At 58.4% G+C, this 57,671-nt stretch carries 47 protein-coding genes and 3 pseudogenes (2 of these 50 running past the window's edge); 22 read left to right on the top strand and 28 right to left on the bottom strand.

The genetic code is table 11. The features are described 5' to 3' along the window. A pseudogene (locus tag IPJ12_15555) lies at positions 1-33 on the bottom strand (dinitrogenase iron-molybdenum cofactor biosynthesis protein); it reaches 702 nt to the left of the window's first position. Positions 34-236: 203 nt separating this feature from the next. After that, positions 237-644 (bottom strand): fluoride efflux transporter CrcB, encoded by a 408-nt coding sequence (gene crcB, locus IPJ12_15550; protein MBK7648517.1) that lies wholly within the window; start codon positions 642-644, stop codon positions 237-239. Positions 645-712: 68 nt separating this feature from the next. On the opposite strand from crcB, the gene IPJ12_15545 reads away from it, so the two are divergent. The 7 genes from IPJ12_15545 to IPJ12_15515 all read left to right on the top strand — a co-directional run bounded on the left by IPJ12_15545 (position 713) and on the right by IPJ12_15515 (position 7,970). Next, complete coding sequence (locus IPJ12_15545) at positions 713-2,515, top strand: glutamine--tRNA ligase/YqeY domain fusion protein (GenBank protein MBK7648516.1); 1,803 nt, start codon at positions 713-715, stop codon at positions 2,513-2,515. Between the two features lie 23 nt (positions 2,516-2,538). Then, on the top strand, positions 2,539-3,708 hold the full coding sequence (locus IPJ12_15540) for a class I SAM-dependent methyltransferase (protein ID MBK7648515.1): 1,170 nt from the start codon (positions 2,539-2,541) through the stop codon (positions 3,706-3,708). An 8-nt stretch (positions 3,709-3,716) separates the two neighbouring features. Continuing rightward, complete coding sequence (gene pyrF / locus IPJ12_15535) at positions 3,717-4,529, top strand: orotidine-5'-phosphate decarboxylase (protein ID MBK7648514.1); 813 nt, start codon at positions 3,717-3,719, stop codon at positions 4,527-4,529. Positions 4,530-4,540: 11 nt separating this feature from the next. Next, positions 4,541-5,422, top strand: coding sequence for a zinc metallopeptidase (locus IPJ12_15530; protein ID MBK7648513.1), 882 nt, complete (start codon positions 4,541-4,543; stop codon positions 5,420-5,422). After that, the gene (locus tag IPJ12_15525; GenBank protein MBK7648512.1) at positions 5,419-6,237 is read left to right on the top strand and encodes a peptidoglycan DD-metalloendopeptidase family protein; all 819 of its coding nucleotides are present in this window, start codon (positions 5,419-5,421) and stop codon (positions 6,235-6,237) included. Before IPJ12_15530 ends, IPJ12_15525 begins: the two co-directional genes overlap by 4 nt. A 76-nt stretch (positions 6,238-6,313) precedes the next feature. Next, positions 6,314-7,207, top strand: coding sequence for a DUF3365 domain-containing protein (locus IPJ12_15520; protein MBK7648511.1), 894 nt, complete (start codon positions 6,314-6,316; stop codon positions 7,205-7,207). Positions 7,208-7,238: 31 nt separating this feature from the next. Then, positions 7,239-7,970 (top strand): hypothetical protein, encoded by a 732-nt coding sequence (locus tag IPJ12_15515; protein ID MBK7648510.1) that lies wholly within the window; start codon positions 7,239-7,241, stop codon positions 7,968-7,970. 358 nt (positions 7,971-8,328) lie between these two features. On the opposite strand, the gene IPJ12_15510 is transcribed toward IPJ12_15515, so the two are convergent. The 5 genes from IPJ12_15510 to IPJ12_15490 all read right to left on the bottom strand — a co-directional run bounded on the left by IPJ12_15510 (position 8,329) and on the right by IPJ12_15490 (position 14,896). Further along, positions 8,329-8,682 carry a RidA family protein gene (locus IPJ12_15510; protein MBK7648509.1) on the bottom strand — a complete coding sequence of 118 codons (354 nt, stop codon included), beginning with the start codon at positions 8,680-8,682 and terminating at the stop codon, positions 8,329-8,331. 252 nt (positions 8,683-8,934) lie between these two features. Next, positions 8,935-9,327: a hypothetical protein gene (locus IPJ12_15505; GenBank protein ID MBK7648508.1), complete on the bottom strand. Its 393-nt coding sequence runs from the start codon at positions 9,325-9,327 to the stop codon at positions 8,935-8,937. A 32-nt stretch (positions 9,328-9,359) separates the two neighbouring features. Continuing rightward, on the bottom strand, positions 9,360-10,637 hold the full coding sequence (locus tag IPJ12_15500; protein MBK7648507.1) for a hypothetical protein: 1,278 nt from the start codon (positions 10,635-10,637) through the stop codon (positions 9,360-9,362). Positions 10,638-10,643: 6 nt separating this feature from the next. Further along, positions 10,644-11,732: a two-component system response regulator gene (locus IPJ12_15495; protein ID MBK7648506.1), complete on the bottom strand. Its 1,089-nt coding sequence runs from the start codon at positions 11,730-11,732 to the stop codon at positions 10,644-10,646. Continuing rightward, entirely contained in the window at positions 11,729-14,896 is a 3,168-nt protein-coding gene (locus IPJ12_15490; GenBank protein ID MBK7648505.1) for a response regulator, read from the bottom strand. The genes IPJ12_15495 and IPJ12_15490 overlap by 4 nt, the downstream gene beginning before the upstream one ends. A 227-nt stretch (positions 14,897-15,123) precedes the next feature. On the opposite strand from IPJ12_15490, the gene IPJ12_15485 reads away from it, so the two are divergent. The 6 genes from IPJ12_15485 to IPJ12_15460 all read left to right on the top strand — a co-directional run bounded on the left by IPJ12_15485 (position 15,124) and on the right by IPJ12_15460 (position 20,537). Further along, on the top strand, positions 15,124-15,711 hold the full coding sequence (locus IPJ12_15485) for a hypothetical protein (GenBank protein MBK7648504.1): 588 nt from the start codon (positions 15,124-15,126) through the stop codon (positions 15,709-15,711). An 8-nt stretch (positions 15,712-15,719) separates the two neighbouring features. Further along, positions 15,720-16,874: an efflux RND transporter periplasmic adaptor subunit gene (locus IPJ12_15480; protein ID MBK7648503.1), complete on the top strand. Its 1,155-nt coding sequence runs from the start codon at positions 15,720-15,722 to the stop codon at positions 16,872-16,874. Positions 16,875-16,878: 4 nt separating this feature from the next. Next, on the top strand, positions 16,879-17,592 hold the full coding sequence (locus IPJ12_15475) for an ABC transporter ATP-binding protein (protein ID MBK7648502.1): 714 nt from the start codon (positions 16,879-16,881) through the stop codon (positions 17,590-17,592). Positions 17,593-17,632: 40 nt separating this feature from the next. Next, positions 17,633-18,841 carry an ABC transporter permease gene (locus tag IPJ12_15470; GenBank protein MBK7648501.1) on the top strand — a complete coding sequence of 403 codons (1,209 nt, stop codon included), beginning with the start codon at positions 17,633-17,635 and terminating at the stop codon, positions 18,839-18,841. Position 18,842: 1 nt separating this feature from the next. Continuing rightward, positions 18,843-20,042: an ABC transporter permease gene (locus IPJ12_15465; GenBank protein ID MBK7648500.1), complete on the top strand. Its 1,200-nt coding sequence runs from the start codon at positions 18,843-18,845 to the stop codon at positions 20,040-20,042. Positions 20,043-20,117: 75 nt separating this feature from the next. Next, positions 20,118-20,537 carry a MaoC family dehydratase gene (locus IPJ12_15460; protein MBK7648499.1) on the top strand — a complete coding sequence of 140 codons (420 nt, stop codon included), beginning with the start codon at positions 20,118-20,120 and terminating at the stop codon, positions 20,535-20,537. Between the two features lie 113 nt (positions 20,538-20,650). On the opposite strand, the gene IPJ12_15455 is transcribed toward IPJ12_15460, so the two are convergent. Together IPJ12_15455 and IPJ12_15450 are read right to left on the bottom strand one after the other, a co-directional pair. Beyond that, entirely contained in the window at positions 20,651-21,700 is a 1,050-nt protein-coding gene (locus tag IPJ12_15455; GenBank protein MBK7648498.1) for a pseudouridine synthase, read from the bottom strand. A 176-nt stretch (positions 21,701-21,876) separates the two neighbouring features. Beyond that, positions 21,877-22,221, bottom strand: coding sequence for an FKBP-type peptidyl-prolyl cis-trans isomerase (locus IPJ12_15450; GenBank protein ID MBK7648497.1), 345 nt, complete (start codon positions 22,219-22,221; stop codon positions 21,877-21,879). A gap of 129 nt (positions 22,222-22,350) precedes the next feature. On the opposite strand from IPJ12_15450, the gene rplU reads away from it, so the two are divergent. From rplU to IPJ12_15430, 4 genes are all read left to right on the top strand, one after another. Continuing rightward, positions 22,351-22,662 carry a 50S ribosomal protein L21 gene (rplU, locus tag IPJ12_15445; GenBank protein MBK7648496.1) on the top strand — a complete coding sequence of 104 codons (312 nt, stop codon included), beginning with the start codon at positions 22,351-22,353 and terminating at the stop codon, positions 22,660-22,662. Between the two features lie 17 nt (positions 22,663-22,679). Next, entirely contained in the window at positions 22,680-22,943 is a 264-nt protein-coding gene (gene rpmA / locus IPJ12_15440) for a 50S ribosomal protein L27 (GenBank protein ID MBK7648495.1), read from the top strand. Positions 22,944-23,039: 96 nt separating this feature from the next. After that, positions 23,040-24,119: a GTPase ObgE gene (gene obgE / locus IPJ12_15435; GenBank protein MBK7648494.1), complete on the top strand. Its 1,080-nt coding sequence runs from the start codon at positions 23,040-23,042 to the stop codon at positions 24,117-24,119. Continuing rightward, positions 24,119-25,240, top strand: a complete 1,122-nt coding sequence (locus IPJ12_15430) for a glutamate 5-kinase (protein ID MBK7648493.1) — start codon at positions 24,119-24,121, stop codon at positions 25,238-25,240. Before obgE ends, IPJ12_15430 begins: the two co-directional genes overlap by 1 nt. Before the next feature lie 138 nt (positions 25,241-25,378). On the opposite strand, the gene IPJ12_15425 is transcribed toward IPJ12_15430, so the two are convergent. The 11 genes and pseudogenes from IPJ12_15425 to IPJ12_15375 all read right to left on the bottom strand — a co-directional run bounded on the left by IPJ12_15425 (position 25,379) and on the right by IPJ12_15375 (position 38,095). Next, positions 25,379-26,425: a porin gene (locus tag IPJ12_15425; protein ID MBK7648492.1), complete on the bottom strand. Its 1,047-nt coding sequence runs from the start codon at positions 26,423-26,425 to the stop codon at positions 25,379-25,381. 173 nt (positions 26,426-26,598) lie between these two features. Next, positions 26,599-27,387, bottom strand: coding sequence for an indole-3-glycerol phosphate synthase TrpC (gene trpC, locus IPJ12_15420; protein ID MBK7648491.1), 789 nt, complete (start codon positions 27,385-27,387; stop codon positions 26,599-26,601). Next, entirely contained in the window at positions 27,384-28,412 is a 1,029-nt protein-coding gene (trpD, locus tag IPJ12_15415) for an anthranilate phosphoribosyltransferase (GenBank protein MBK7648490.1), read from the bottom strand. The genes trpC and trpD overlap by 4 nt, the downstream gene beginning before the upstream one ends. Further along, entirely contained in the window at positions 28,409-28,981 is a 573-nt protein-coding gene (locus tag IPJ12_15410) for an aminodeoxychorismate/anthranilate synthase component II (protein ID MBK7648489.1), read from the bottom strand. The genes trpD and IPJ12_15410 overlap by 4 nt, the downstream gene beginning before the upstream one ends. A 500-nt stretch (positions 28,982-29,481) precedes the next feature. Next, positions 29,482-29,755: pseudogene (locus tag IPJ12_15405) on the bottom strand (transposase). A gap of 180 nt (positions 29,756-29,935) precedes the next feature. After that, positions 29,936-30,637: a hypothetical protein gene (locus tag IPJ12_15400; GenBank protein ID MBK7648488.1), complete on the bottom strand. Its 702-nt coding sequence runs from the start codon at positions 30,635-30,637 to the stop codon at positions 29,936-29,938. Between the two features lie 18 nt (positions 30,638-30,655). Beyond that, entirely contained in the window at positions 30,656-33,532 is a 2,877-nt protein-coding gene (locus tag IPJ12_15395; GenBank protein MBK7648487.1) for a caspase family protein, read from the bottom strand. A 570-nt stretch (positions 33,533-34,102) separates the two neighbouring features. Then, on the bottom strand, positions 34,103-34,657 hold the full coding sequence (locus IPJ12_15390; GenBank protein ID MBK7648486.1) for an OmpA family protein: 555 nt from the start codon (positions 34,655-34,657) through the stop codon (positions 34,103-34,105). A 147-nt stretch (positions 34,658-34,804) separates the two neighbouring features. Beyond that, the gene (locus tag IPJ12_15385; protein ID MBK7648485.1) at positions 34,805-35,560 is read right to left on the bottom strand and encodes a serine/threonine-protein phosphatase; all 756 of its coding nucleotides are present in this window, start codon (positions 35,558-35,560) and stop codon (positions 34,805-34,807) included. A gap of 28 nt (positions 35,561-35,588) precedes the next feature. Next, positions 35,589-37,454, bottom strand: a complete 1,866-nt coding sequence (tagH, locus tag IPJ12_15380) for a type VI secretion system-associated FHA domain protein TagH (GenBank protein MBK7648484.1) — start codon at positions 37,452-37,454, stop codon at positions 35,589-35,591. 152 nt (positions 37,455-37,606) lie between these two features. Beyond that, complete coding sequence (locus IPJ12_15375; protein ID MBK7648483.1) at positions 37,607-38,095, bottom strand: hypothetical protein; 489 nt, start codon at positions 38,093-38,095, stop codon at positions 37,607-37,609. Between the two features lie 622 nt (positions 38,096-38,717). Between IPJ12_15375 and IPJ12_15370 the strand changes: the two genes are divergently transcribed. After that, positions 38,718-39,629, top strand: a complete 912-nt coding sequence (locus IPJ12_15370; protein MBK7648482.1) for an MltA domain-containing protein — start codon at positions 38,718-38,720, stop codon at positions 39,627-39,629. Positions 39,630-39,756: 127 nt separating this feature from the next. On the opposite strand, the gene IPJ12_15365 is transcribed toward IPJ12_15370, so the two are convergent. The 5 genes and pseudogenes from IPJ12_15365 to IPJ12_15345 all read right to left on the bottom strand — a co-directional run bounded on the left by IPJ12_15365 (position 39,757) and on the right by IPJ12_15345 (position 43,588). Further along, the gene (locus tag IPJ12_15365; GenBank protein ID MBK7648481.1) at positions 39,757-39,927 is read right to left on the bottom strand and encodes a hypothetical protein; all 171 of its coding nucleotides are present in this window, start codon (positions 39,925-39,927) and stop codon (positions 39,757-39,759) included. A gap of 4 nt (positions 39,928-39,931) precedes the next feature. Next, positions 39,932-41,197, bottom strand: coding sequence for a TIGR02270 family protein (locus tag IPJ12_15360; GenBank protein ID MBK7648480.1), 1,266 nt, complete (start codon positions 41,195-41,197; stop codon positions 39,932-39,934). Between the two features lie 103 nt (positions 41,198-41,300). Continuing rightward, on the bottom strand, positions 41,301-41,795 hold the full coding sequence (locus IPJ12_15355) for a hypothetical protein (GenBank protein MBK7648479.1): 495 nt from the start codon (positions 41,793-41,795) through the stop codon (positions 41,301-41,303). Beyond that, positions 41,792-42,505: an N-acetylmuramidase family protein gene (locus IPJ12_15350; protein MBK7648478.1), complete on the bottom strand. Its 714-nt coding sequence runs from the start codon at positions 42,503-42,505 to the stop codon at positions 41,792-41,794. The genes IPJ12_15355 and IPJ12_15350 overlap by 4 nt, the downstream gene beginning before the upstream one ends. 669 nt (positions 42,506-43,174) lie before the next feature. Continuing rightward, positions 43,175-43,588 (bottom strand): annotated as a pseudogene (locus IPJ12_15345) (IS110 family transposase). A gap of 163 nt (positions 43,589-43,751) precedes the next feature. Between IPJ12_15345 and IPJ12_15340 the strand changes: the two are divergent. The 4 genes from IPJ12_15340 to IPJ12_15325 all read left to right on the top strand — a co-directional run bounded on the left by IPJ12_15340 (position 43,752) and on the right by IPJ12_15325 (position 55,139). Further along, entirely contained in the window at positions 43,752-45,464 is a 1,713-nt protein-coding gene (locus tag IPJ12_15340; protein MBK7648477.1) for a ShlB/FhaC/HecB family hemolysin secretion/activation protein, read from the top strand. A 180-nt stretch (positions 45,465-45,644) separates the two neighbouring features. After that, positions 45,645-49,205 (top strand): filamentous hemagglutinin N-terminal domain-containing protein, encoded by a 3,561-nt coding sequence (locus tag IPJ12_15335; GenBank protein ID MBK7648476.1) that lies wholly within the window; start codon positions 45,645-45,647, stop codon positions 49,203-49,205. A 24-nt stretch (positions 49,206-49,229) separates the two neighbouring features. Beyond that, positions 49,230-52,259 (top strand): caspase family protein, encoded by a 3,030-nt coding sequence (locus IPJ12_15330; protein MBK7648475.1) that lies wholly within the window; start codon positions 49,230-49,232, stop codon positions 52,257-52,259. 33 nt (positions 52,260-52,292) lie between these two features. Then, positions 52,293-55,139: a hypothetical protein gene (locus IPJ12_15325; GenBank protein ID MBK7648474.1), complete on the top strand. Its 2,847-nt coding sequence runs from the start codon at positions 52,293-52,295 to the stop codon at positions 55,137-55,139. A gap of 536 nt (positions 55,140-55,675) precedes the next feature. Here the strand turns inward: IPJ12_15325 and IPJ12_15320 are convergent. The 3 genes from IPJ12_15320 to IPJ12_15310 all read right to left on the bottom strand — a co-directional run. Further along, positions 55,676-56,248: a hypothetical protein gene (locus IPJ12_15320; protein ID MBK7648473.1), complete on the bottom strand. Its 573-nt coding sequence runs from the start codon at positions 56,246-56,248 to the stop codon at positions 55,676-55,678. Positions 56,249-56,597: 349 nt separating this feature from the next. Further along, on the bottom strand, positions 56,598-57,137 hold the full coding sequence (locus IPJ12_15315; protein MBK7648472.1) for a hypothetical protein: 540 nt from the start codon (positions 57,135-57,137) through the stop codon (positions 56,598-56,600). Positions 57,138-57,316: 179 nt separating this feature from the next. Next, positions 57,317-57,671, bottom strand: partial view of a hypothetical protein gene (locus IPJ12_15310; protein ID MBK7648471.1) — the 3' portion only. It continues 536 nt past the right edge of the window; only the last 355 of its 891 coding nucleotides appear in the window; its start codon lies off the right edge, out of view; it ends in the stop codon at positions 57,317-57,319.

Genomic DNA, 57,671 nt, shown 5'->3' with positions numbered 1-57,671 from the left:
TTCGCGGGTAATCGGCGGGGCAGTTTGTTCCATCGAAGATCTCCCGAAAAAGTAGGCTTGGCCTTCTCTTGCAGGGACAGTGCCAACTGCTCTATAGCACTGATTTATATCGATTTAACGAACCTAACTTACCCGCCAATTCACTGGCGCTCGGGGCAACCTGTCGGATTTCCCACAAAACACGACGAGACGGCTGCATTCGCGCCTCGCGTGTTGATGACTATTCAGTCAGTGGATCAGGACCAGATACGCGTTGCGCCGACCGTCAGCAAGCCAAGGTAGGTTGCCGTCAGCGAGCCGGCCAGATGCACCGACGCCAGGCCGATGGCCCAGGCGGGTTGGCCGGCCAGCAGGCGCTCAACGACTTCAGCTGAAAACGTTGAAAACGTGGTCAATCCGCCAAGGAAACCGGTAATAGCAAACAGCTTCCAGGCCAGCGGGAAATGCGTATTGATGTGGAAGACGCCCACAGCCACGCCTATCAGGTAGCCGCCCAAGACGTTTGCCACCAGCGTGCCGATCGGCAAGGCGACGAGCAGCGGATTCAGCGCTAGCCCGAGCAGCCAGCGCGACCAGGCGCCAAATGCGGCGCCGAGGCCAATAGCCACAAAATTCAGCGCGGAAAGATGATGCAAGGCAAACATGCCGGGAAGTTTAGCGGTTTTTGAGCCCTAACCGTTAAAATGGCGTCATTGAAAATAGAGGTTTTACCGTGAGCAGCCCCAACAAGCCAGATATTGCACCTGCAGCCAACTTTATCAAGAACATCGTCGAAGCCGATCTCACTGCCGGCAAGCATGCACAGCGCCATTGGGCCGGCCGCCCCGGGCCGGCAAGCGACCACGCTGCTGCACCACTCGACCCCGCCAAACTGCGCACTCGCTTCCCGCCAGAGCCAAACGGCTACCTGCATTTCGGCCATGCCAAATCGATCTTGCTCAATTTCGGCCTCGCCGAGCAATACGGCGGCGGTTGCCACCTGCGCTTCGACGATACCAACCCGGAAAAAGAAGACCAGGAATATGTTGATTCCATCATTGACGCGGTGCATTGGCTAGGTTGTTCGTGGGAGAAGAATGGCGAAACCAACCTCTATTACGCCTCCAACTACTTCGACTGGATGCTGCAATGTGCCGAGGCATTGATTGCTTCGGGTCACGCCTACGTCGATAGCCAGAGCGCCGACGAAATGCGCGCCAATCGCGGCACACTGACCCAGCCGGGCAAGAACTCGCCGTTCCGCGACCGCTCCGCCGCCGAGAACCTGGATCTATTCAAGCGTATGCAGGTTGGCGAATTCGCTGATGGCACGCACATCCTGCGCGCCAAAGTCGACATGTCGGCGCCCAACATCAACTTGCGCGACCCGGCAATTTATCGCATCCGTCACGCCACGCACCACAACACGGGCGACAAGTACTGCGTCTATCCGATGTACACCTTCGCCCACCCGATTGAGGATGCGCTGGAAAACATCACGCATTCGCTCTGCACGCTGGAATTCGAAGACCAGCGCCCGTTCTATGACTGGCTTCTCGGACGCCTGGCCGAGGCCGGCCTGTTGCAGCACCCATTGCCGCAGCAGATCGAGTTCTCACGCCTCAACCTGACTTATGTGGTTTTGAGCAAGCGCAAGTTGATCCAGCTGGTCGACGAAAAGCACGTGAATGGCTGGGACGATCCGCGCATGCCGACCTTGGTTGGTGCTCGTCGCCGCGGCTACTCGGCAGAAGGCTTCCGCCTGTTCGCCGAACGCATTGGCGTTTCCAAGAACGACTCGCTGATCGACTACGTGCTGTTTGAAGACGCCATGCGCGAAGTCATGAACGAGTCCGACCAGCGTCGCGTTGCCGTACTAGACCCGGTCAAACTGATCATCGACAACTATCCTGAAGGCCAGATCGAGGAATGTTTCGCACCCAATCACCCGCTGCATCCTGAGCTGGGTCAGCGCTCGATGCCATTCAGCCGCGAACTGTGGATTGAGGGCGAGGACTTCATGGAAGTACCGAGCAAGGGCTACCGTCGCCTGTTCCCAGGCAACATGGCCCGCCTGCGCTATGGCTACGTGGTTGAATGCACCGGCTGCGACAAGGACGAAAACGGCAAGGTGATTGCTGTCCACTGCAATTATTTGCCTGAAACCAAATCCGGCACCCCCGGCGCCGACAGCGTCAAGGTCAAGGGTAATCTGCACTGGGTATCTGCGGCCCAGTCGTATCAAGCCGAAATTCGCCTTTACGAGCGCCTGTTCAAGGTGCCCGCCCCCGGCGCCCGCCGCGAAGGAGATGGCCCGGATCTGGAACGCGATTTCCTCGACGACATCAACCTCGATTCCGCCAAGACCATAACCGCCCAGCTCGAACCCTGCCTGCGCGACGCCAAGCCGGAAGAACGCTTCCAGTTCGAGCGCCACGGCTACTTCGTCGCCGATCGTGTTGATTCGAAAGCTGGCTCACCGGTGTTCAACCGGACAGTCACGCTGAAGGATTCGTGGGTCAAGGCCGGCTGTTAAGCAGCGCGCCGCTTCAGATCAATATGTCCCGCGACGTCGAACAACTTGGCCAGGTTTTTACGCCACCCGAGGTGGTGGCTTTCATGCTGGACCTTTGCACCAACAAGGGACGAACACTGGAACCGTCGGCAGGCGATGGCGCCTTCTTGCATGCCTTGAAACAGCACGGCAGCGACTACGTCGGCATCGAGATTGATCCACGTGTTGCCCCGGAAGGCGCGCTGGTTCGCGATTTTTTTGATTATCCACTCAGTGAGCAGTTCGACACCATCATCGGCAATCCACCGTACGTCCGTTTTCAGGATGTCACGGTCAACACGAAAAAAAGCCTGAAATCCGAATTATTCGATGCGCGGAGCAATCTCTTCCTGTTCTTCATCGAAAAATGCATTCGCCACCTGAAGCCGGGCGGCGAACTGGTTTTCATCGTGCCACGCGAATTCATCAAGCTGACCGCTGCCAAGAAGCTCAACGCCTGGCTCTACGCCCAAGGCAGCATCACGCATTTTTACGAAACCGGTGATGTCCGAGTCTTTGACGATCACACGCCCAACTGTGCCATTTTCCGTTTCGAAAAAGGCCGCATGAATCGATCGATGGCCGATGGCCGTCGCTTTGTCGAGGTAGATGGCCAATTGATGTTCCTGCGCGAAGACCATAGCGTGCGCTTTGGCGACATTTTCACCGTCAAGGTGGGGGCGGTTTCCGGTGCTGACCAAATTTACACCCACCCCAAGGGCAACATGGAATTCGTGTATTCGAAAACCGTGGAGACCGGCGAAACACGCCGCATGCTGTATGGCATCAAGCATCCGCATCTCGACAAACACAAGGAAACGTTGCTGGCTCGCCGGGTCAAAACCTTCGACGAAAGCAACTGGTGGCAATGGGGTCGGCATTTCCCGATCAACCTGAAGCCGAGAATCTACGTCAATGGCCGCACACGCAAGGCCGAACCCTTCTTTCTGCACGATTGCAATGCCTTCGACGGCTCCGTACTGGCGCTGTTTCCCAAAAACGAACGCATCATTCGTCGCGACCTGATCGAGTGCGCCATGATGCTGAACCGCGAGGTGGACTGGCAGCAACTCGGCTTCATCTGCGATGGCCGCTTCCTGTTCACTCAGCGCAGCCTGCAAAATTGTCTGTTGCCTGAAAAATTTGCCCGCTATTTACCGCCTGAAAAAAACTAGGACGCTGCATGACTTTCATCGAACAACTGAGTGCCGCCTGGCAAAAAAATGACTCCTTGCTCTGTGTCGGACTCGATCCTGATCCGGCCAAATTCCCCGCCCACCTCAAGGGCTGCGATGACAAGATCTTTGAATTCTGCGCTGCCATCGTCGATGCGACGGCCGATCTCGTCTGCGCCTTCAAGCCGCAGATTGCCTACTTCGCCGCTCGCCGCGCCGAAGACCAGCTCGAAGCACTGATCACCCACATCCACGAAAAGCACCCAGACATTCCGGTCATCCTCGACGCCAAGCGCGGGGACATTGGCTCGACCGCCGAGCAATATGCCATCGAAGCCTTCGAGCGCTACAAGGCCGACGCCGTCACCGTCAACCCCTACATGGGACGTGACTCGGTCGATCCCTATCTGGCCTATCCGGACAAGGGTGTCATTCTGCTTTGCCGAACCTCCAATCCGGGTGGTTCCGACCTGCAGTTCCTAGATGTCGGCGATGAAAGGCTGTATGAACGCGTTGCCCGACTGGCGGCTAATGAATGGAACAGCACGGGCCAGATCAGCCTGGTTGTCGGCGCCACTTTCCCGACCGAAATCGCCCGCGTCCGCGACATTGTTGGCGACATGCCGTTGCTCGTACCCGGCATCGGCGCCCAGGGCGGCGATATTGAAGCCACCGTCAAGGCCGGACGCACCGAAAATGCCACTGGCTTGATGATCAACTCATCCCGTGCCATTCTCTACGCCGGCAAGGATGCAGGATTTGCCGACGCCGCCCGCAAGGTGGCGCTTGAAACCCGCGACGCCATCAACCAATACCGCTAAGGAAAAGCACCATGCGCATGGACGACCAACGCGAAAGCGACAATCTCGAAGACCGTCGTGGTGATGGCGGAGGCGGCGGAGGCGGACTGCGCCTGGGCGGCGGCCGCATGGGCCTTGGCACCATCGCCATCGCGCTGGTTGCCAGCTACTTTCTCGGCATCAATCCGCTGACCGTCATCAACATGCTCAGCGGTGGCGGCATGCCGGCCATGGAGCAAAGCGCCCCGGCGGCTCACCCGGTGCCAGCCAATGACCCAATGGCCCACTTTGTTTCCAAGGTACTGGCGTCGACTGAAGACACCTGGCGTGAAATTTTCCGCGCCAACGGCAAGCAGTACGAAGATCCGAAGCTGGTCCTGTTCTCCGGCGCCACACCCACAGCCTGCGGCACCGGGCAAACTGCCATGGGGCCTTTCTATTGCCCTGGCGACCACAAGGTCTACATTGACCTGGCCTTTTATCAGGAACTGAAAACCCGATTCCACGCGCCCGGCGAATTCGCTGAAGCCTATGTCATCGCGCACGAAGTTGGCCATCACGTGCAAAACCTGCTCGGGATTGCCGACAAGGTACATCAAGCGCAGCAGCGTGCCGGCAAGGTCGAGGCCAATGCGCTATCGGTACGCATGGAACTGCAGGCCGACTGTCTGGCAGGCGTCTGGGGCAAGCGCACCGACACCATGAAGAGCGTGCTCGAACCCGGCGACCTTGAAGCTGCGCTGACCGCAGCATCGGCCATCGGTGACGACCGACTGCAACAGCAGGCCCAAGGCCGCATCGTGCCGGAAAGCTTTACCCACGGCAGTTCCGAGCAACGCGTCCGCTGGTTCAGGGCCGGCTTTGAAAGCGGCGACATGAACCAGTGCAACACCTTCAAGGCAGCCCAACTCTGAACCCGCTCCGCACCTTTATCGGCGCCCTGCTGTTCGCCAGCAGTCTGGGCGCTGCTGCCCTGCCGAGGAACGCGCCAGTACCCGGCGGCGTCGCAGTCATCGACCTTGGCCCGACGGGACAGGCAGCGCCAAGTGTCCGATGGGGCGAGCAACCGATCGCCGTGGTCAGTGATCGCGGCCGCTGGTTTGCCTTGCTCGGCATCCCGCTCGATACGCTGCCCGGGGATTTGGAAATTGGCGTTTTTTTCGGGTCGACCGCAACAATCCGGCACGTGGCTGTTCAGATCAAAAATTACCCGGAACAACGCCTGACGATCAAAGACAAGCGCAAAGTCGAGCCCAACCCGGAAGATCTGGCCCGCATCGAGCGCGAAAAGCAAACCACTGACGCCATCAAGCGCCGCTTCAGCGCATCGGCACCGGCAACCGATTTCGCCCTGCCAGCCAGCGGCCCGCTTTCCTCTCGCTTCGGCCTGCGCCGCATTTTCAACGGACTGCCGCGCAACCCGCATGCCGGTCTTGATGTGGCGGCTGGGGCCGGTACCCCAGTCCGCGCGCCGGCCGATGGCGTCGTGGTTGATACCGGCGAGTATTTTTTCAACGGAAATACTGTTTTCATCGACCATGGTCAAGGACTGATCACCGCCTACATGCATCTGTCACGCGTCGGGGTGCAGCCGGGCCAGTCGATCAAGAAAGACAAGGAGATCGGGGCTATCGGCGCCACAGGCCGAGCCACCGGCCCGCATTTGCACTGGGCGGTCATTCTCAACAATACCCCGGTCGATCCCGAACTGTTTCTTGCCCGTCCCTGAACGTCAGCACTCCCGGCTTTAATTTATGGTCATAATTCGACCGTAGTATCCCGACAACTCCTTAGTTCCAATCGCCATGCGCATTCGCACCCGCTTCAATATCGCCCTCGGCGGTGTCTTTATCCTCGGCTTCGCGGTCAGCGCGCTGGTAACTTATCGCGTTCTGCTCACCAACGCAAAAGACGAAGTTCTGCGTAATGCGGGCATGATGATGGAGGCTGCGTTAGCGGTGCGCAGCTATACGATTGACGAGATCAAGCCGCACCTCGATCCAATGCTGGACAAGGTCTTTCTGCCGCAGACGGTGCCGGCCTACTCAGCGATTGAAACATTCGGCCGCCTGCAGAAAAAATATCCGGATTTCAGCTACCGCGAAGCGACACTGAACCCGACCAATCCGCGCGACCGGAGCGCCGAATGGGAGACCACCATCATCAACAGCTTTCGGCAGGGCATCAACACCGAAGCCGTTGGTGAGCGCCAGGCAGCCAGCGGACCCAGCCTGTACATCGCCCGTCCGATCAGGATTTCCAACCCGGCTTGCCTGGCCTGCCACAGCACCCCGTCGGCTGCGCCGGCTTCGCTAATCGCGAAATATGGCAGTGCCAACGGCTTTGGCTGGCAGCACAATGAAATTGTCGGCGCCCAGATCATTTCGATTCCGACCGACTTGGCCGAGCGGAATGCACACCACGCCTTCTGGACGTTCACCGCGGTCCTTGGCGGCCTCTTCGTGGTGCTTTTCATTACCATCAACATCATGCTTTCCCGTCTTGTCGTGGCGCCGATCAAGCGCATTGCTGCGCTCAGCGACGAGATCAGCCGTGGAAACCTTGACCTCCCCGAATTCGAAGAAAGCGGCGCCGATGAAATCCGGAATCTGCAGACCGCTTTCAACCGCATGCGCCGAAGTATTGAAAAGGCGATCAAGGTCGTGCAACTGCAAAAGGATTTGCTGAAAAAATCGTGATCGCCGATACCCAGCCAACGAGGCCAAAGCCGTGACCGAACCGCTGGGCGCCCCTCAGTCGGCCACTGTGATTGCCATCAGCCTGCAGGCGCGGGGCGACTTGGCACGACGTCGCTTTACCGACCTGCTCAGTGGCGTACTGGCACACTCCTGCCACATTCAGCCTGCCACCGGGCAAAACAATGAGCTCGCCTATACGGCCATTGTTCCCGACAGTACGCAAACGCTGTCGTTGCTACGCCGTCTGCTCAGCCTTCAGGCAGAATTCGGACGCATCCACCCGGATTGCGCCGCCCGCTTCATGGTTCATCACGGCGTCATATTTCCGGCCGCCAAAAATTTTTTGGGTGCCGCACTGCGCTCTGCCCACAGCCGACTGGCTCGCCTGCCGGCCAATATTCCGTCAGCTGCGACCATTGATTTTGCAGACTACGTCGGTACGTGGAGCAGCCAGCCGGTCATTTTTAGCAAACTATTTACCGACAGTGCCCCCCCCACCCTGCTCGCGTTCTCCATCGTACCCAGTTCAACGCCTGAGAAAGCAAACACCACAACTCATGATGAACCTTTCTTGCGTCATCTGACCACTAGCCTCGCCGCCCACATCGGGCCTTTTGCGGAAGTCCTTGTCGACGCCGCCAAGCGCTCGAGCACTAGCACCAGCCAACTTATTGAAGAGCTGGCCAGTGAAATCGGCCCCCCAAGCGCTCGCGAAAAATTTCGCCAGGATGCACGCACCTTTTCAGCCAGTCCTTCCCGTTAAAACCAAGCGATCCCGCAGCATCGGCGTATTCGAGATAAAGTATTTCAAGCATGCACGAGCAGACCATTCACCTTCATCACAAGGCACCAGCCAAACCGCCTGAAGGAACGCCGTGCAATGGTTGCGGCATATGTTGCGCACTGGAAACCTGCCCTGCTGCCCGCTTGCGCTTTATGCGGTTTACCGGCCCCTGCCCGGCGCTCCAATGGTCAGAAGCAGGTTCTCGTTATCACTGCGGCATGCTCACCACCCCGGAAAAATATTTGGGCTGGATTGGCGCGGCCGGCCGCATATTGATCAAGCGAGCAATCTCCCGCTGGATCGCCGCAGGCAAAGGCTGCGACTGCAGTGCAGATGTTCAGCCTTGAATGATCGCCGCGGTCAACGCCATTTCCAGCCGATATTTTGAATTTGCCAGCCGAGCCTGTACGCAGGCACGCGGCGGCGCACAGCCCTCAGGCACCCAGGCATCCCAGACCAAATTCATGGCATCGTAATCGGCCATATCTGCGAAATAAATAGTCACCATCAACAGATGGGATTTGTTGCTACCCGCCTGTGCCAGGAGCTTGTCGACACTGGCCAGCAAATTTTCTGCTTGGGCCACCATGCCAGAATCCAGGTTAGAGGGCACCTCAACCAGATAAACGGTGTCGCCATAGACAGCGCTATCGGAATATCGGCGAGTTACGCCGTGACGTTGAATCGACATTTTTGACCACCTGAAAGCGTGAAGCCCATGCGTTTCAGGCATGGGCTTCTGATACTGCAACCCCGGCTCATTCGGCTGGGGCAATCGGCTATTCGCCGTTAAGGAGTGCTACACAGTCATCTCAAGAATACCTCTATCGAAAACAGCCATATACTCTCCAGCAGCGTAGCGGGTAAAACCACTTAGCACCGGGATCGCTACAAACCACAGCACGACCTCAGCTTATCACTCCGACAGAAAAAAGCCAGCAAGTTAACGCTTGAAAATCACATTGGTGCCGGGTGGCACTTTGGACGTAGGTACGTACCCGACAGCCCCCGGCGTTGCCGCGATGTACTTCACAACCTCATCAACACTTCCCAACTCCTTGGGGGACGATCCTTTTCCAACATAACGCCGGACCAGCCAGTAGCCGGTGTACTGTTCCTCATTCTGCTCCATGACCCATTGCAGAAACTCGTCACGCGCCGGAGCTCCCGCTGGCAGATTGATCGGCACAACCGATTGCTGGCTGATGGAAACAATGCGTCCCGTATAGAGGCGCTGAAGCGTGACTCGATCGGTTTTCGGCACTAAGGCGTGCGCAATCACCACGATATCGTCACCCGCAGCCCAAACCATCCCGCTGGTGAGCAGAAAAGGCATGAAGAGGAGGAGGCTACATCGTCTCATCGCGCTCAGAAAATAAAACTATAGGAGAGCGAAAAAACATCGAGACGCTTATGGGCGCTATCGCCACCAGAGGGTGCATCTATGAAACTGGAAACATCTCCGGTACGAACCTGGGAAATCTCTGCCTTTATTAGGCTCGTTGGTGTCAGGCGATACGAAGCGCCAACCGCCACCGTAGCCTGGTCATAAGGAGCCACGACGTCAGCCAGAAATTTCTGCTGATTGGTCAATGCCACGCTTGGCAAGGTATTCCCATTTATTCTTTTATATTTTTCAATTGACGAATCTGTCGACTTCATCCTCGCGATATATGCGTAGGGCGTCCAGGCACCAAATCGCCTAGAAAGTGCGAGATACGCCCCCCATCGACTCAAGCCTTCAGTAACACTATCAACACTGATTTTTGCGTACTCGCCGGTCATTCTGATATCTGCCGGAAGGAGGGCGCTCGCCCCAAGCGTAAAAACAGGAACTGTTACTTTGTCGCTGCCACCTGACCCCACACTATAGGCAACATAACCACCGCCGATTGGGGTGGAGATTATCGGCGCACCGATCTTGGCACCATCTCTCGATGCCTCAACCTCATGAAAACCGATTCTGAAAACATTGTCTAGGCTACGCGCGGTAAGTACCATCCCGGTACTGGTTATATTAATAGGTAAAAACCAGCTTCCTGCCTGAGGTCGATCAACGCTTGAATCGCGGTTGTAAAATCGCCATTGCGTTTTCGCAGTACCGGTATAAGCCTCAAGAATCCAGTCGACGCTGTCACCAACCCAAGTCTTGCTAAGACCCAAGCCGACAATATCAGTCATCGGCGAAATCGAATACACCTCCTGAGGCAGGCGGGCGAAATCGAAAGTAGCGCCGACATCGTTATTTTCCGTATTCAGCATCAGCGGCAGGCGAATCTTTCCCGCCCTGATCAGCCAGTCATCCGCAGGCCGCCACGATACAAAAGCCCAAGCCATTGAGGCCTGGTAATCACTATCTGAATGATCAGACGGAGCGACTTTGGCTTGAATGGTAGCGCCCCACTCCGGGGAAAACCGCGCATCCAGTTGGGCGCCAAGAATGCTGTCGCGCTTGAAAGTACCGTTATCGTTTATAAAGCGTTGGTAATTTGCTGCGTTATCTGATTGCGCATAGCCTGCTGTACCAAACCCTGACAACGTGAAATCCACCGCCTGTGCCGGCAGCGCTACAGCCATGGTCAGCAGCCAAGCTCTCAGCAAGGTGATTGACATGCCCCCGAGGAAATTCGCGTTCATATTCTGCATAACGGCTCATTCATCAGCTAACTTGATAGCAATTTCCAAAAAAGTGCTTTCAAGCGCGACAAAAGCGTCAATCAGCAAGGGGTCAAAATGTTTCCCTCTTCCTTCGAGCAAAATATCAACGGCTTCCGAATGACTGAATGCCGGCTTGTAGGGGCGGCGCGAACGCAGGGCATCATATACATCGGCCACAGCCATCAGCCTGGCCGGCAAAGGAATAGATTCTCCGGCAAGTCCATCGGGATAGCCGTTACCATCCCAGCGCTCGTGATGGCTGCGGGCTATCTGACCAGCAAAAAGCAGCATCAGATTCTCGTCGCCAAGTTCCCGCTGGGACTGTAACAACATGCTCTCCCCCTTGACCGAGTGCGTCTTCATGATTTCAAACTCTTCCGGTGTATGCTTCCCGGCCTTGAGCAGAATGTGGTCAGGAATGGCAATTTTGCCAATATCATGCAAGGGGGAAGCCTTGGCAATCTGGTCAATCTTCTCGGGAGTCAATGCGTCACGATCGCGATCCTGCTTGCTCAGATACTCGGCAAGAAGACGCACGTAGTCCTGGGTTCGACGAATATGGTTGCCCGTACATTCATCCCGAAATTCGGCCAATGAAACCATGACACGAATCGATGCTTCCTGAAGATGGACAACCTCATTGACCCGCCGCTCAACCTCAGCTTGCAGCCAGGCACTTTTGTCCTCAAGGAAGGTTTGCCAAGTCTTGATTTGAAGGTGAATGCGTACCCGCGCCAGAACAACCGACGGTGCAATGGGCTTGTGAATGAAATCGACCGCCCCCATTGCCAAGCCAAACTCCTCATCCTCCGCGCCCACCTTTGCCGTCAGAAAAATAATCGGTACGCCGGCTGTTTCCGGCAGCGCCTTTAGTCGCCGAAAAACTTCGTACCCATCCATATCCGGCATCATGATGTCGAGCAAAATGAGATCCGGCGGAGCGCTAACTGCCAGCTCCAGCCCTCTGGCGCCACTATTGGCAAGTCTGACGCGATAATGCGTGCGCAACAACTGGTTGAGCAAGCTGAGATTTGCCGGGGTATCGTCGATTACCAGGATGCTTGCGTTGCCGTCTCTCGTCACTGTCCGCCACCTCCATGATTACCCTGCGCCAGGATGACCAGAGCCTCATCAAAATTCCATTGTCCGATCGCATGGTCAATGCCCGCAATCTGTCGCGGAGAATAAAAGCCAGCCATACGTCCTTTATTAAGGCGCCAAACCTCTTCGACCTCGCCATCCCCCTCAAGCAGCAGGGAATTCAGTCTTGCCAGCACGACATCAATTGGTCTGTCGTCGCCATCCGCATCCGGCTCAGACAATCTGGCGGGCAAACGCTCCAGCCCCGCCAGCAATGGCAACAATTGAACATCAACCTCGGCAATTTCGCCAAACGGCTCGACAACACCGCTTCTGATAGCGTTTTCAAGGTGATAAAGCGCCGCTTGCAAACGCTTCATGGCAAAAGTCCCCGCAAGCCCCTTGAGTGTGTGCACTTGCCGCCGAGCCGTTTCAAGATCTCCCGAAGCCAATGTCTCGCTCAGGCGCTCCGACCAGTTTTGACAATCCCCAATAAACTGCCGCAAGGTATGCGCCAAGAAGGGAAGCCTTCCTGCAAACCGGCGGAGCAAAACCACCGAATCAATCTCCAGAACCGAATCTACAGCGGCGATAAACGCCTGTTCACCCTCATTCTCTTGCGCCAGCTCCGCCGGCGAAAACGCCGGCCCTTCCGGCGCCCGCCAGTAGGGCTGCACCATAGCCAACAGTTCATCGGGTTCAAATGGCTTGGCAATGTAGCCACTAACCCCCATTGCCAAGCCGTCTTTCATGCCGTGCCCGGCCACATGGGCAGTCATCGCGATAATCGGCAAGTCGCGGAAACGCTCGTCATTCCGCAATCGTCGCGTTGCCTCCCGGCCATCCATGACCGGCATTTCAATATCCATCAAAACCAGCGAGAAACGATCCGGAGCTTGAGAGAATAGCCTGTCAAGTGCGATCTGACCATTGGCAGCAATTTCAACGTTCGCACCCCAGCCTTTAAGTATCTCACCCGCAACCTGTTGGTTAACCTCGTTATCCTCTACCAACAAAATTGGCATGCCCTGCAGGCAACCGGGACGAGGGACTGAAGACTCCAGCCTGGCCTGATAGTCGTTACCCCCCAAGTCGAAAATCCGACGCAGCACATTAGGCAATAACGGCTTCTGAACCACATCGGCGATTTCCGGCTGATTGGCCTCGTAACGCAACAAAACGGCATCGGCCGACGATACGACAATCAGCTTCGGGGGCAATGGAATCCCTCGCGCCCGAAGTGCGTCGATTAACTCTCCCCCCGACATATTGGGCATCAGCCAGTCAAGCAGCATCAGCTCGTAGGGGTGTCCATTTTCCGATGCAGCTGCTGTCAGTCTGAGCAAAGCGTCTTCCCCCCCCGGCGACTGATCAACTTTTTGGCATCCCATAGCCACAAGCATTGCCGCCATGCTTTCGCGTACTGCCGGATAATCGGCCACCACCAGTCCACGCTGGCAGGCAATTTGTGGTTTGTCATCCGGTGTTTCAGCAAAACCAGGTGCAAGTGGCACGCGTAACGAAAAATGAAAAACACTGCCTTGATCAATTTCGCTTTCAACCAAAATTTCGCTACCCATGGCAGCCAGCAAACGCTTCGAGATTGCAAGCCCAAGCCCGGTACCACCGTATTTCCTCGTTGTTGCCCCGTCTGCCTGCGAAAACTCCTGGAACAGGCGACCGACCTGCTCAGGCGTCATGCCAATCCCACTGTCTTCGACACGAAAGGCAATGTTCGTGGCCTCCTGGTCAGACTCTTGCTGCCTGACGCTCAGTCGAACGTGGCCTGTCTCGGTGAATTTGACGGCGTTGGAAAGCAGGTTGATCAATATCTGCCCAAGGCGCAACGGGTCACCCACCAGATGATGCAGGCTTTTACTCGGGTCAAAATCGACAATCAACTCGATCCGCTTCCCTTCAGCTTTCTGCTGCACCATGAATAGTGCGTTCTGCACCACCTGTTCCAGATCGAAAGGCACCGCCTCCAAGGCAACTTTGCCGGCCTCGATTTTTGAAAAATCGAGAATATCGTTGAGTATCCCGAGCAACGAACGAGCGGCAGCGTGAATCTTTGAGACATAGTCGTGCTGCCTGGGCGGCAGGCCGGATTTGAGCGCGAGATAAGCCATGCCGAGAATGGCATTCATCGGCGTGCGAATTTCGTGGCTCATGTTGGCCAGAAAAATTGACTTCGCATCGGCCGCCACTTCAGCCCTCGCCCGAGCCTGGCGCAAGGCACGCTGAACCAGCTCGCGTTGCTCGATATCTGCCTCGATGGCAGCCGCCATGCTATTGATGGTGGCGGCAAGGGACTGCACTTCTTCGACACCCTGCAGGTCAACCACACGTTCACTGAAGGACTTCTCGGCCAGCGCCATGGCTGTCTTGTGCAATGCAGTCAGCGGGGCGAGGAGATGTTTTTTCAGGTAGTTATAACTGAGGATCAGAACAATGCCTGCTGCCAGAAGGAGCAGCAATGCTGTAACAATCCAGCGATGCAGCAACTCGCCTGCATGGGTCAGGTTTTTGGTCGTGCGCTGGTCAACCAGACCGGTTAACTCCTCAACGGCCAACGCAAGATCAGAACGCAGCTTCAAGTAATGTGCTTCGTGAAGAGAAGCGCTGGCGAAAGAGGGCTGTGGCGCGGCCTCTGAAACAAACTCCTGCTTTTTGGGGTCATAGAGTCCCTGCGTTGCCGCAAAGGCAATTTGCTCGACCTGTTTCATCTGGTCGGAAATTTGAAAAATACGCCGGAGTACAGCCTGCTCGGTCGGATCAAAACCAAGCTGGCTGGTTCGCTCGGTGAGCGCTACGCCTGGCTTGGCAGGCGGAGGCACATAAGCAACCGCGCCACCAATGACCTGCTCCCAATAAGTATCCGATACCCCGTCCGGGGCCGGCTTGGTGCCTTCCCGTATACTCAGGATGTCGTAGTAATAAATCAGGAAGCGGGGATTGGCGGTGCTGACGTAGGAGCTGACCAGACGACTCAGCAGGTCGACCTCGTGACGCACCGCGTTCATCAGCACCATCGACGCCTGACGATGCTTCGCCGCCTCGTTGGCATCGTTATAGGCCTTCAAGGCGCCCAAGGTCACGCCGCCGATCAGAACCAGCACGCCGGCAAGCGCCACCAATACGCTAAAAAAAGTCTTCCGAAGATTCATTTGCAAGCGTGCAAAAGAGGATCGTCAAGTTCGCCTCGATCGGCCGAAACGAAGGCGACTGCAACACCCTCTGAACGCCCCTCCTGCCCATAAATTTATGTGATTTGAATCATATGTCAATTTGAGCACTTTTGTCCTATGCGATTTTGCCTTCTTTGTTCGCATCGATTGGCCAAAAGCGCTTGAGCAGTCCAAAATATAGGAATTCCTCCACCCCCGCTGGCCCCATGGACAACTTGATCAAGGATAGCGCCACGTTGGAGCTCTTTTGCTGGCTCGAGCCGGATGCCGAGCTGCCCGGATGGGACATCCTCAAGGGCAGCCCGTTCGGCGCCACGCTGGCAGCCCCCGAGGGCGGAGCGCCAACGCCCGGCGACCAGTTACTGTCGGTACAAAACTATTTTGCCGAATACCACCTGGAGTACTTCCGCCAGCGTCGCTACAACCATTTCCCCAGCCGCCTGCACGCCATGCTGCAATTCGCCACACGCACGGATGCCATGACCTTTCGTACCAAGCATCCGCAGCGCGTCTTCGGCAAGAATCTCGTATGCGCCAGGACGAAAGGAGCGTATATCTGCTCCTTCCATGACGCCAGCTGGCTTGACTACCTTCGACTGCCACACAGCTTGTCACTGAGTGCGCTGGACGAAGTCGCCGAGCACTACTGGTCGGGCCGTACGGTCGAAGAAATCGGCCTGACCTTCATGAACGAACCCTGGCAGGAACCACCCGTCATCGAGGCACTTTATCAGGGCGCCCTCGAACCCGCACCAAGCTACGCCCAATCCGGCTGGCTGCCCGGCTTTCGATAGGAAAGATCATGCGTCGCATTGCCATCATCGTTGTCATCCTCGCCATTCTCGGCGGAGGCCTGTTCTGGATCACCCGCCCCAAGCCGATCCCGGTCGTTCTCAAGGAAGTTGCCGAAGGCAAGGTTGAGGCAACGCTGGCCAACACCCGCGCCGGCACCATTGAGGCCTGCCAGCGCACAAAACTGTCGACGATCATCGGCGGGCGCATCGAATACCTTGGCGTCAAGGAAGGCGACAAGGTCAAGAAGGGTCAGCTTCTTCTCAAGCTGTGGAATGACGACCAACAAGCCAATACTGCCCTTGCTCAGGCGCAGATCACGCTGAGCAGCAAACGTGTCGATGAAGCCTGCATTGCTGCGGTCAACTCGGAAAAAGAGGCAAAAAGACAAAGTGAGTTGCGCGCCAAGGGCTTCGTTTCGACCAGCAAGGAAGAGGCAGCCCGCACCGATGCTGAAGTTCGCCGCGCTGCCTGCAATACGGCCAAGGCCGATGTCGGACAGGCCGAAGCCAAGCTCAAGGCCACCCGTGTCGAGCAAGGTCGCGTCGCCTTGTACGCGCCGTTCGACGGCACCGTCGCCAAGATCGTCGGTGAACTGGGCGAGTACTCGACGCCCTCGCCCCCCGGCGTGCCGACGCCGCCGGCCATCGACCTGATCGACGATTCCTGCCTCTATGTCAAGGCGCCGATGGACGAGGTCGATGCGCCGAAGATCCAGGTTGGCCAGCCGGTCCGCGTCACCCTCGACGCGCTGCCTGGGCGCACGCTGCCAGGCAAGGTTCGCCGTGTTGCCCCCTACGTTTCGGCGATCGAAAAGCAAGCACGGACCGTGGACATCGAGGTCGATCTCGATAAACCGGATGAAGCTGGCCGACTGCTCGTCGGTTATAGCGCGGACGTCGAGATCATTCTCGCTGGCCATGACAAGGTACTGCGCATCCCGACCGCTGCCATTCAGGAAGGTGGCAAGGTGCTGCTCTTCAACGCCGATAGCGGCAAGCTGGAAGATCGTCCGATCAAGGCCGGACTGGCCAACTGGGAATACACCGAGATTCTTGATGGTCTGAAAGCCGGCGACCGCATCGTCACCTCGCTCGACAAGGAAGGCGTCAAGGCTGGTGCCAAGGTGACGCCAGACGACAAATCGCAAACCAAGGCCAAGTAGGCGCATGGCGCTGATCGAACTTTCCGGCATCGAACGCCGCTTCCTGCTCGGCGACACGACGGTCCATGCGCTGGCCGGGCTGAATCTGCAGATCGAAGCCGGCGAATACGTTGCCGTGATGGGGCCATCCGGCTCCGGCAAATCGACTTTGCTCAACCTCCTCGGCCTGCTCGACCCGCCCAACGAAGGAACATACAAGCTGGAAGGCCGTGACGTGACGACGCTGTCGCCCGACGAGCAAGCCACTGTGCGCAGCACACGGATCGGCTTCGTCTTCCAGAGCTTTCATCTCGTGCCCCGCCTGACGGCGGCCGAGAACATCGCGCTGCCGATGACGCTGGCCGGCATTCCGGTGGCCGAGCGCAACAAGCGGGTCACGCAGGCACTCAAGGATTTCGGCCTCGACACGCGCGCCGACCACAAGCCGGATCAACTCTCCGGCGGCCAGCGCCAGCGCGTCGCCATCGCCCGCGCCACGATCATGCAACCGGCGCTGATCCTCGCCGACGAGCCAACCGGCAATCTCGACCGGCATACCGGCGAAGAAGTGGTCAATCTGCTCGAAGCACTCAACGCCAAGGGCGTCACGCTGATCGTCGTCACCCACGACCAGGGCATGGGCGCCCGCGCCAAACGCCAGCTGGTCATGGAAGACGGGCGCCTGAAGAGCGATTCGCAGCAGTCAGGCATTTCAATTTTGGCCAAAAATTCCGGTTGACCGTGGGAACCACACTTTTCCCGCCCAGCCCCCGCCGCCCATGCGCCTGAGCGACACCCTGCGCTTTGCCCGCGATGCTGCCACCGGCTACCCGATGCGCACAACGCTGTCGGTGCTCGCCATGTCTATCGGCGTCGCCGCGGTCGTCATCCTGACGGCGCTGGGTGACGGCGCCCGGCGCTATGTCGTCGGCCAGTTCTCGTCACTCGGTACCAACCTGGTCATCGTGCTACCCGGCCGCTCCGGCACCGGCGGCTTCAATCCGGCCAATGCCATCACCTCGACACCGCGCGACCTGACCATCGACGACGCCGCCAGCCTGCGTCGCCTGCCCGGCGCCCGGCGCGTTGCGCCACTCGCCGTCGGCACCTCGGAAATCAGCTACGGCGGCAAGCTGCGTGAAGTGATGGTCGCCGGCTCGACCGCCGAATTCATTCCCATCCGCAACTTTGAGATCGCGCAAGGTCAATCGCTGCCGGAAGAGGACTGGAATCGCGGCTCGTCGGTCGCCATCATCGGCGCCAAGATTCGTGAGGAAATGTTTGGCAGCACCCCGGCTGTCGGCCAACTGGTCCGCGTCGGCGATCGCCGGCTGCGTATCGTCGGCGTGCTGAAGTCCACCGGCCAAGGGTTGGGCATGAATACCGACGAACTGGTCATCGTGCCGGTGTCGCTGGCGCAAGCCATGTTCAATTCGAACACCCTGTTCCGCATCATGATCGAGGCCAACACCCGCGACGCCATTCCCGGGACCAAGGATCTGGTGCTGGAAACCCTCAAGCAGCGTCACCGTGGCGAGGAGGACGTCACCGTCATCACGCAGGATGCCGTGCTCGCCACCTTTGACAAACTGCTCGGCGCACTGACGCTGGCCGTCGCCGGCATTGCCGCGATCAGTCTGGCCGTCGCCGGCATTCTGGTGATGAACGTCATGCTCGTCGCCGTCACCCAGCGCACTGGCGAAATCGGCCTGCTCAAGGCACTCGGCGCCACCGCCAAAACCATCCGCCTCGCCTTCCTGGCCGAAGCCGCCATGCTCTCGGCCGTCGGCGCCCTGCTCGGCTACCTGCTCGGCCAGCTCGGCGCCTTTGCACTACGCCAGTTCTTCCCGGTTTTCCCGGCCTATCCGCCCGATTGGGCGGTCATTGCCGGACTGGGCACTGCACTCGCCACCGGCCTGATCTTCGGCGTCATGCCGGCGCGCCGTGCCGCCCGGCTCGACCCCGTGCAAGCTTTGATGAAGCACTGACATGCTTTTCACCGACGCCTTCCAGCTTGCCGTTCGCGCCATCACCGCGCAGCGTCTGCGCAGCTTTTTGACGCTGCTCGGCATCGGGGTTGGCATCGCGGCCGTCATCCTGCTCACCTCGATCGGCGAAGGCATCCACCGCTTCGTGCTCGGCGAATTCACCCAGTTCGGTACCAACGTCATTTCCATCGTTCCCGGCAAGACCAAGACTGGCGGATCGCCCTCCGGACTGCCGTCGAGTGCTCGCCCATTGTCGCTGGACGATGCCAAATCCCTCGAACGCCTGCCGCACGTCGTCGCCGTCACGCCCAACGTCCGCGGCAATGCCGAAGTCGAAGGCAACGGCCGCACGCGGCGCACGCTGATCTACGGCGTCAATTCCAAATTACCGCAAATTTTCCGGTCGACCGTGCAAAGCGGCCAATTCCTGCCCGCCGACGATGAAGGCAGCGCCCGTGCCTTCGTCGTGCTCGGTTCCAAGCTGAAAGCCGAGTTGTTCGGCAGTGAAAACCCGCTCGGCCAGCGTCTGCGGGTCGGCGGCCTGCATTTCCGGATCATCGGCGTGCTGGCGCCGAAGGGGCAGTTCCTCGGCATCGACCTCGACGACACCGCCTTCGTGCCGACGGCCCGCGCCCAGGAGCTGTTCAACCGCGAAGGCGTCGATGAAATCAACGTTGCCGCCGAGGAAGGCATCCCGTCCGCCCTCATCGCCAGCCGTATCAAGGCGCACCTGATCGAGCGCCACAGTCGCGAGGACTTCACCATCGTAACGCAGGAAGACATGCTGAAAACGCTGTCCAATATTCTCAACGTGCTGACCATGGCTGTCGGCGCGCTGGGTGGCATTTCATTGTTGGTCGGCGGCGTCGGCATCGTCACCATCATGACCATCGCCGTCACCGAGCGCACCGGCGAGATCGGCCTGCTGGTCGCCCTCGGTGCACCGCGGCGTACCATCCTGCTGCTCTTTCTCGGCGAAGCTGTTGCCCTCTCGGCGCTCGGCGGCCTTTTCGGGTTGGTACTCGGCTTTGGCCTGGCCCAACTCATTCATTTCGCCCTGCCCGCCCTGCCCGTGCACACGCCGCTGACCTTTGTCCTGCTCGCCGAGGGCATCGCCATCGTCATCGGCCTGCTGGCCGGCGTGCTGCCAGCCCGAAATGCCGCTCGTCTCGACCCGGTCGAGGCCCTGCGTGCCGAATAGCTATGCAAAACCCATTTTGTCGCGGCCCGCGTGCTAGAGTTGCGGGTACAAATTTCATACCCTGAGGAAACAGCCATGACTTTTTACATTGAAGACCTGCAGCCCGGCATGTCCCACACAATGGGCAAGACCGTCACCGATGCCGACATCGTTTTGTTTGCAGGCGTCTCCACCGACACCAATGCCGTGCACCTCGACGAAGAGTTCGGCAAAACCACCCCCTTCGGTGGCCGCATCGCCCACGGCATGCTCTCAGCAAGCTTTATCTCGGCTGTGCTCGGCGCCCACCTGCCCGGCCCCGGCACCATCTACCTCGGTCAGACGCTGAAGTTCAAGGCGCCGGTTCGTCCCGGCGACACGGTCAAGACGACGGTCACCGTCAAGGAAGTCGTGGCCGCCAAGAAGCGCGTCATTCTCGACACCATTTGCAAGGTGGGCGACACCGTGGTCATCGAAGGCGAAGCCACCGTGATGATCGGCAACAAGCCGGCCTGAACCTGACTCCCGTTACCCATAAAAAACGCCGGCCCGGTTAAAAACCCGCCGGCGTTTTTGTTTTTCCGGCTTCCGGGCAGGCTGCCACGGTCAACCGGAAAAAACAGCCAAAATCAAAAAGATTCGTCAGCCCGCAAAAAGCGCCACTGACCGATTTCCAACTCACCCAGCTTGACGCGACCAATGCGCACCCGCTTCAGCCCGATCACACGCAAGCCAACCAGCTCGCACATCCGACGAATCTGGCGCTTCTTGCCCTCCTTCAGAATGAAGTGCAACTGGTCCTCGTTCAGTTGCTTGACCCACGCCGGCTTCAACGCTTTGCCATCAAGTTCCAGGCCGTGCTTCAACAGATTCAGACCGCCCTTGATCATTTCGCCGGCGACGCGCACCAAGTATTCTTTCTCGACCGGGCTATCTTCACCAATCAACTTCTTGGCAACGCGACCATCCTGCGTCAGCACCAGCAAGCCGGTCGAATCGATGTCCAGCCGACCGGACGGCGCCAGACTGCGCAACATCCATGGCTTGAACTCCGGGTCGCCTGACTGGCGCATTTGATTGTCTGGCGTAATCAAGGTAATCGCCGGCGTAAAGCCCGGCTCCGGCTGCCCGGAGACATAGCCAATCGGCTTGTTCAACAGCACCGTCACCTGCTTGGCCTGATCGAATTTCGCCTCTTTCGAGATCGCCACCTCGGCATTCGGATCAATCCGCGAACCCAGTTCGCTGACCCGCTCGCCGTCGACAAACACCCAGCCGCGCTCGATCCACAGATCCGCCTCGCGCCGCGAACACATGCCGCGCTCGGACATCACTTTCGAAAGCCGCACACCTTCCGGCGGCGGGCCATCGCGCACGACCGGCTGACGAACGACGGGCGCCGGCTTGGCCGAACGCTCGGGACGATCTGCCTTGACACTCCATTCAGTCGCCGCAACCGGCGCAGCTTTGGGTGCATACGGCTTGCGCAGCGAAGAACCGCCACGCAGCGGCTTCTTGTTCGGTGCCCGCGGCGAAGGCGTAGCCGAACGACGAACACCCAGAGTGCCCTCCGGCAAGGCCGGCGCTTCTTCCGTTACGTCAGCTGGCGCCGCAGCAGACGCCTCATCGCGGGCAGGCCATTTCGGCGCAGCCTCAAAAGATTTCGTTTTTGCCCGCATTTCCGGGTTGACCGCAGGGTCAGTCGTTGCTTCTATGGACGCCTCATCCCGCCGAAACGCCTTTTTTGGCTCAGTTTCGGCCACCGGGGCGTCCGGCTTGCGCCATTTTGCCCACGGGTCGTCCGAAGCCGCGTCGGTCGACGGCCGCTTCGGACGCGAATCGCTGTCGGAACCGCTCATCGCAAACCGAGGAGTTCAACCTCGAAGACCAGCGTTGCATTCGGCGGAATGACGCCGCCAGCGCCGCGTGCACCGTAGCCCAGTTGCGGCGGAATGGTCAGTTTGCGCGTACCACCAATCTTCATACCCTGAACGCCCTCATCCCAGCCGCCGATAACCTGTCGCATGCCGAGCGAAAATTCAAACGGGTCATTACGGTCCTTACTCGAATCGAACTTACTGCCATTGGTCAGCCAGCCGGTGTAATGCACGCTGACCTGATGGCCAGCCTTGGCCTCGGCGCCTTCGCCGACAACGGTATCTTCATAGACCAGCCCGGAGGCGGTGGTGATTTCAGCCATGGGAACTCCTTTTTTCAAAGACGGGCAGTTTACCACAGCGCCTCGACAAGGCTTTGACTTGTCAGAGAATTTCCGTATAATGCGCGGTTCTTTGTAGCACCCTTTAGATTTATTTTCGGAGTCCAACCCATGTATGCGGTCATAAAAACCGGCGGTAAGCAGTATCGCGTTACCAATGGTCTAAAACTTAAAGTAGAACAGATACCGGCAGACGTTGGCGCAGAAGTTACCCTTGACCAGGTCCTCATGGCAGGCGAAGGCGAGTCGGTAAAGATCGGCGCTCCCTTCCTTGCTGGCGCCACCGTCAAAGCAACCGTGATTTCCCACGGCCGCCACGACAAGGTCAAGATCTTCAAGATGCGTCGTCGTAAGCATTACCAGAAGCATCAAGGCCATCGTCAGAACTACACCGAATTGCGCATCGACGCGATCGCGGCCTAAGTTCAAGGAGCTAATAAATGGCACACAAGAAAGCAGGCGGTAGTTCACGTAACGGCCGCGACTCACAAGCCCAACGACTGGGCGTCAAGCGCTACGGCGGTCAATTCATCCTGGCTGGCAACATCATCGTTCGCCAGCGCGGTACCGAATTCCACCCGGGCGACAACGTCGGCTGCGGCAAGGATCACACCTTGTTCGCACTCAAGGACGGCGTGGTTCAGTTCTCCATCAAGGGCTTGAAAAAGCGCCGCGTGGTGACCATCGTTCCGGCCGCCGAATAAATCGGCCAGGCGGAAGCAAAAGCCCCGTCCGCTGGATGGGGCTTTTTAGTTTATGCCATCAGATTTTCTGGTGGCCGGATGTAGAGGCGGAAAAAAATGAAGTTCATCGACGAAGCCAAGATTTATGTAAAAGCCGGTGACGGCGGCAATGGCGCCGCAACTTTCCGCCGCGAAAAATACATCCCGATGGGCGGCCCCAACGGCGGCGACGGCGGCCGTGGCGGCAGCATCTACGTAGTGGCCGACTGCAACATCAACACCCTGGTCGACTACCGCTACACCCGTAAATTCATCGGCAAGCGAGGTGAAAACGGCGGCGGTGCCGACTGCTACGGTGCCGGCGGCGACGACATTGTTCTGCGCATGCCCGTCGGCACGGTCATCTCCGACCTGAACACCGGTGAAATCCTCGCCGACCTCGATGTCAACGAAAAGAAAATCCTGATCGCCAAAGGCGGCAAGGGCGGCCTCGGGAATATCCACTTCAAGTCATCGACCAACCGCGCCCCGCGCCAGAAGACCAATGGCGACCAGGGCGAAGAGCACGAACTGACACTCGAACTGCGCGTTCTCGCCGACGTCGGCCTGCTCGGTCTACCCAACGCCGGCAAGAGCACCCTGATCCGCGCCGTTTCCTCAGCGCGCCCGAAGGTTGCCGACTACCCGTTCACGACGCTGCACCCCAACCTCGGCGTCGTTCGCGTCGATGCCGAAAAAAGCTTCGTCATGGCAGACGTGCCGGGCCTGATCGAAGGCGCTGCCGATGGCGCCGGCCTCGGCATCCGCTTCCTCAAGCACCTGCAACGCACGCGCATCCTGCTCCACCTCGTCGACATCGCACCGATCGATCCGGATGCCAACCCGGTGCGCGATGCCAAGGCCATCGTCGGCGAATTGATCAAGCACGACCCTGCATTGGCTGACAAGCCGCGCTGGCTGGTCCTCAACAAGCTCGACCTGATTCCCGAAGAAGACCGCGAAGCCGCCGTCAAGAATTTCATCAAAGCCTACAAGAAGGCCACCAAGTACGACGGCCCGGTGTTCCCGATCACCGCCATCAGCGGCGATGGCACCAAACCGCTGATCTACGCCATCCAGGAAGCACTGGAGCACATGGCTCGCCCGGAAATCCCTGACGACGACGAAGACACTGAAGACAACGCCGCAGAGGAATAATGAGCAAGACCCGCCTCGCCACCGCCAAACGCCTCGTCGTCAAAGTCGGCTCGGCACTCGTCACCAACAACGGCGCCGGACTCGACCTCGCCGCCATTGAAGACTGGGCGCGCCAGATCAGCATCCTGCGCGAACAGGGCAAACAGGTCGTACTGGTTTCTTCCGGCGCCATCGCCTGTGGCATGCAGCGCCTTGGCTGGGCCAAGCGCCCGAAAACGGTACATGAACTACAGGCCGCAGCGGCAGTCGGCCAGATGGGCCTGGCGCAGGTCTATGAAGGCGCCTTCGCCAAGCACGGCCTGCACACCGCACAAATTTTGCTCACCCACGACGACCTGGCCGACCGCAAGCGTTACCTGAACGCCCGCTCGACAATGACCACGCTGCTGGAACTTGGCGTCGTGCCGATCATCAACGAAAACGATACCGTCGTCACCGACGAAATCAAGTTTGGCGACAACGACACGCTGGGCGCACTGGTCGCCAACCTGATCGAAGCCGATGCACTGATCATCCTGACCGACCAGATCGGCCTGTTCACCGCCGACCCGCGCAAGGACACCAGCGCCACGCTGATCAGCGAAGCCCGGGCCGGCGATGTATCACTGGAAGCCATGGCCGGCGGCGCCGGCACCCGGATTGGCACCGGCGGCATGATTACCAAGGTTATCGCCGCCAAGCGCGCTGCCCGCAGTGGCGCCCACACGGCCATCGCCAGCGGCCGAGAAATTGACCCGATTATCCGACTAGCTGCCGGCGAGCCGGTTGGCACCCTGCTCGTCTCCGAAACCCAGCCCCTGGCAGCCCGCAAGCAATGGCTGGCAGATCACCTGCAGCTTGCCGGCCGCCTGATACTTGACGATGGCGCAGTCAACGCGCTAAAAGCCGGAAAAAGCCTGTTGCCCATCGGCGTCATCGCTGCCGAAGGCGAATTTGAACGCGGCGCCGCAGTAGCCTGCATTTCCGGCGACGGCCATGAAATTGCCCGCGGCCTGACCAACTATGGCAGCGGCGAAGCCCGATTGATCACGCGAAAATCGACGCTCGACATCGAGAACATCCTTGGCTACGTCGACGAACCGGAATTCATCCACCGCGACAATCTGATCCTGATCGGCTGATCGGAATAGAGACACAACAAAACACAACGGGCGCCGAGGCGCCCGTTTTTCATTGCTACACGCTTGCTTAAAATATATTCAGCCAACGAAAAACGGGAGCCGAAGCTCCCGTTTTGTTTCCAACTGATTTAACTCAGATTAGAAAGCGTGACGCAGGCCGAGTGCGTAGGTGTTGGTGTCGGCGTTCAGGTCTTGCGAACGCTTGGCAACGAAGGCAGCGTAAGCGGTCGTGCGCTTGGACAGTGCGTAGGTGGTGGCCAAAGTGCCGACCTTGACATCGTCATTGGCAGCGGTGGAGTCAACGCTCAGGCTGGCGAATTCACCGATGACAGCAAGCTTGGCACCGATCGGCACAGTAGCGGAAACAACCCACTTCTTGTCCTTGCCAACGTAGGTAGCGGTATCATCAGACTTGGCTTGCTGATAGGTAGCTTGCAGCTTGACGACCTTGAAGTCGTAACCGGCGCGCAGACCCCATTCCTTCAGGTTGTCGTTAGCCAGCGTGTTTGCCATGGTCGCCTTGGTGTAGATCGCACCAGCGGAGATCGGGCCGTTGTCGTAGCCAACAGAAATCAGATCGCCGTGGCTATCGGTCGTGTTGGTGCTCAGGGCTGCTTCCGTAATGCGAGCGTGGTTATAGGCCACGACCACACCGCCGAAGGACGGCGAAACGTAGGCAACAGCATTGCTCTGACGGCCATACAGGCCAGTAATCATTTGGGTGCCGTTAATCAGGCCAGTGCCAGCAGTGGCGGTTGCAACGTTCGTGGCGCCAAGCGGAGCCGAACCACCCAGAGCGGAACCAGCAACCGTGAAGTCCAGACCGGTGGTTTGCAGACGACCAGCGATAACAGTACCGAAACCGCCGGTCAGACCGACGAACTGCTGACGTGCAATGTTGGTACCAGTACCGATACCGGTATTGTCGTCAATCGCCAGACCGTATTCCAGGGTGAACAGAGCCTTCAGGCCGTTGCCCAGATCTTCAACGCCCTTGAAACCGATGCGGGAAGTAGAGAGGGTGCCAGTGTTGACCTTGAAACCGGTTTGGCCAGTGGTGGCGCCCAGGTTGGTGGTGGCAGACACGCTGGCATCAGCGATACCGTAGATGGTCACGTTGGTTTGTGCGAAAGCGGCGGTAGAGGCCAGAGCGGCAACTGCCAGAGCAATAATCTTCTTTTGCATCAGAAAATCTCCTTAGTGGTTAGTTTTTAATCTGGCCCGCAAGCCGGACCAAGCTTTACCTCTCGGATCGAGAAGTTGGCAGTGATTGTCGCAAAGAGCGAAAGGCCCTAGCAACCAGTGATTGGTATGTTCTGCCATTTCTGTGAATTTATGTTGTTTTGACGCAACACAAATCAGGCAAACAGGCGAGCAAGCTCCACCCCTGGCTCAGGCGCGCGCATAAAGGCTTCGCCGACCAAGAAGCATTGAACCTTGTTGGCGCGCATCAGCGCCACATCTTCCGGCTTCAGGATGCCGCTTTCGGTTACGACGATCCTGTCAGCCGGAATGCGGGCGAGCAGGCCGAGCGTGGTATCGAGGGTCACATCGAAGGTGCGCAAGTTGCGGTTGTTGATGCCGAGCAGCGGGGTTTTTAATTGCAGGGCTGCATCGAGCTCTTCACCGTTGTGCACTTCAACCAGCACAGCCATACCGTAACCATGGGCTTGCGCTTCAAGTTGTTGCATTTCCGCAAGACTGAGCGCGGCGGCGATGAGCAGAATAGCGTCCGCCCCCATGGCGCGAGCTTCGGCGACCTGATAGTGGTCAACCATGAAGTCCTTGCGCAACACGGGCAGCGTACAAGCGGCGCGGGCAGCCTGCAGATATTCCGGACAACCCTGAAAGTACTGGCGATCGGTGAGCACGGACAGACAGGCAGCGCCGTGCTGCTCGTAGCTGCGGGCAATCTCGGCCGGGTGAAAGTCGGGGCGGATGACGCCTTTCGACGGGCTGGCCTTTTTGATTTCGGCGATTATTGCCGGTTGACCGTGGGAGACCTTGTCGCGGATGGCGCCGACGAAATCGCGGGGCGAGGGCTGGGCGGCTGCTTCGGCTTCGACAATGGCCAACGACTTCACGAGCAGCGCAGCCGCGACTTCTTCGTGCTTGGTGGCGATGATCTTGTTGAGGATGTCGCTCATTTGGCGGCCAGACGCTGTGTGCATTGGACGAATTGGTCCAGCTTGGCACGTGCCGCACCGGAGGCAACCGCTTCACGAGCCTTGGCAATACCTTCACCGATGCTGTCGGCAACATTGGCAACGTAAAGTGCGGCACCTGCATTCAGGCAGACGATTTCGCGCGCCGCGCCCGGCTTGTTGCCCAGCGCGCCGAGCATGACCTCCCTCGATTCATCCGCGCTATTAACGCGCAGGTTGCGCAACGACATCATCTGCAGGCCGAAGTCCTCGGGATGCACTTCGTATTCAGTTACTTCGCCGTTCTTCAGTTCGCCAACCAGGGTGGCTGCGCCAAGGGAGATTTCATCCAGATTATCCTTGCCGTGCACCACGAGCACGCGCTCGGCCCCCAGGCGCTGCATGACGCGGACCTGAATGCCAACGAGATCAGGATGAAAAACGCCCATCAGGGTGTTTGGCGCACTGGCCGGATTGGTCAGCGGCCCGAGGATGTTGAACAAGGTACGCACGCCCATTTCGCGGCGCACCGGCGCAACGTGCTTCATGGCGCTGTGATGGTTGGGCGCAAACATGAAGCCGATGCCGGTTTCCTCGATGCAGGCGGCAACCTGCTCGGGCGACAGCATGATGTTGACCCCGAGCGCCTCCAGTACGTCAGCACTACCTGAGCTAGACGACACGCTGCGTCCGCCGTGCTTGGCCACCTTGGCGCCAGCAGCCGCGGCAACGAAGATGGATGTTGTCGAGATATTGAAGCTGTGCGCCGAATCGCCGCCGGTGCCAACGATATCGACGAAATGGTTGTCATAGGGAACATTCACCGGCGTCGACAATTCGCGCATCACGCTGGCCGCTGCGGCGATTTCGCCGATGGTTTCCTTTTTGACGCGCAGGCCAGTGATGATGGCAGCGATCATGACCGGCGTAACTTCGCCGCCCATGATCTGGCGCATCAGGGAAATCATTTCGTCATGAAAAATCTCGCGGTGTTCGATGACACGCTGCAGGGCGGCTTGCGGGGTCATTGCTTGAATTCGTCCAGAAAGTTCTTGAGCAGGTCATGACCGCGTTCGGTCAAGATGGATTCGGGATGGAACTGAACACCTTCAACGGCCAGGGTTTTGTGGCGAACGCCCATGATTTCGCCGTCGTCGGTCCACGCGGTGACATCCAGGCATTCGGGCAGCGATTCACGCTCGATGGCCAGCGAGTGGTAGCGGGTGCAGGTCAGCGGATTCGGTAGGCCTTTGAAAACGCCTTCGTTTTTGTGGTGGACCGCAGAAACCTTGCCGTGCATGAGTTGCTTGGCATGCACGATCTTGCCGCCGAAGGCTTCGCCAATTGACTGATGACCAAGACAGACGCCAAGCACGGGAATCTTGCCGGAAAATTCCTTGATCGCAGCCAGCGAGATACCGGCCTGCGCTGGAGCGCATGGACCAGGCGAGATCACCAGATACTCGGGATCAAGGCGGGCAATGTCATCGATCGTGATCTCGTCATTGCGGAAAACCTTCACATCCTGACCCAGTTCACCGAAGTACTGGACGATGTTGTAGGTAAAGCTGTCGTAGTTGTCGATCATCAGCAGCATAAATTGCCTATCCTATTGTTTTATATACTGCCAATCAGAATTAAACCCATTCGATACCCGCTTTAATACCCGCATTTTTTGTTGCTGGAGTACGAAGATTACTGATCGCGTCTAAAGAGGCCATTATCAAACACCATAGAGAAGCATTCAAGCCGCTGATTGGCTTTCATTAAGAAAGGGAAGGGATTAAGTTCGCCATCGATTGCATATTCCCGTGAATCCGCCGACGCTCGTTTGGCTGGCTGTGGAGACCCTGAGACAGACAGCCGATTGGAGGATATTCGTAAACGGCGGGATACGCTAAATGCAAAATTGTCGAGTCTTGCCGACGAAGATGAGCGACTACGTTCGCAGGCTTAAGCGGGGGCTGCGGCCATATCGAAACTCGAGCAACGCGTCCGCCAACTGACAGAGGAAACCAGCAAACACGGGGGAGAGTCTGGGGTAGCGCAAAGGCGCCTAGAGCAAGCAAGGAACGAACTTGCAAAAGCACGACCACTTCAAGACGAACGGGCAAGAGTTGAACGGGAAAACAGCACGTGCGTTTCTGAGCCAAAGTTGTTCATCCGATCTTCGAACTGGATATTAAATCGGGTTAGCGCTGCCTTCCAATCCCGAATGGGCATAGTCCATTTCTGACTGATGCTGCGTAGCACCAAGTAGAACAGTTTCATCATCGCCTCGTCGCTCAGAAACGAGCCACGATTCTTGGAAATTTCTGCAGACTCCTTTTACCCATTCAATCGCATTGGTCGTATAGATTACTTTCCGAAGAGTTGAAGCAATTGGTCGGCGACAGCTGCGTACCTTCGCTCAAGGTCGGCAATCAGCGCTTCCGCGGGGTCGAAGCCGGCGCCTATAACATCTGCTCGACCTGGCCGGCTATCCGAAGACTGCGGCCTACGGCAGCAAGCCTTCAGGCGGCCTGCCACGAGCGGCCAAGCAATAGCGCAGTTAAAGGGCGGCCAGCATCAGAAGCTGGCCGTCGCGCACAGTCACCTTGTAGGTGTTTTCCTTGTAGGTCTTGTTGTTAGAGACCAGTGTCGTTTTCACCGTGTATTTCTTGCCCCTGGCATCAGCTGGCAGCTTGAATTTCGATTTCGTCTGGTAACTCCCGGCACCATCCACCGCCGCCAGCTTCTCGGTCTTTTCTTCGACGAGCGTGTTTTTTTCGTCGTAGATGGCGTACTTCTGCTGCAATTCCGGAACCGTGTCGCCATATCCGACCAGATCGGTATTGGAAGTCACCTGAATTTCCCTCTGCCCTGACTGATCCGGGGCCGCCGACGTCACCTTGCTCTCGAATTTGGCCGGCACGATTTCATTCTTCGGCACTGACTCCGCCTTGCCTTTGCCCTTGGCTCTGCTCTGCTGTTCGTATTCGTCATTGACCTGCTTGGCATCGGCAATTTTCTTGGATTCGAAATACCAGCCGATCAGAAAGCCCGCCGCCGCACCGACGGCAGCCCCGACTGCGCAACCCTGCGCCCCCTTGGCGGCGGCCCCGACTGCACATCCGGCAGCGGCGCCGATCAAGGCACCAGCAGCCTTGCCATCCATCTTGTATGATCCATCCGGATTGGTCGCACAGGCCGACAACAGGAAGATGCCCGCGACAGCGGCGGCCAGCGGCCGTTTGATGCTGCTGATATTCATGGATACCCCCTAAAAATATTATTTGACCACGACCGCAATCGGATCGTCGACACCGTGGTCACTAACATATGGTCGTTGCTGATTATCCGTCAAATCACGCACGCGGCGCGTTACGTAGCGTTTCAGCGTGGTCGGGTAAATCAGTTTGTCACGCGGGTCTTCCGCTTCACCGCGCAAGCCCTCAATGAGTGCTTTGGTGAATGCCCCGTTACCCCACTCGTCGGTCTCCTGGGCCATTTCCCTGGCCGTTGCCGAGGCGAAGACGATAACGCCCCGTTCGTCATTGACCTGATTAACCGTCCCCGCCACACTCGCCTGATTGGCCAGCGCCCCGGAGTGGCAGGTATCGAGGAAGAACATCGCCCGTCCGGGCAGGCTTTGCAGGGTATCGACAATTTCGCCGCCGGCAACCCAGTTGACCTGGCGGCCGATATCCGACCGACGATAGGGCACGTAGTAGTAGGAGTTTTCCTGCGACATGCCATGCCCAGCCAGGAAGATCACGCCGGCGTCCTTTTCCTTGACGTTGTCGCGCAACCATTTCAGGCCCTCCCGAATATTTTGCTGCGTCGCCCCTTCATCGAGCAGCATTTTGACCGCCAAATGCTCATACAGGCGCTGCTTGCCGGGCGGCGGATTGGCGACACGACTCATTTGACGGTGGAAGTCCGAGGCATCCTTGACCGGCAAGAGGAGCGCATTCTCACCAGGGTACTTGTTGACGGCAACGATCAGCATGTAAAGCGTTTCGTAGCGTTCGATATACGGTGCCTTGCCAGCCGCGTTCACGGGGCGCCTGACGGTAAGACTGACAGGCTCCGACTTGGCGAAGCGGTTCTCGGCAATCAACATGATTTCCGAGTCTTTGGGAGGCACGGGCACCAGCGCCTCGTACACCTGCCCTTCAATGGAGCGCGTCGAACGAGTCTTGATATTGCGTTCCAGTTTGCCATTAACGCGGAACTTGACCTCCTTCAGCGGGGCATTACCCGGCGTGCGTACGACATAGCGCACTGGCACCAGAACATCCCCCGTCAGCATGCCACGTTCGCTCTGCAGTTCGATCACCGGCGGCAAAGCATCGACGACTGGCGGAGGCGCTGCGGCAACTTGGGCTGCCGCGACAGTCTTGTTATCCAGCATCGCCATTTCAGCGCGGAACGTCCGCACAGCCTCCGTCTCGTCGGCCAGTTGCATCACCCGCTGGATCACCAGGGGCTGGTAAAAGTGATCGCGGAAACGACCGACCGAGAAGAAGTCGGCCGACTGGTTGAAGCCCCGGTTAACATGCCAACCGACCAGACCCTCCGCCCCCATGGCAGTGTCGTAATAGCCGGAGGGCGTCCAGATGATCCAGCGCTCACGGTCGCCATGGACAAACAAGGCCAGTTGCTCCTGCCCATCGGCCAGACGATACCAGCGCAGACTGCCATCGCCGAGGGCGGCGACCACCCAGCGACCATCACCGCTGATATTGACGGCCCAGACAGCCCCAGACGTCCGCCTCTCCCACAATTGGCTGCCATCGGCTGCAAAGAGCCGCAGATACCATTCTGTTCCCAGCGCCAGCCGCATCTCGTCCGGCGCCATGGCCGCACTCCGCGACAACTCGCCAGGACTCAACGCCAGAGGCCGGCCATTCCAGACCGGCGTCGGCGAATTTTTCCAGCCTTTGAGATCGCTGGGGATTTTCGCCGGCCGCGTATAGCCAGGAGCGTTCGCAGCGCGCAATTCACCACTGAAGAAGTTGAAAACAAGCGGCGTCTTGCCAGCGAACAGCATCGGGAAAGCCACAACCTGACCATCGGTGGAAAGCCGGAAAGCATCACCTGCATCACGAAAATCGCCAATCTGTGGCCCGATGCTTAGTCGGGCGGAGCCCAAAGCATCGAATGCGGCCCAGGCCGGTTCGGCAGAACTCGCAACCAGCCCGTTGGCATTTGCGGCGAGGGAGGTAACCGTGTTGCCGAAACTGCCCAGCACCCGCGCTGGTTCGCGCCCACCGCCAGCAAAGGCAAGGATGGCGAAGCGTCCGTCACGAACCACGCTGCCCGCCGCATACAGAGTTTGGCCATCGGCTGACCAGGCGACCCTCCCGAGGTTTCCGCCGCTCCCGCCCTCCGCCGTATGCAGCACAGTCAGATTGCTGGCCGAGAGCACCACCGCCTGCGCCGCATCCTGCAAACCGATAGCCAACTGGCTACTATCTGGCGACCAGGCGACGCCATAGGGCTTGCCCGGCATCTGCTTGCGGGCTAATCTTTCTAGGCCACTCTTACCGACCCGGTAGAGGCGCAGCGAACCGTCGAGACTGACCACGGCCAATCGACCGTCGCGCGAGAAGGCAGCGCCATAGATGGCATCGTTGTATTCGGGATCGCTCCCGACAAAGGTGAGATTGCGCCTGAACACCCGCAGCCCGTCTTGCCGCAGGCCAACCGCGATCAGTTGGCTATCGACCGACCAGGCCAGTTGCATGATCGGCGACTCGATCCCTGACAGAGTCGCCTTCGGCGGCAGATTGCCGGTGGCACGATCGAAAAGATAAAGGGCATGCGTCTTCGTATCAAATGCCGCATTGCCGCCCAGCGCCACCTGCCGCCCATCCGGCGATATCGCTGCGGCATAGAGGGCGCCAATGCTTTCGCCACCTAGCGGCGGGCGCATGACAGACAACTGATGGCCATTGCGCAAATCCCAGAGGCGGGCGGTCTTGTCTTCCGAGGAAGTCACCGCCCAATTGCCCTCGGCATCGCTGCTGATCCGGGTGATCGGCGACAAGTGGCCCCCGGTCTCAATGCGCAGGATCGGGGCTTTCGGCACATCGGACGCCGCCTGCAGCGAACCCTCGGCCAAGGCAAACGCGAGAAAGCAGGCAATGAAGCGGAACATCATGACACTCCATGTTTGGTGAACCGGCAACCGGAGCAGCAACCATCAATTCGGATTTGCAGAAATAAACATTAGCAAGCCGCATGGCTGTCGGCAATGGCTCTGGCAGAATCGCTAACTACCTGCCAATTTCCGAATCTATGAAGATTCGAAACTCGAATAACGCGTACGCCAACTGACTTAGGAAACCAGCAAACACGGGGATGAGGCTGAGGTAGCCAAAGTCGGCTAGAGCAAGCAAGGTACGAACTTGCGAGAGCACGAGTACTTCAAGAAGAACGGGCAAGAGTTGAACGGGAAAATGGCACGCGCGTTTCCGAGTTAAAGCAACTCCGTGCTGCGTTACGCGCCAAGGAAGTCGAGATTGATCGGTATCGATGCAAAGCCGCTTGCCGAACGATCCAGCGAACAAAGTCGCCTAGTTATTCCCACTTCAGTAGCAACCTGAAATTCATCAAGGCGCCGGATCACAGCTAGCGCCATAGACAATCCGAGGAAAATCTCCCATTGCTATTTCCCTCCGTGCTAAGCGCCCTCAAAGGGTGAAGCTGCAAATTAGATAAAACGCGGCAGTTACTCGATTCGCTTGATGGTTACTCGACGGTTTTCAGCCGCATCGATCTTGACCGTATTCCTCAATTCTGTGTCCCCTTTGCCCTCCGGCTTCAGCCTCTCGCGACTAATACCGTGTTTTGCAGAAAGGTAATTCACCACGCTCTCTGCTCGTGCTTGGGACAATTGCATATTATGTTCATGCCCACCTCTAGGGTCGGCATGCCCCTCAACCAAGAACCTGAAATCGGCCAACTTGTCTGAGGCCAGTGCTCGTGCAACGACATCCAATGATGACTTCGCTTGCGGAGCCAGTACTTCCGAATCGGTCTCGAAGGTAATCAGCAAGGACGCGCTGGCCTGCTTTGCTACGGGGGTTGGTGTTGCCTTCAGGTCAGGGCCGACACGAATACTTCGCATGCGTCGAGTTTGCGTTGCACCAGCCTCGGGCGTTAGCGCATCGATCAACGCAGACTCCGTGATTTCCCGACCTTTCAGAACTTTGTCATCATCGCTATAGGCAATTGCCGGCAATGCCGCGCACATAGCAACCACTAAAATCTTATGCAGCTTCATTTCGCCACTCCTTTCAAAGTCAACAATTGAATATCTACGATGAACTCCAAACCATGCGCATCGCATCGCCATAAAGATCCAATGGAACCATTACGTTTTCCAAAATAGGTAAAATATCGCGATGCAGACACACTTCCCTCGGACAAGTTACGGGTTTCCACTGCAATCTTCTGACAACCGTACCGCAAGCGCACTGTAGTTGTCGTGTCCCTTCGACGCTCGCTGAAGCAATTCAGTTTCCATTTTCACAAGCCATTCCTGAAGCGTCGAACTGGCTGCAAGCATGCGCAGCATCATGGACTCGTCCACATACTCCCACAATCCGTCGCTGCATAGCAGAAATACGTCATCCGCTCGAATCAGCATTGGTTGCTCGGAAACGGTGGGGCGATATTCCTCGTCGGATCCCACCGCTGACAACAACACGTTGCGTTGCGGGTTACCACGCAATGACTCTGAGTCGATTTTGCATGCATCTGCCAAGCCCTGCAGGACGCTATGATCACGAGTTTGCACTGCAAGCTGGCCGCTACGATAACAATATAGTCGGCTGTCGCCGACATGCCCCCATATTGCGCTGGCATTCTTGCTGTCGATCGCCAGCACTACCGCCGTTGCCCGCATATCACCGATACGTGGTTGCGCTTTCTGCTCCTGCAATACAGTACTATTTGCTTGATCTAGCAACTTGGTTACATTGACGCCATCAACCAATGGCTTTGCTGCAAATCCATGCAGAATCGTACTCACCACCAGTTTTGAGGCTATGTCTCCCCCCCCGTGCCCGCCGAGGCCATCCGACAAAACCCAGCAACAGGCGTCCTCCGACGTCCAGTATCCACAGGCATCCTCATTGCGTTCCCGACCGCCGGGTTTGGATAGGACCGCGATCTCAATCTGCATGATGATCTCCTCTGACAGGCCTGCTATGCTACGCCTTCCTCTCATCCGAATTGGACAAGCGCGTTATCTGTTCTTCATAGGCGCTCAGAAATTCCTTGCTGAAAAGCGTGTGAAAATCCTCTTCCGCCTCCACCGAGATTTGCTCATAGCGCTCTGCAAACAGTTCCCAAAGCTTAGCTTTTCGACTCATGGGCACGAGGTTGTCGAGTACGCGATTCTCCTTAAGTCTCTTTTCCAGACTTTCCGGATTAAATCGCCGCAATACGCCCGCCAATGCAGCCCGCATGCCAGCCATGAATCCAAACTGGTGCGATCGCAAGTCGTCATAGGCATCCTGCATCGCCTCTACCGGCGGCATGAACCCTCGGCCTGGATGAGGGCAGAGAAGATTCGCCAATGCAATATCAACATTTGGTGAAAACTTGAGGGGGTTGTTATCAATACCAGCAATGATGGTTACAGACGCTCGCATTTCGCTCTTGGTCATCGCACGAGCCAGCAACAAATCCAGTGTGCCCTGAGTGGCCGCCCGGAGCAGATGCCCCACCTGTTCCATCAATTCCGGCGTCATGCCCTGAGGAATCACAAGGTTGGGAGTGCCTAAGCCAGCAATAAAGCTTCGCAATAGCGCTTGGTCAGTTGCCAATCTTGCTGCCTCAACACCCACGCTTGTCGCCACAACGGATTCACCTACTTCTTGCGTTTCGCGCAAGTTAAGGTCTTTGGTGGGCACTTGATTGGCGATACCCGTTTGGCCTGCAGGAGCATCAGCTGCGGTCATTTCGATATCGATTGGCGCGTCAGCTTTCGGTTCCGCTGCGTCTGGTGCAATCAGGGGTACTGCAAATACGGTGGATGCATTGCCGGAAGCCATATCAGGATGATCGGTCGTATGTGGTGCCGAAGCCCAGGCCGGCTGCATGATCGTCCTCGATACCTCTGTCTCACCGCACCGATTCTCGCTTTCCCAAGAGAGGAAGAACGCTCCGTCTGCGTTAGATTGCGTGGCGCGCGGCTCTCCTTTCTGTTCTCCTTCGAATAATGCTCGGGGCGACTGGAAGGCTGCATTGATTTCATGCACTTGATCAGGAATCGATCCATGCGCTGATGCCGAAGACGAGCCAGCAAAATCCAGGAGCTGATTGGAACCAACAAGCTCATTCTTTCGATGTGAAGATTCCTCCAACGGCGTGCCGGCGAAGGGGCTGTGCCCGCTCGTTGGCTTTAATCCGAACAGAGTATCAATGCTCTGCTGCGCGCCTTCACGAAGGTCGAAATCGCTTGGTAGCCCGCCCAAGGCGGCTGAATCGGGCGGCGGCTTTTGTGCAAATGGATCTGCGAAAGGATCGAAATCCTCAGGAATGAGTCTGCTCTCGCCTTTCGGCGCACTCGGAATAGATTGCACGACCTTCCCGCTCAAATTCGACGGCTGCACGTAGGCTGGCGAGGAGCTGGGCGGTGGCGTGGCTGGCTCTGGCGACAACAATCCACCGAATGGATCGCTCTTCAACACACTAGCGTTCCCAAACAAGGCAAGCGGATCATCGACAGGCTGACCGGCTGCTGCTGTGGATTTATCCGCTGAGCCGGTTTCAACCTTCAATGTGTATCCACCAATCAGCAATTCGTCACCATCGGAAAGTGTTGCCGAGTTTCCATTGTCGATTGGGCGATTGTTAAGGTGAACCGGATTCACACCTTGGCTAGTCAGAACATAGCCACCGTTACGGAACGCAATTGTCGCCTGAATACGTGAAATCAGATGGTCATTGTCTGGCAGAACAAATTGGTTGTTGGCCGCCCGCCCAATGCTGCCACCGGTCTCGTCGAACTCGGCAGACAACTGCTCCGTACACGGAATACCGTTGTTAGTTAAAGCCCGAATGACAATCATCGTTCGCTCCTCACCGCATCACCCGTGGCGACAGTCGCGGCAAATCACGACCCGGCATGCCACGTTGATCAAATTATGAATCAAGCAGAATCCGTTTGTAGCCCTGCCTTCACACGGGACATCAGATTGGTGGACGGGAAACGGATTTTGCTTTACGCCAAATAATAGCTGATTCGGGTTATATCGGAGTAATTTGTATTTCTTTTGCATAATTCAGCTTTTCTTCTAAAATGGAAAACGATTCTTGCGGGCACCGCTCTAACTGAAGTCGTGCCGATTGCATTTTTCGGGAACATATTGGGAGTAAGCGCATTGTCCAAATTTATGAGAGCGACCTCGCCAGTATCTAGAAGCAACGGCGCACACAATCCAAGCGCCACTAGTAATGATTCGCTGGCCTTCAGTAGCTCGGCGAAACTTGATGCGTCAAATCGCCAGCCACATCCGCTCCAGGTAACGTCACGACCCACGTCGGGTGCGGTCGCAATAATTGTCTTTTCCTTGATGACTGGCGCATGTACGCAGTCGCCGCAAAAGGAGGCCGGTAACTCAGCGTCGCAAATTGCTGCTCCGCCTTCGTTTGAAGTTCCCGAAACACCGCCTTCATCCCCGGCATCTCGGACTGCGGTAGCATTTAGCACTCGCTATGCGCACTTCGAACCAGCCAAATGGACACGCCTTCCGGGTTGGGATGAAGATGACTTGGGCGACGCCTGGAAGGCCTTCCAGCGCAGTTGTGCTGCCTTGCGCACGAAATCGGCTTGGGCGGGACCGTGCGCTCGCGCAATCGGGTTGAATTCGTCTAAAGAATCCGTACACCGATTCTTTGAAGACGAATTCTTCCTCTACCAGATTCGCAATACCGACCAAACTGCCGCAGGTGTGATAACCGGCTACTACGAGCCGCTTCTTTCTGGCAGCCGCACTTACGCCAACCCCAACATCTATCCGGTATATGGCTTGCCCGATGACTTGCTCTATCTCGACATGCGTAAATTGCCGCCCATGCGCCGGGGAAATCTGGTAGCCGCCCGGATCGACGGACGCAATGTTATCCCTGTGCTAGACGCAGTCCCTGGCAGCGGTGGCTTACTCACTCTGGACATAGACAACTTCCAGCCTGACATCCGCGACAAGAAGCTTCGGCTGCGCCTGGACGGCAAGCGCATCGTTCCCTATTACACGCGCGCCGAAATTGAGCGCCGTGGGCTCGCATCGGCCCGAGTGCTGGCTTGGACTGATAATCCCACAGCGCTGTATTCCATGCAGATTCAAGGATCGGGCAAGATTCGTCTGGATGATGGAAAGCTTCTCCGGGTCGCATATCGGGAACAAAACGGTCACCCGTTTACGCCAACGGTAACTGCCTCCAGTGGCAAGACGAAGAGTGTCCGTACGCGCGGCATCGGAGGTGAAATCGTTATCGATGACGACGAGACTAGTTCGCAGGACGCTCCAATCCTGACCCGCGGTTTCAAACTAAGCAGCACTGCCTCCGCTTCTCCGTCTGTACATACAACAAACGGGGTCGCCAAACAGCAGGATCGTTCTCCTGAGGTCGACGCCGTCATTGCCGCCTTACTGGAAGGGAAGGCGGGCCAGGCCGTCGGTAAGGCTCCCAAGAAAGCGCCGGCCGCAAAACCATCAGCATCGCTTCGTCCCGCCTCCGAGCCGGTAACTGTACGTCCCGCCACTGGAAGCACAGCGGGACAAATCTGGCCGGCCGCGATCAGCAGCGATCCCAGTTACGTATTCTTCCAGGAAATTCCCGACACACCAGACGGCCCCATTGGAGCGCTGGGCGTCCCGCTGACCGCTGGACGTTCGGTGGCGGTCGATCCCCGTACAACTCCTCTCGGATTCCCGGTCTTCCTCGCTGCAACTGAGTCAAGCAAGAGCGGCGGATTGAACCGGCTGATGTTTGCGCAGGATACCGGGGGGGCGATCCGCGGAGCCGTGCGCGCCGACTATTTCTGGGGTTTTGGTGAGTCGGCTCGAACCCGAGCCAGCCGCATGAAGAAGAACGGGCGAATGTGGCTGCTATTGCCCAAAGGCCAGCAGATCGCTGCAGTGGAATCGGCGCGGCGAACACGCTCGCTGGGTGGCAAGGTTGCTCCAAGTCAGTTGGAATGCGTCGTGCCAGATCCAGATCTATGCGTCGAGGATCAAGAGTAGGATCGTCGCGGTGGTCAAACTGGCGTTGGGAAGCAACATTGGCCACCTCCCCTAGTTCGTTGCCCGCCGACTCGTCGCAAGGAGGCATTCGACCCCTCAATATTGCCGGCGATCAACTGATCAATAGTTAACTTGGCATCACGGAAATCCACAGCCACAGCGCGACGCCGGCGAAGATCACCCCGACCATACTCCATGTCTTGCCTGCCGGCGTCAGCCTTCCCGTACGAAGCAGTTCCTGCGCAGCCAGGATAAGAAATACGCCAGCCAGGACAGCAAATATGTATCGCGTGTCCACCAGATCAGGCCATCTTTGCGAGCCAGCGCTGCTGCCGCCAAGCCGGCGCGCTGGTGTTGAAGAGCGGCGTACCAGGTTGTAGCAGGCACAGGTACTGTGCGGCGGCAATGCGTTGGCGCTGGCAGCCTCCCTTGAGTACGCTAAGGCAATGCTCGCGGCTGACCGGCTCGCCCATGAAGTATCGGACTCCCGACTGGAAGCGCAAGGAATTGGCCGCCCACCAGGCAGTAATTTTCGGCACATCGGGCCAGGGCAGGCTGTCGTCCTCATCCATCGCCACGTCGTCATCGTCCGGATCGTCGTTCGGGCCGAACTCCACGTCCTCGGGCGGCTTGCGCTCAAGGTCGAGGTAAGCGAGATCGAGTCCGGTGATGAAGGTAAAGGATTCGCCGGCCAGGCGCGCCAGCTTGAGATCTTCCATGTGCTTGATGAGCCAGGGCACGTAGGTAGGATCGCCGGCGATGCCAGTACCCTGGATCAGAGTGCGGAGGTTCTTGGCATCACGGGCGAAGACCTTGAGGAGCTCGTGGGCGCGCGGCAAATCCATCGCGCGCAGCGCAGGACGCATCGCCCGTTCGCGCAAAGGCCCGGGCACCTGACTGACGGTAGTCAGCCTTTCCAGTGCTGCACCACGATCCCCCAGCAAAACCGCCGACCAGGCGGCCCAGATGCGGCAGCCCTCATCTTCGTCTTCCAGGGCGATGCGCACTGCCGCCAACGTATCGCGCCGACCCAATTCACCCAATGTTCGCAGCGCTCGGGCTCGCATCGCGGGATCCAGGTCCTTGACGGCCGCATCGAGTGCAGCGCCAGGGTCAACCCGGTGCATGGCGCAAGCCGTAATGCCGATCCGACGGCGAAACGGTGACGGCGATGAAAGCAACTGGCTGACCGTACCCTGAAGATGCTGCGAGGATACCCAGCCAAAGGCAGAACTCAGGCCCGCCTGTGCCTCTGGAACTGCCTCCGCTACAGCAAACAGTCGTTCAAGCAACTGTAGATCCTTGTCTAATATCGCCCCCACTGCCGCAGCAAACACCTCGCCGGGGCCCGGCATTTCCAGTGCGGACATCAATAGCTTCGATCCGTAATTACCGGCAACTGCGAGCCCGTCAAGATGCGCGGCGATTCGATCATCGAGGCGACGGAGGCGATGGAGTTGAACGTGGGGGGCACTCAATAGCACGGAGCGAATATTGCGCAGCACGGCAGATTCCTCGGCGTGCTGTTGAATGACGGCTGGAATTGGTTGATGACGGGTCGCTAGCATTTTTCGGACTGTATTCCCTATTGCAGTTCTCGTGCTTGGTATTTCGATTCCTCAATCGGCTTCACTTCAATAGAAGCTAACCGGAGACCCAATTGCCATGGCTTCAAGGACACTGACCACCATTCAGCGCGTTGTCCGGGTCGCATCGCAAGAAACCCGTGAGCTCGGCAAGGCGGCTTACGATTTTGCCTTTACATGAGAAAGTGCGCTCCTTCCCATCTGCAGTGGTGACACGCACCCCCGCCTGACGCCGGCGCCCCTCTGTGTAGTCGAAAATCGAGTAGTCGGCCCCCTGATTGCGGAACCCAATTTCCAACCGATCGGTCTGGTAACGCCAGTAATGCGCGAACGTAAATCCGCCCAATCCCTCGGCCGGATCTTCCGGATAACGGAATTCGGGTTCGCCCACTTTCCCGAAGCGGTATTGCAAGCTTCGGGGCGGATTGCCACAAAGGCCGACCCACTTCCCGCGGGCCGTCAAGCAGGCAAAGTAGGCCGTCTCGGAGGCCGCACACGGTCCTGGCGCAACCGGCGAATGGGCAAGTACGCAGGGTGCCGACAGGCTCAGCACAACCATCAGCAAGAGTGCGCGGCTCAAGGTTTCCTCCCAGCGCCTGCGGCTTGTGCCGCAACGAATCGATCGTATGCCTCCTTGAGCTTCGCGTCATACCTGTTCTTCTCGTACGCTGGGCCATTGTATGTCGCTGCAAACGCTGCCCAGTCTTTCTTTACCAAGGCGTTGCGCATCTTCCTGCTGTTACCAACGAAGCTCACGAACGCACCTAGATGCGCTGATTCGGATTTCGTCATCGCAAGAACGAAATCGGCTGCCGACGTGTAGCCCGCATCCCGGAAGTTATTCCCCATGATCTGGAAGCGCCCCCACGACGCTGAGCGCAGTGCCGCATCCCGATCAAGCGCGTACGCCTGTTCCAACTTGGCATACTGGGCCGAGAACTTCCCATACCCGCCACTGGACTTATTGGAGATGTCGGCATGCCTGGCATCGTATTTCCCACCGGTTAGTCGGTGGAAGTAGTGGCGTTCGAACAGGATGCGCGGCCGGCCCGATTCATCAAACCCGGCGCCAGACGATTCAACCTCGGCCACCGCCTTGATCACTGCAACCTCAACCCCCAGCGATGCTGCCGCCGTCGCAAAGTCAGTGTCGCTCAACCCGATTGTGGGGCTGAGGCATTGCCGGAACAGAAAGCTCAGATCCGGCACCCTGTTACTGGGTGAGGCATCGAGAAGCGCCTTGGTCGGAAAAAGCGGCGATCCGGCGCACACCGAACTGGCAGGCGGCATCAACGCCCGGGCGAGCGTACCGTCTTCAATTGACCACAGTTGTTGCGTGCTGCAAATCGTCCCTGGGATGCGGTAATTTGGCATTGAAGCCTCGTCAGAATATTTAGAGCGGCACGACGCGACCCTGTTGCGGCCGCTGAAAACCACTCGTTGGCCGAACGCGCATTTGACGTGCGAGACCTTGGTTCACATTACCCTTACCGGCAACCACAATACCCATGCCCGAAGCGCAACCGACACATTTTATTGCGCACTTTGAATCAGGCGCATTGCAGCTCGCCAACACTTGCCTCAAGTTTGAGCGTTAGCGTAACGCCATGGCTTCGATGAGATTATGCAATTCGTATCGCCATCTATGTTGCCACAAAGGGTCGCTAAAGTGACGATCCATGTAGTACGTCCTGCACATCTTGTTGCAGAGATCGCAACCGCTCGTCTCCGGGCCACGTGCTTGTCGACCTCGTTGCCATTCCATTTTTCGTCCTTTTTTCGTGTTGACCGCAACCTTTCAGCTCCACCCTTCAGCGAACTGTTGGAAGTGCCGTCCGCTTCTGACATACCGAGGATGGGAGACAACTTCGGCATAGGTATAGCCCGAACAACATCAGACACGTAAACCGGTAATTGGCCCGAAATTCGCGGCCATGGGCGAGCAGCGCCCAGACTGTACTGGTTCGCCTGTGCTGTTCGCGCCACGACGAAGCCCTGTCGAACCCGGTACATTGAGAGTACCGCTTGCTGCTCAACACTTTGAATCGGCACAAATCGCATGTTCGGCCGAGTGACGGCTTCGCAGATTGCCTCGGCATCCGCAGCGTCATTCGTGTTGCTCTTCACGTAGGGCTTCACGAACTGCGGCGACATAAGCCTGACCGTATGTCCGTAATCCTGAAACTTGCGGGCCCAGTCATGCACGCTGCCACAAGCCTCGATACCAACCACGCAAGGGGGCAAATTGACCATGAACGCGAGCAGCTGGTCACGCCTGATCTGTTTGCGCAGCACAACATGGCCACGCTCATCTACACCGTGGACCTGAAACACGTTCTTCGCCAGGTCGATTTCAATTGTCGCTATCTTCATGGGTGAGATGCTCCTTCGCTTCGAAGTTGATCAGCCCTTCCACTTTGGCATAACAGTACGGAATCGAGTGGGGTGGCCCATCCCATTGATTCATGACTCAACTCTCTTCCGGCTGTCATTGAGATTGATTGCGTTATTACGGCATTCGTGCATAGAATGCATTATGCTTAAGGACTATGACATGAGCTCAATTCAGAAAACGCTAATATGCTGTGCAGGTCGGGCAGTGCTCATCGCGGCAGTTCTGGCGGTCACTCCAGCTGTTGCGCAAGCGCAGGGCATTCCTGGCAGTTTGCAGCCGGGGCGCGTCGGCAAGGACGTCGAGCCCCCCAAGCCAGTGCCGGAAATCAAGCCTTCAGAAGTCATATTGCCTGCGACGGAAGCACAGCAGCCACCGGCCAATGCTGAGGCAACCAAATTTGTCCTTAGGGATGTGGTCGTCAGCGGAAATAGCGCTATTTCCGCCAGCCGTCTGGCGCAAGTCTGGGAAAAAGACGTGGGCAAGGAAGTTTCGCTCGCCGACATCTATCTCTATGCGCGCGCAGTCACCGACATTTATCAGCGCGAAGGCTATGTTCTTTCGCTGGCATTAGTGCCGGTGCAGCAAATTTCCGAAGGCAAAGTACGTCTGACGGTCGTCGAGGGCTATATTGATGAAGTCAATGCTCAGGATGTGAATGGGAACGCTTTGCCGAAGTCCACTGCCCAACTCAAGGCGACGGTAACGGCTGAACGCCCACTGAAACTCGCAACGCTGGAACGCGCTCTATTGCTGTTGAACGACGAACCTGGAACCAGCGCGCGCGCCTACCTCAGGCGTTCTGCCAATGCCGGCGCAACAAACCTCGTTGTGATCGTGAGCCGCAGTCGGCTTTCCGCGTCAGTGTCGACGGACAATCACGGAACCAAATTGCTCGGCCCAGCCCGCTACGACCTGTCGGTTGCTGAAAACGGCCAGCTTGGTCTGCGTGAACGCAACGCCTTGGCTCTGCTGGGCACCTACGATGGAAGGCTTGCGGCCTGGTCGTACACAGGCGATGCGCCTGTCGGGACAGACGGACTCAAGGCAGCCGTCTCCTATTCGGCGAGTCGCGCGCGCCCGAAAGACGATTCTGGGTTGCCTGACTTGGTTTTGAGGTCGTCCACCACCACCTTCGGGCTAAGTTACCCGATCCGTCGCAGCCGTGAAGGCGATGTGATCGTCCGCGTCAATTGGTCGGTCGAAAATGCCAAAAGCGAAGCGCTAGGCTTGCGGTTGCACGAGGACAAGGTCAGACCACTGCGGGCTGGGGTAACCTGGAGCGGTATCGATGACTGGAGCGGAATCAATCTTGCTGACGCTGAAATATCCCGCGGCATCCGTGGCATGGGGGCATCGCCGGTCGATTCCCCGCTCCTCACGCGCCAAGACAGCAAAATCGATTTCACCAAGTTCACAATCTACTTGGCGCGCCTGCAGCCCCTAGGCGCAGGCTGGTCTGTACTTGGTGCATTCACTGGGCAGTATTCTCGCGACCGGCTGGTACCCCTGGAGCAACTTGGCCTCGGTGGCGAACAATTCCTGCGTGGCTTTGACGCATCCGAACTCCTGGGTGACAAGGGCTTCGGCGCGAAACTTGAATTGCGCTGGGCGTTCCATCTGTCCTTCACCAATTTAACTGCCTATGCGTTCTATGACCATGGCCAGGTGTGGAACAACGATCTCGGGGGAGGCAGCACCCGAATTCTCGCATCGTCGACCGGCATCGGCCTCCGTGTCGGTCCCGATCATAGTTTCAGCGGCTATGTCGAGCTCGACAAACCCCTAGTGCGCGACGTCGAAATCCTGGGCAATCGTAATCCGCGGATGTTCGCCGGCCTCATGTTCGCCTACTGAACAGCATGATCTATTGAAAGAACGCAATGTTTAGCGATAGTGAATTGAATTTGCGCTCCGCGGCCCACAACCGGCAACCCACTGCTGGAAGAATCGGTTGTGCATGATTGCCAAGCATTAAGACTCACATAGGCCGGGGTCGCAAGTCGAGTCTGGAGCGCGAGTAAAAGGAGATGCACGATGAAATTGCAAACAGCCAATCGTATATTGGGCAGGTACCCGAGGCAAACGAAGCTTGCGATAACCATTGCTCGCGCATTCATTGGCGGAGCCATAGCTTCGTCCATGTGCCAGCCGGGCATTGCGGCTCCCAAGGGGGGCGTGGTTGCGGCAGGCAGCGCGGAAATTACTAGCACGCCATCTGCAACCTTGATTCGCCAGAACAGCAACCGCGCCGTCATCGACTGGGCGAGCTTCAACATCGCTGCCGGCGAAGCCGTCAAGTTCGTCCAGCCCGGCGGCAGCGCCGCCGCTTTGAACCGTATCCATGACGCCTCGCCGTCGCAGATCTTCGGTCAGTTAAACGCCAACGGCCAAGTCTATCTGGTCAATCCGAACGGCATCGTCTTCGGCAGGACGGCGTCCATCAACGTCGGCAGCTTGATGGCCTCCACAGCCGACATTGCCAATGCCGATTTCATGGCCGGCCGGATGAACTTTGCCATTGCCGGCAATCCCCGAGCCGCCGTCGTCAATGAAGGCAGCATCGCCGCAGCACAAGGCGGCTTCGTCGCGCTGGCGGCACCCAACGTTCGCAACAGCGGTATCATCACGGCCCGCCTCGGGCGGGTTTCCCTGGCTTCCGGGGACAGCTTCACCCTTGATTTCTACGGCGACTCCCTGATCAGCGTCGCCCTCGACCGGGACACCCTCGCCAGCCTGCTCGACTCCCAGGGCCGGCCGGTGACGCGTTACGTGGGCAACGATAGCAGCATCCTGGCCGATGGCGGCCGCATCGAAATCCTGGCCGCGTCGGCACAGAACCTGCTGGCCGCCACGGTGAATCTCGGCGGCATCGTCCGCGCCCGCGGCGTCGAGAGCCGCAACGGCGTCATATTTCTCGACGCCGGCCCCGGCGGCGATCTCGCCGTTTCGGGAAAACTCGACGTCACCGCGGCCACCGGCGGGACGGGCGGCCGCATCGCCGCTACGGGTGCCACGGTCTCCCTGCTCGCCGGCGCCCTTGCCGACGCATCAGGCGCGGAAGGCGGGGGCACGATCGTGCTTGGCGACATGGCGGCAACGGCGGTGGTGAACGTTGCGCCTGGAGCGGTCGTCGCGGCCGATGCGGCGAGCCGGGGCGACGGCGGAGCGGTCCGACTCTTTTCTTCCGGCCAGACCCGATTCGCGGGGAGCATCTCCGCAACGGGCGGCGACGGTGGCGGAAACGGCGGCAGCGCCGAAATTTCCTCGACAGGCAGCGTCATCATGAATAGCAGTGATATTCGCCTGACGGCGCCCGCCGGGCGCGCCGGGACCGTGATCCTGGACCCGACGGATCTCACCATCGCCCACCAGCCGGATTCCGCCAACGTGGTGAGCGACTTCACCCTGTACAACCTTCTCGCCGCAGGCAATAACGTCTCCCTCGCTGCCAGCAACGACCTGACCGTGGCAGCTGTTATCGAGGGCCGCGGTGGCGTCCCGGGCGGTTCGGTGACCTTGGGCGCCGGCCACAACCTCCTCGTTCAGAACCACATCCTGACCAACAACGGCGCAATCACCTTGAGTGCCGGCAACCTGTTCAGCATGGCCCCGAACACTATGCTGTACGCCGGCAACCAGACCATCAGCCTGTCCGGCGCCCATGGCGTGACAGCCGAATATCTGCAGACAGATGGCACCGTCAACATCACATCTTCCGGCGGCCCGGTGACTGCCAACCGTGCGCTTGTGGCCGGTTCGGTGAACATCAACGCGTTTCTGGGTGCGGCCAATGCAACGATCAACCCATCGGCCGCGCAAACAGTGTCGCTGAGTGGCGTCAAGACGACTGGCGCTGTTCTCGTCAACGCCTACAGCCTAGCGGACGGTGGGGGCATCAACGCAGGCGGCAACGTGGCCCTGCAGTCGGCCCAGGGCGTAACCTTGTCAGAATACGTATTGTCCGGGGGCAGCATTTTGGTCCGTTCCCAAAACGGGGGAATCGGCGCCAAGGGTTTCGACACCACACAACAGTCGAGCGTTGGGGCGATTACGCTCGATGCTGCGGGCAACATCTCGGTTACCGAAAACGTCCTGACCCACAACAGCGATTTGAACGCAACGGCCAGCGACGGTGTCCTCCAGATATCTGGCGCAATCGACACGGGGTCGGGATCGGCCACTCTCACGGCGGCCGGTGACATGTTGGTCAATTCGGTGACGGCGAGAAACTTGACCGCGACAACGACGTCCAGCGGGTCGATCACCGTGAATTCTCCAATGGCTGACCTCCAGCATGTAGCCCTGGATTCGAGCCAGGACATCACGTTGCATGGCGTGCGAGTCGCCAACGGCTTGACCGCGCACTTCCGTGGCAACCTGAATATTTTGGACAACATCCTCGCTACCAACGGCAGCGCTATCGAGCTGGGGGCGCCCGGCAATTCGAATACGAACGGCAAGATCAATCTTTATGCCGACATCCTGTCCGAGGGCGGCGACATCAGACTGAACAACGATGTTGACGTCTTTAATTTCCGCGGCATGAATTCGGCTTCCGCGTTCCTGGCTCTTCCGGACTATCCGAACAATCCAGCCGCCATTCACATGGTGAGCGACACAACCGGCGGGAGTGGCACCGCCACCAGCTTCAAGTCGTTGATATTCATCGATAACACGCTCGTCCCGAGAGGTGGGACCATAACCCTGAACATGGGTCACATCACCAACGAGGACTTCTACGACGAATTCAATAACAAGTCGTCCAACCGCCTCGTTGTAAGTGCGATGATGAGCGCATCCGACATTAAGAGCCTGATCAATACCAGCAACATCGTCCCGGGCCAGGCGATCACCTATCCAGCCGGTGACGTCGCCAATCCCCTGAGATACGCTCGGCATGATTTGATAGGCGGAACTTTCTTTGCCAATGGGAACCTGCCAGAACGCATCTACCGTCCGAATCTGATCGGCCCCATTCTCTATTATGAAGCGCTCAACCAGTATGGCTTCTTCTACCCCCAAGCTGGCAGCCAGGCTTATCGATTGGTTATCAGCGGGGGCACCGTACCGACCAACAACAGCACACACGCTGCGGACTGGCTTGGGCAGTTTCGCGACCCCGGACAAGGAAGCGGAACCTCAGTTGTTCAGCCGACGTCGCCGGATATCGCCTTTTCCGGGTTCTTATCCGCTATTGGATCCCCGGGAGACAGCGTCGTACCGCAACCTGGCGTGGTCGGGCCGCCGGCCATTGGCATTCCGGCAACAGTGGGCAACGGGAACGTGGCCCTCGCACTCGCCGCGGCACTGGGTGAGGCGATATTTCGAACTTCGGATCTGGTCCAGGCGGAACCCGGAACGCCGTTGGGGGAGACTGAACTAGCGATCGACACAGCGGCCAATACGGCAGGGGCCGGAGAGTCCGGCATCACAACCGACATCGTGCTTGGCGGCCCCGGAATGCTCGCTGAAGTCGACTTCGGGCGCGGTACTCCGCTTGGTGGCGCAGCGCAGGACGTGTTCGGCAAACGTCGCTGTATCGCCCTCGGCGCGCCCGGTGTGTCAGCGCAACCCTGTGTGGGCGCTTCGCGCTGAACACCGACTGGAGCCCAGGGCGCCGTGATCATTGCGCAGCGTTTCCGGGCGATCACCCTCGTTGTGCTGGCGCTGGGAATGGCCGCCCTGGCCCACGCTGGGGAACCGTCGACGGCACCCATCCTGCGCATCGAAGCCGGCGCCCACGTTTTGCCCATCACGCTTCTCGACCTGGATCGGGTGCGCAATCGCGCCATCACAGCGGGGTACGACAAGACTGTGCGCATCTGGCAGCTTCCGGAGCTTCGCCTGGTACGCACCCTGCGCGTCCCGATCGAGGCCGGCAATGAAGGCGTCCTGTTCGCCGCAGCGGTATCTCCCGACGGTCGGCACGTCGCGGTCGGCGGCTGGACCGGTTGGCAATGGAACCAGTCGGCATCGGTGTACGTTTTCGATTCCGAAACCGGGGCACTGATCCGGCGCGTGGGCGGATTCCCGCGGCTGGTGTCCGCGCTCGGCTACACAGCGGACGGGCGCCATCTCGTGGTTGGCATGCAGGGTGAAGGCGGGTTGCGCATCCTGGACGCTGCCTCGTTTCGCGAGGTTGCCAGCGATCCCGAATATCGCGGCAACGTGGTGGACATCTCTTCCGCTGCGCCCGGCGGCTGGCTCGTGACCACCGCGCTGGATGGTGCGCTGAGGGTCTATGACGCCACGCACCATCTGGTTCAGCGCCAGCCCATGGGCATATCGCGCCGTCCCGGCAATACGGCCGTGAGTGCCGACGGGCAAAGCTTTGCCCTGGGCTTTTCCGACCTTCCCGTGGTCGCCGTATTTCGGCTGCCCGACTTGCACTTGCAGTTCGTCGCCCGCATCGAGAGCGAGCCCGGCCAGAAAGGGCTGTGCTGCGTGGCCTGGGCGGCCGACGGTTCCCTGGTGGCAACGGGCGAACACGCCGATGACCGAGCCCTGGTGTTCCGCTGGTCAAAAGAAGGTAAACTTGCCGGCCCTCCCATTGACCTCGGCCGCCACCGCGCCGGCGGAAAAATGCTGCTCGACGACGGCAGCATGCTGCTCACCACGGACGAACCTCGTCTGGCAATCGTTTCAGGCAATGGTCAAGTCATACGCGAGCTGGGCAGTCCAGCTCTCGACCTGAGTCTTGTCGGGGATGGACTGCTGCTCTCTCCGGAAGCCGGGCGGGTCGCCTGGCGCCTTCCCGATGGTTATATCCAAGCCATGGATCTAGTGCGACAAGGGCTATTCGAGTTGCCCGGCGCGCCGGGCTCGGCGGTGCGGGCAGTGCGCGCCTGCAGCGCCGGGGCGGAGCCTGGGTCGTCTGCCTGCAGCGCGGTCCGACGTGGTTTACGTGATACTCCTGAGCAAAAAACCTATCTGGAAAACCGTGAGCCGGATGTACCACCGCCGGACATGCTGTCTACGATCTGGACCGCCCCCCGCCGGCAGGCGGCCGGCCGGTCGATAGATTGCAAGGACGCCGAGCACCCGGTGATCGACGGCAAGCCCATCGTCCTTGATGCGTTGGAGCGCTGCACGGCGTGGTCATACGGTGCCGACGGAGAGGCGCTCATCGTCGGCACGAACTGGTCCTTGCGGCGCTACGGTCGAGGTGGTCAAGCGCTCTGGCGCGTTTATACCCAAGGCAAGGTGCATGCCGTCAATCTATCTGCCGACGGCCGTTATGTGGTTGCCGCGCTTTCCGACGGAACCTTGCGCTGGTTCGACCCGAATTCCGGACAAGAGCGTTTCGGACTGTTCCTGCACGCCAACGAACGCGACTGGGTTCTCTGGCGGCCGGACGGCTACTACGCCGCGAGCCCAGAAGGCGATCAGTTCGTCGGCTGGCACGTCAATGACGGACAAGACAAGGAGGCGCGGTTCTACCGCGCCGTGCAGTTCGAACGCCTGCTCTATAGGCCCGATCTGGTGCGCGCCCAGTTCGACCCAACTCAGACGGCTGCCGATGCTGGCTCAGGGGCCAGCATCGAAAAGATTGCCGCCATCGAGCCGCCGGCGATCCGCATTACCACGGCCGCGGCGGGTCCGGGCGGTCGTCCCAGTATCGCGATCGATGTCGATAGCCGCGGTACCCCGATCACCGAATACAGGGTTTATCTGAATGGTATCCCCATCCTCAATCCGGCCGAGCGCACCCTGAAGGAAGGGGAACGTCTGCGCTTCAAGCGCAGAGTCGCATTCGAAGCGACGGGCGACGGAGATCAGCTGCGGGTGGAGGCCTTCAACGGGCGCTCGATGGGGCTGGCCGAATATTACCTTCGCGCCGCGACTGCCAACCCAGCGCCGCAACGCCGGGGAAACCTCTACCTGCTGGCCGTTGGCGTCAATCATTTCGACCACATCCCGAAGGGGCCGGATCGCATTCTAGACGATCTGGAATTCGCGGCACAGGACGCGGACGCGTTTGCTCGGCTCATGCAGGGTGCCCAGGGACACCCCTACGAGCGCGTCCACGTAAAGGTCCTGAGCGATCGCGGCAACCTGCCTACTCGCCGCGCAGTCGTCGAGGCGCTGCCCTTCCTGCAGCGTGCCGGCGCGGACGACACGGTGGTTCTTTTCCTGGCGTCACACGGGTTCAGCGATCCAGCCGGCAACTATTTTTTTGTTCCGCGGGATGCAACCCAACAAGACATCCGCGAGGCACTCGCCGGCCGCTTCGTTGACCGCGAGCCAAAGTCCCTGGTGAGCTGGCGCATCCTGTTCGACGCCATGCGGGATAGTGCCGGGCGACGGCTTCTCATCGTCGACACCTGCCAATCCCTGGCCGTGGCCGGATCATTCGATGCACGCTCGCTGAAAAAACGCACCGCCGCGTCCCGCTTCGCGATGTTGACCGCCTCGCAGCGCAACGAATATTCCCAGGAATATCCCCAGGGCGGGCACGGCCTGTTTACCTTTGCCCTGCTGGAAGCCTTGAAGCGTCCGGCCGGGGCTGCCAAACAGCGCGTCACCGTCGAGGACGCCTTCGAGCAAACCAGCCGCGTCGTCAAACAGCTTGGCGATGCCCGCACCCGCCAGACCCCCCAACTGATAGCGCCTTCCTTCCTGGCTGACACCCCCTTGGTAGCGTGGTGAAGCCGTTGCCGATCTTCCAATCCGGAGAAAAAAATGACAAAAAATCGATTCCCGCAGGCTCTGCCGGCAATACGCTTCGGAATGCAGTTCCTTCTGGCCGCCACGCTTGTCATGACGGCGCTGCGCTACGCCGAGGCCCAGGAAGATACCGCCGAAGCGGCGACGGAACAGATCTATTTCGACCAGCTCGAGTACCGGCAATTGCCTGCGGTCAGGATCAACAGGCTGCTTGAGGAGGATAAGAAGGCAATCAAGCGCCTGGAAGGCCGCACCTCGCCCCCCGTCCGCATTGCGGCGCCGGCAGCCACCACTCCATTCACCTTAGAGCATTTCAGCGGGCATGCCACGAAATCCGGTTACATCAGCCTGCTCGGATTGCGTTCCAAGGGCGCCCTGGGGCAGTCCCTTCAAATTACACGCTTCGACATGCCGGAGGGAACGAAGCTCTGGGTCTACGATCCGAAGCGGAAATTTCCGGCTGGACCTTACGCCCCGACCACCGGCAGCGAGAACCAGGTCATTTGGACTCCTGCCATCGCGGGGGAAAAGCTCGTGGTCCAGATCGAGTCCAGGGAGCGGCCGCGCCCTGAACGCGATGGGCTCGAAATCCGCACGGTCATGCAGACCTATCGGGGAGCCGGGGCACAGGTCGGTCCCAATGGTATTAGCGAAAATCCCTGCCAAAAGGACGTTTGCATGGCAACCCAGGCAAACCCGGCCTGGGCTGGCGCTGCGCGGGCGGTAAGCGTGTACACCGTGATCAAGTCCAGCGCGGACGCTGGCGCCCAATTTCCGGTCGGAACCTACACCTGTACTGGAACCCTGCTCAACAACACAAACACGCCACGCAAGGACTACATTCTCTCTGCGAACCATTGCCTTCAAAACCTGACAGACAGCCAACCCGACAATACTGCGGCAAAGCTCGCCAATACCATCACCTTTTACTGGGACTTTAAGGCCAGTTGCGGCGGCGCTCCGCACAATGGCGGCCCTCCAAGCACGATCTATCCCTATACCTCCGGTGGAGCCGTCATAAAGGCGTCCTGGCCGCTATTGACGCAAGTCGAAACGGATTTCATGCTGCTCGATCCCATAAACTCCACCCTGCATAATCCGCCGGGTTCCAGTTATTCCTATTACCACGCAGGCTGGAACGCAACTCTTGGGGCTGCACCCACATCGGCCTTTGGACTCCATCACCCCCAGGGCGACGTCATGGCTTACAGCGTGAGTAGCGCTACGCCGATCTCAGTCCAACACGCTTCAAACAACGACTGCCCGAACTGCAACTTTTGGCTAGTCACCTGGGCTAGCAGCGCTGCGATAAATGGAGGTACCGGCACAGAGCGGGGTTCATCTGGGTCCTGCCTGTTCGACGCTTCCGGGCTCTGTGTAGGAATGCTTTGGGGAAGGCAAAACGACGGCCAACATCTTTCTTGTTCAACCGTCACTTCCGGTGATCCAATAGGTTTGCACAGTGAATACGGAAAGTTCAGCGCAAGCTGGAATCCCGCCAACTTGCCATCAACGGCCGGCGCCTGCCTCACCGCATCAACGGCGGATAAGCAAAAAAGCCTGCGCTGCTGGCTGGACCCGAACGACACGCTGCCGGGAAGCCCGCCCAGTATGACAGGCGACACGCACATCACAACCACAAATGGCGCCCTGTACCACTTCCAGGCGGCAGGCGAGTTCGTTGCACTGCGTGAGCCTGGCGGACTCGAGGTGCAGACCCGGCAATCGGCCGTCAGCAACAGCCCGCACGTCGACCCTACTACCGGGTTGAACCTGTGCGTGAGCATCAATACTGCTGTTGCGGCGCGGGTCGGCAAGCACCGGGTCACCTACCAGCCCAGTCCGAGCGCCGGCTCGAATTCCGGGCAACCGCTTCTCGAACTGCGCGTCGATGGCAAACTCCAGAACTTGGGTTCGGCCCCGCTCGAGCTTGAAGGCGACGGCCGCATCGTACCCCAGGACGGTCAGGGCAATATCCAGATCCATTTCCCCGATCACCATGTCCTGACGGTCACGGCGACTCCGTGGAGCAACGTCTGGTTTCTGAATGTTGACCTTCAGCGCGCCGTCGCGTTGAGTGGCGGCGACGGAGATGGCTATTCGTTGAGGGGCATTGCGGGGCCGATTGCCGCCGGCGAATGGCTGCCTGACCTGCCCGACGGCACACCGATGGGGACGCTGCCGGTAGATGGTAACGAGCGCTATAAATTGCTCTATACAAAATTTGCCGACGAATGGCGGGTAAAACCCGGGAGCAGCCTATTCGACTACGCACCGGGGACATCCACCGACACCTACACAGTGAAGTCTTGGCCCATGCCACAGAACAATGAATGCGTCGTGCCGGGACAAGCAGCGGAAAGAGTGGTCAGGGCCGCCACCAAGCCTGACCCGAAAGCCGCCTGCGGCGCGATCAAAGGTGAGCGGGAACGCTCCAACTGCGAATTCGACGTCGAAGTTGCGAACAATGCAGGGGTCGCTAAGGGCTACGAGGCCAGCCAGCGCATCCGCACCGGCGGCACCGTCGTGACCGTGCAGGAAATCAAGCCGCACCGCTTCCAGTTGCTGCGCGCCCACTTCCTCGCCACAGTCAGGCCATCGGCGCCAACGGCCACGACCGTGCCGGCGGGGTCGGTTATTTTCATGGTGGACGGCCGGGACGCAAGCAAAAGTATAGATCTTGACGCACATGGACAAGCCAAGTGGTCAATCTGGCGCCTGAAGGCCCGCCATCACCTGGTGTCGGTGCGCTATACCCCGTCGTCCAAAGAAAGGGTATTCCTTAGAGGCAACAGCGCCGGGGTCGGCGGCCCGAATCATAAAATCCGGCTCCAGACGATTCAACCTCAACTAACGCCTTGATCACTGCAACCTCAACCACCAGCGACCCCGCCGCTGTCTCAAAATCAGCGTCGCTCAACCCGATAGCGGGACTAAGGGGTTGCCGGAACTGGAAGCTCAGTTCCGGCATGCTGTGACTGGGTGAGGCATCGAGAAGGGTCTTGGTCTGAATAAGCGGCGACCCGGCGCACACCGGACTGGCAGGCGGCACCAGCGCCCGGCCGAGCGTGCCATCGTCAATTGACCACGGTTGTTGCGTGCTGCAAATCGTTCCTGGGATGCGGTCACAGTTGTAGCAACAGTGCACTTTCGGGCCGGGCACTCATTCACATTGTTGGCATTCCATTTTTCGTCGTTTAATCGTGTTGACCGCAACCTTCTGACTCCACGGTCCAGCGGACGGGCGAAAGTACGGTCCGCTACGGCACCCAAATAACATTCCCGATCATTTGGTTCCCCCTTAAGGCATCCAGCAATAATCGAGGACTGCCCTGAATTGCTGGGATGACTGTGTCCTGGAATACTCGATCTCACACAAGACGCTCCGCGTCAGGGCATCAGGGTGAATAGTGGAGAGGGATTTCGCGCTCAATGTTTGTATTGAGCCAGGCGACGCTCTCGGACCGGTCTTTTGTGCCGGTTCCTGGCGGCCAAGGATCATTTACATACAGCGTTGCGGTTGCGGGGTCGACCCCGGTGATTACAACGGCGTGCAGTGAGTTTGATCCGTCGGCCATAAAGCTGCCTCCGGCAAAAAGTGGACCGAACGCCTTCAGTTGACGGTCGAGCCAGAGCGCCTCAATTGGGTCTGGTTGAGCAGGAACCGCATGAAAGCCTGCTTCTTTAAGGCCCGTGCGAGGCTCCGAGCAATCGCTGGTATGAGGAACCTTCTTCTTTTGGGCGTCCGTTGAATTTGGGTCCCACCACACTTTGACAGACGCTAAGCTCGTAAACTTAGCGCCCATTTGGCAATTGAGCCCTTGGTTATCGGTACCTTTCTTGACGAGCCAAGGAACCGATGCCGTCGGATCGATCGAAGCACTTGCTCGGGTGCTTCTGACCATGCGCATCGCAGCTTGCCAACATGTTTGATTGCTAAACTGAGGGATCAACACTACGTCAAGTTTCATGATGATATCCAATCGTTCCAGTGGTGTTCCGAGGTACTTGCGTATCCAATCAGCATCAAATGGTCAGAGACATTTCGTTATTTGCCGAATATCCCGTTGACCGTAGGAAGCCAAATGTCTCTGACCCCTTTAGGTTGAATGTCCCCCCAGGAGGAGGCCAAATAGCACTTGGTTTCACATAACATATTGCGAAGTGGCATTCCAAAACAATTCGAACCTGGCCCCTTTTCACGCCGATCACCGGAACGCCACACCAAGATATTCGTGGTCTGGCCCCTATTATTAAATTGCCTATTATTAAATTGGCTGGCGGCAGCTCGCATGCGTAGTGACCAATCAATGACTATCGTCAGCCCTTGGCATCAGGATTGTGATACTGCTTCATGCCGCAATAGAGCAAAGCATTTTCAGCCTCTAACGACTTACTGTCCCGGGGATTAGTACTTGCGCCTGCGTAGTGGGCAATTTCGTGCAGTATCGTTGCGGCAAGCTCCGCAGTCGTGTTTTGCGCACCGGTAATTGGATTCAAGAATGCAAAAATGCTGAGCGCAAAATCCTTCCCCGCACTACTGGCAAATGGCAGCTCTTCATCAGTGTGGCCGTCTTTTGGCAGCAGGTCATGCACCGTGAATGTCACGTTGCTCATGATATCGGCGAGGGACGACTTTTTATACAGCTTCGAAAAGTAACCATTGCAGTCCTTGCTCTTGGCACAATTCACTTCGATATATTTCCACGCATCGCCGATTCGCTTCCTGCTGTTAATGGTGATTATCTTTTCTCCAATTCGTACCGAAGGAACTTCCGTCAAACTACCGTATTTGTAAACACGGCTCAGCACATTGGGAACAGATAGTCCTTGCTTGCCATCATTAAAGATGAGAGGCATCAGTCTTTCCTTTCGAAGTAGTCATAGGCCAAAGTCATACATGGTCTGCTCCAAAACATAACTGTCAGTGACATCTGTTTTAAAACAATTCGAACCTGGCCCCTTTTCTGCGCATCCATCCAGCAATAATCGTGGTCTGTCCCCGATTACTGTGATGTCCCCGATTACTGTGAGTTGGGTCATATCACGCGCGACCAGATGCCATCCTGGAAGCGGAACAGGTCACGCTCACCTTGCGAGTAGAAACATTCCTGTCCCACGATGAAGTTCATGCAGGTGCGGGGCCGATCGCTCGCTTCAAAGCGGGTTTCGCCCTTCAGGCTGCCGTCGACCAGGCGGAAGATCTCGAAATCAGTACACACAAAGATCTCGCCGCCGAAGTGGCAGACGCCTTGCAGGTTGAAGTCGGTCTGCGTGTCGAGGGCCGCCCATCGACCCGGTTGGCCGATGACCAGCCCGCCACGGTCGCCGACGATGACGGTCTGGCCATCGGGTCCGCAGGACAGGTTGTTGAAGTTCGAATTGCTCGGGCTG

The organism is Betaproteobacteria bacterium (assembly GCA_016709965.1).
GTDB classification, from domain to species: Bacteria; Pseudomonadota; Gammaproteobacteria; order Burkholderiales; family Rhodocyclaceae; genus Azonexus; species Azonexus amarohabitans.
Note: the sequence above shows the minus strand (reverse complement) of the source record. Positions and strands in the feature narration are given on the sequence as shown.

Coding starts and splice junctions, on each gene's coding strand:
- IPJ12_15315 (MBK7648472.1), bottom strand. CDS start 57,137: ATGCCTCTCATCTTTAATGATGGCAAGCAAGGACTATCTGTTCCCAAT.
- IPJ12_15460 (MBK7648499.1), top strand. CDS start 20,118: ATGACTTTTTACATTGAAGACCTGCAGCCCGGCATGTCCCACACAATG.
- IPJ12_15410 (MBK7648489.1), bottom strand. CDS start 28,981: ATGCTGCTGATGATCGACAACTACGACAGCTTTACCTACAACATCGTC.
- pyrF (MBK7648514.1), top strand. CDS start 3,717: ATGACTTTCATCGAACAACTGAGTGCCGCCTGGCAAAAAAATGACTCC.
- IPJ12_15505 (MBK7648508.1), bottom strand. CDS start 9,327: ATGCCTTTTCTGCTCACCAGCGGGATGGTTTGGGCTGCGGGTGACGAT.
- rpmA (MBK7648495.1), top strand. CDS start 22,680: ATGGCACACAAGAAAGCAGGCGGTAGTTCACGTAACGGCCGCGACTCA.
- IPJ12_15500 (MBK7648507.1), bottom strand. CDS start 10,637: ATGCAGAATATGAACGCGAATTTCCTCGGGGGCATGTCAATCACCTTG.
- IPJ12_15425 (MBK7648492.1), bottom strand. CDS start 26,425: ATGCAAAAGAAGATTATTGCTCTGGCAGTTGCCGCTCTGGCCTCTACC.
- obgE (MBK7648494.1), top strand. CDS start 23,040: ATGAAGTTCATCGACGAAGCCAAGATTTATGTAAAAGCCGGTGACGGC.
- trpC (MBK7648491.1), bottom strand. CDS start 27,387: ATGAGCGACATCCTCAACAAGATCATCGCCACCAAGCACGAAGAAGTC.
- IPJ12_15490 (MBK7648505.1), bottom strand. CDS start 14,896: ATGAATCTTCGGAAGACTTTTTTTAGCGTATTGGTGGCGCTTGCCGGC.
- IPJ12_15360 (MBK7648480.1), bottom strand. CDS start 41,197: ATGCTAGCGACCCGTCATCAACCAATTCCAGCCGTCATTCAACAGCAC.
- IPJ12_15430 (MBK7648493.1), top strand. CDS start 24,119: ATGAGCAAGACCCGCCTCGCCACCGCCAAACGCCTCGTCGTCAAAGTC.
- IPJ12_15520 (MBK7648511.1), top strand. CDS start 6,314: ATGCGCATTCGCACCCGCTTCAATATCGCCCTCGGCGGTGTCTTTATC.
- IPJ12_15340 (MBK7648477.1), top strand. CDS start 43,752: ATGCTTAAGGACTATGACATGAGCTCAATTCAGAAAACGCTAATATGC.
- IPJ12_15390 (MBK7648486.1), bottom strand. CDS start 34,657: ATGAAGCTGCATAAGATTTTAGTGGTTGCTATGTGCGCGGCATTGCCG.
- IPJ12_15325 (MBK7648474.1), top strand. CDS start 52,293: ATGACAAAAAATCGATTCCCGCAGGCTCTGCCGGCAATACGCTTCGGA.
- tagH (MBK7648484.1), bottom strand. CDS start 37,454: ATGATTGTCATTCGGGCTTTAACTAACAACGGTATTCCGTGTACGGAG.
- IPJ12_15455 (MBK7648498.1), bottom strand. CDS start 21,700: ATGCGGGCAAAAACGAAATCTTTTGAGGCTGCGCCGAAATGGCCTGCC.
- IPJ12_15350 (MBK7648478.1), bottom strand. CDS start 42,505: ATGCCGCCTGCCAGTTCGGTGTGCGCCGGATCGCCGCTTTTTCCGACC.
- IPJ12_15510 (MBK7648509.1), bottom strand. CDS start 8,682: ATGTCGATTCAACGTCACGGCGTAACTCGCCGATATTCCGATAGCGCT.
- crcB (MBK7648517.1), bottom strand. CDS start 644: ATGTTTGCCTTGCATCATCTTTCCGCGCTGAATTTTGTGGCTATTGGC.
- IPJ12_15480 (MBK7648503.1), top strand. CDS start 15,720: ATGCGTCGCATTGCCATCATCGTTGTCATCCTCGCCATTCTCGGCGGA.
- IPJ12_15320 (MBK7648473.1), bottom strand. CDS start 56,248: ATGAAACTTGACGTAGTGTTGATCCCTCAGTTTAGCAATCAAACATGT.
- IPJ12_15395 (MBK7648487.1), bottom strand. CDS start 33,532: ATGATGTTCCGCTTCATTGCCTGCTTTCTCGCGTTTGCCTTGGCCGAG.
- IPJ12_15470 (MBK7648501.1), top strand. CDS start 17,633: ATGCGCCTGAGCGACACCCTGCGCTTTGCCCGCGATGCTGCCACCGGC.
- IPJ12_15465 (MBK7648500.1), top strand. CDS start 18,843: ATGCTTTTCACCGACGCCTTCCAGCTTGCCGTTCGCGCCATCACCGCG.
- IPJ12_15530 (MBK7648513.1), top strand. CDS start 4,541: ATGCGCATGGACGACCAACGCGAAAGCGACAATCTCGAAGACCGTCGT.
- trpD (MBK7648490.1), bottom strand. CDS start 28,412: ATGACCCCGCAAGCCGCCCTGCAGCGTGTCATCGAACACCGCGAGATT.
- IPJ12_15335 (MBK7648476.1), top strand. CDS start 45,645: ATGAAATTGCAAACAGCCAATCGTATATTGGGCAGGTACCCGAGGCAA.
- IPJ12_15370 (MBK7648482.1), top strand. CDS start 38,718: ATGCAGATTCAAGGATCGGGCAAGATTCGTCTGGATGATGGAAAGCTT.
- IPJ12_15540 (MBK7648515.1), top strand. CDS start 2,539: ATGTCCCGCGACGTCGAACAACTTGGCCAGGTTTTTACGCCACCCGAG.
- IPJ12_15475 (MBK7648502.1), top strand. CDS start 16,879: ATGGCGCTGATCGAACTTTCCGGCATCGAACGCCGCTTCCTGCTCGGC.
- IPJ12_15400 (MBK7648488.1), bottom strand. CDS start 30,637: ATGAATATCAGCAGCATCAAACGGCCGCTGGCCGCCGCTGTCGCGGGC.
- IPJ12_15450 (MBK7648497.1), bottom strand. CDS start 22,221: ATGGCTGAAATCACCACCGCCTCCGGGCTGGTCTATGAAGATACCGTT.
- rplU (MBK7648496.1), top strand. CDS start 22,351: ATGTATGCGGTCATAAAAACCGGCGGTAAGCAGTATCGCGTTACCAAT.
- IPJ12_15485 (MBK7648504.1), top strand. CDS start 15,124: ATGGACAACTTGATCAAGGATAGCGCCACGTTGGAGCTCTTTTGCTGG.
- IPJ12_15385 (MBK7648485.1), bottom strand. CDS start 35,560: ATGCAGATTGAGATCGCGGTCCTATCCAAACCCGGCGGTCGGGAACGC.